The 57538-nt window shown below is 61.1% G+C and carries 51 protein-coding genes and 1 pseudogene (2 of these 52 running past the window's edge); 29 read left to right on the top strand and 23 right to left on the bottom strand.

Features of this window, described 5'->3' with window-relative positions; translation table 11 throughout:
- A protein-coding gene (locus ACYZTK_RS25975; RefSeq protein WP_462012441.1) for a carboxylate-amine ligase crosses the window boundary here: on the bottom strand, positions 1-466 show its 5' portion. The gene continues 719 nt to the left of window position 1, outside the view; only the first 466 of its 1185 coding nucleotides appear in the window; the start codon lies at positions 464-466; its stop codon lies beyond the left edge, outside the window.
- A gap of 191 nt (positions 467-657) precedes the next feature.
- Between ACYZTK_RS25975 and ACYZTK_RS25970 the strand changes: the two genes are divergently transcribed.
- Complete coding sequence (locus ACYZTK_RS25970) at positions 658-2196, top strand: cryptochrome/photolyase family protein (RefSeq protein ID WP_462012440.1); 1539 nt, start codon at positions 658-660, stop codon at positions 2194-2196.
- Positions 2193-2333, top strand: a complete 141-nt coding sequence (locus tag ACYZTK_RS25965) for a DUF2256 domain-containing protein (RefSeq protein WP_462012439.1) — start codon at positions 2193-2195, stop codon at positions 2331-2333. The genes ACYZTK_RS25970 and ACYZTK_RS25965 overlap by 4 nt, the downstream gene beginning before the upstream one ends.
- Positions 2334-2347: 14 nt before the next feature.
- On the opposite strand, the gene ACYZTK_RS25960 is transcribed toward ACYZTK_RS25965, so the two are convergent.
- Positions 2348-3481: a peptidase C39 family protein gene (locus ACYZTK_RS25960; RefSeq protein ID WP_462012438.1), complete on the bottom strand. Its 1134-nt coding sequence runs from the start codon at positions 3479-3481 to the stop codon at positions 2348-2350.
- A 94-nt stretch (positions 3482-3575) separates the two neighbouring features.
- Here ACYZTK_RS25960 and ACYZTK_RS25955 point away from each other — a divergent pair, with 94 nt between their 5' ends.
- Both ACYZTK_RS25955 and ACYZTK_RS25950 read left to right on the top strand, forming a co-directional pair.
- Positions 3576-5156 carry a RimK family protein gene (locus ACYZTK_RS25955; RefSeq protein ID WP_462012437.1) on the top strand — a complete coding sequence of 527 codons (1581 nt, stop codon included), beginning with the start codon at positions 3576-3578 and terminating at the stop codon, positions 5154-5156.
- 3 nt (positions 5157-5159) lie between these two features.
- Positions 5160-6071 carry a magnesium transporter CorA family protein gene (locus ACYZTK_RS25950; protein WP_462012436.1) on the top strand — a complete coding sequence of 304 codons (912 nt, stop codon included), beginning with the start codon at positions 5160-5162 and terminating at the stop codon, positions 6069-6071.
- A gap of 93 nt (positions 6072-6164) precedes the next feature.
- Here the strand turns inward: ACYZTK_RS25950 and ACYZTK_RS25945 are convergent, their stop codons facing one another.
- The gene (locus tag ACYZTK_RS25945) at positions 6165-6560 is read right to left on the bottom strand and encodes a RidA family protein (protein ID WP_462014977.1); all 396 of its coding nucleotides are present in this window, start codon (positions 6558-6560) and stop codon (positions 6165-6167) included.
- A 115-nt stretch (positions 6561-6675) separates the two neighbouring features.
- Between ACYZTK_RS25945 and ACYZTK_RS25940 the strand changes: the two genes are divergently transcribed.
- The gene (locus ACYZTK_RS25940; RefSeq protein WP_462012435.1) at positions 6676-7614 is read left to right on the top strand and encodes a LysR family transcriptional regulator; all 939 of its coding nucleotides are present in this window, start codon (positions 6676-6678) and stop codon (positions 7612-7614) included.
- 2 nt (positions 7615-7616) lie between these two features.
- Here ACYZTK_RS25940 and ACYZTK_RS25935 read toward each other — a convergent pair.
- A pseudogene (locus ACYZTK_RS25935) lies at positions 7617-7766 on the bottom strand (AbrB/MazE/SpoVT family DNA-binding domain-containing protein); the annotation flags it as partial.
- 554 nt (positions 7767-8320) lie between these two features.
- Between ACYZTK_RS25935 and ACYZTK_RS25930 the strand changes: the two are divergent.
- Positions 8321-8620, top strand: coding sequence for a hypothetical protein (locus ACYZTK_RS25930; protein WP_462012434.1), 300 nt, complete (start codon positions 8321-8323; stop codon positions 8618-8620).
- A gap of 61 nt (positions 8621-8681) precedes the next feature.
- Here ACYZTK_RS25930 and ACYZTK_RS25925 read toward each other — a convergent pair whose 3' ends face one another.
- From ACYZTK_RS25925 to ACYZTK_RS25870, 12 genes are all read right to left on the bottom strand, one after another.
- Entirely contained in the window at positions 8682-10055 is a 1374-nt protein-coding gene (locus ACYZTK_RS25925) for an ATP-binding protein (RefSeq protein WP_462012433.1), read from the bottom strand.
- The gene (locus ACYZTK_RS25920) at positions 10052-10714 is read right to left on the bottom strand and encodes a response regulator (RefSeq protein ID WP_462012432.1); all 663 of its coding nucleotides are present in this window, start codon (positions 10712-10714) and stop codon (positions 10052-10054) included. The genes ACYZTK_RS25925 and ACYZTK_RS25920 overlap by 4 nt, the downstream gene beginning before the upstream one ends.
- Before the next feature lie 84 nt (positions 10715-10798).
- On the bottom strand, positions 10799-11599 hold the full coding sequence (locus ACYZTK_RS25915; RefSeq protein WP_462012431.1) for an SDR family oxidoreductase: 801 nt from the start codon (positions 11597-11599) through the stop codon (positions 10799-10801).
- The gene (locus tag ACYZTK_RS25910; protein WP_462012430.1) at positions 11586-12260 is read right to left on the bottom strand and encodes a TenA family transcriptional regulator; all 675 of its coding nucleotides are present in this window, start codon (positions 12258-12260) and stop codon (positions 11586-11588) included. Before ACYZTK_RS25910 ends, ACYZTK_RS25915 begins: the two co-directional genes overlap by 14 nt.
- On the bottom strand, positions 12257-13738 hold the full coding sequence (locus tag ACYZTK_RS25905) for an AMP-binding protein (protein WP_462012429.1): 1482 nt from the start codon (positions 13736-13738) through the stop codon (positions 12257-12259). The genes ACYZTK_RS25910 and ACYZTK_RS25905 overlap by 4 nt, the downstream gene beginning before the upstream one ends.
- Positions 13728-14405 (bottom strand): thermostable hemolysin, encoded by a 678-nt coding sequence (locus tag ACYZTK_RS25900; protein WP_462012428.1) that lies wholly within the window; start codon positions 14403-14405, stop codon positions 13728-13730. The genes ACYZTK_RS25905 and ACYZTK_RS25900 overlap by 11 nt, the downstream gene beginning before the upstream one ends.
- Positions 14406-14517: 112 nt before the next feature.
- A complete protein-coding gene (locus tag ACYZTK_RS25895) occupies positions 14518-14874 on the bottom strand; it encodes a response regulator (protein WP_462012427.1) in 357 nt (118 codons plus the stop codon).
- Between the two features lie 24 nt (positions 14875-14898).
- The gene (locus tag ACYZTK_RS25890; protein WP_462012426.1) at positions 14899-16341 is read right to left on the bottom strand and encodes an ATPase domain-containing protein; all 1443 of its coding nucleotides are present in this window, start codon (positions 16339-16341) and stop codon (positions 14899-14901) included.
- A gap of 73 nt (positions 16342-16414) precedes the next feature.
- The gene (locus tag ACYZTK_RS25885) at positions 16415-18529 is read right to left on the bottom strand and encodes an EAL domain-containing response regulator (RefSeq protein ID WP_462012425.1); all 2115 of its coding nucleotides are present in this window, start codon (positions 18527-18529) and stop codon (positions 16415-16417) included.
- 9 nt (positions 18530-18538) lie between these two features.
- Positions 18539-18928 carry a response regulator gene (locus ACYZTK_RS25880; protein ID WP_462012424.1) on the bottom strand — a complete coding sequence of 130 codons (390 nt, stop codon included), beginning with the start codon at positions 18926-18928 and terminating at the stop codon, positions 18539-18541.
- Positions 18910-20643, bottom strand: a complete 1734-nt coding sequence (locus ACYZTK_RS25875) for a PAS domain-containing sensor histidine kinase (RefSeq protein WP_462012423.1) — start codon at positions 20641-20643, stop codon at positions 18910-18912. Before ACYZTK_RS25875 ends, ACYZTK_RS25880 begins: the two co-directional genes overlap by 19 nt.
- Before the next feature lie 173 nt (positions 20644-20816).
- Complete coding sequence (locus ACYZTK_RS25870; protein WP_462012422.1) at positions 20817-21113, bottom strand: DUF1330 domain-containing protein; 297 nt, start codon at positions 21111-21113, stop codon at positions 20817-20819.
- Positions 21114-21178: 65 nt separating this feature from the next.
- Here ACYZTK_RS25870 and ribBA point away from each other — a divergent pair, with 65 nt between their 5' ends.
- From ribBA to ACYZTK_RS25845, 5 genes are all read left to right on the top strand, one after another.
- Positions 21179-22288, top strand: coding sequence for a bifunctional 3,4-dihydroxy-2-butanone-4-phosphate synthase/GTP cyclohydrolase II (gene ribBA, locus ACYZTK_RS25865; protein WP_462012421.1), 1110 nt, complete (start codon positions 21179-21181; stop codon positions 22286-22288).
- A 196-nt stretch (positions 22289-22484) separates the two neighbouring features.
- A complete protein-coding gene (locus ACYZTK_RS25860) occupies positions 22485-23510 on the top strand; it encodes an ABC transporter substrate-binding protein (protein ID WP_462012420.1) in 1026 nt (341 codons plus the stop codon).
- Positions 23507-24439, top strand: a complete 933-nt coding sequence (locus ACYZTK_RS25855) for an ABC transporter permease (protein ID WP_462014976.1) — start codon at positions 23507-23509, stop codon at positions 24437-24439. Before ACYZTK_RS25860 ends, ACYZTK_RS25855 begins: the two co-directional genes overlap by 4 nt.
- Before the next feature lie 6 nt (positions 24440-24445).
- On the top strand, positions 24446-25255 hold the full coding sequence (locus ACYZTK_RS25850) for an ABC transporter permease (RefSeq protein WP_462012419.1): 810 nt from the start codon (positions 24446-24448) through the stop codon (positions 25253-25255).
- Between the two features lie 16 nt (positions 25256-25271).
- Complete coding sequence (locus ACYZTK_RS25845) at positions 25272-26426, top strand: ABC transporter ATP-binding protein (RefSeq protein WP_462012418.1); 1155 nt, start codon at positions 25272-25274, stop codon at positions 26424-26426.
- 1128 nt (positions 26427-27554) lie between these two features.
- On the opposite strand, the gene ACYZTK_RS25840 is transcribed toward ACYZTK_RS25845, so the two are convergent.
- Positions 27555-28637, bottom strand: coding sequence for a diguanylate cyclase (locus tag ACYZTK_RS25840; protein WP_462012417.1), 1083 nt, complete (start codon positions 28635-28637; stop codon positions 27555-27557).
- A gap of 181 nt (positions 28638-28818) precedes the next feature.
- Between ACYZTK_RS25840 and ACYZTK_RS25835 the strand changes: the two genes are divergently transcribed.
- From ACYZTK_RS25835 to hglS, 3 genes are all read left to right on the top strand, one after another.
- Positions 28819-30273 carry a flavin-containing monooxygenase gene (locus ACYZTK_RS25835; protein ID WP_462012416.1) on the top strand — a complete coding sequence of 485 codons (1455 nt, stop codon included), beginning with the start codon at positions 28819-28821 and terminating at the stop codon, positions 30271-30273.
- Between the two features lie 25 nt (positions 30274-30298).
- Positions 30299-31240: an alpha/beta fold hydrolase gene (locus ACYZTK_RS25830; RefSeq protein ID WP_462012415.1), complete on the top strand. Its 942-nt coding sequence runs from the start codon at positions 30299-30301 to the stop codon at positions 31238-31240.
- 112 nt (positions 31241-31352) lie between these two features.
- Complete coding sequence (gene hglS / locus ACYZTK_RS25825) at positions 31353-32720, top strand: 2-oxoadipate dioxygenase/decarboxylase HglS (protein WP_462012414.1); 1368 nt, start codon at positions 31353-31355, stop codon at positions 32718-32720.
- A gap of 55 nt (positions 32721-32775) precedes the next feature.
- Here hglS and ACYZTK_RS25820 read toward each other — a convergent pair whose 3' ends face one another.
- From ACYZTK_RS25820 to ACYZTK_RS25795, 6 genes are all read right to left on the bottom strand, one after another.
- Positions 32776-33453, bottom strand: a complete 678-nt coding sequence (locus ACYZTK_RS25820) for a type 1 glutamine amidotransferase domain-containing protein (RefSeq protein ID WP_462012413.1) — start codon at positions 33451-33453, stop codon at positions 32776-32778.
- 419 nt (positions 33454-33872) lie between these two features.
- Entirely contained in the window at positions 33873-34451 is a 579-nt protein-coding gene (locus tag ACYZTK_RS25815; RefSeq protein ID WP_462012412.1) for a hypothetical protein, read from the bottom strand.
- 78 nt (positions 34452-34529) lie between these two features.
- Positions 34530-34697 carry a hypothetical protein gene (locus ACYZTK_RS25810; protein ID WP_462012411.1) on the bottom strand — a complete coding sequence of 56 codons (168 nt, stop codon included), beginning with the start codon at positions 34695-34697 and terminating at the stop codon, positions 34530-34532.
- Positions 34698-34829: 132 nt separating this feature from the next.
- The gene (locus ACYZTK_RS25805; protein ID WP_462012410.1) at positions 34830-35894 is read right to left on the bottom strand and encodes a lipocalin-like domain-containing protein; all 1065 of its coding nucleotides are present in this window, start codon (positions 35892-35894) and stop codon (positions 34830-34832) included.
- The gene (locus ACYZTK_RS25800; protein ID WP_462014975.1) at positions 35884-38355 is read right to left on the bottom strand and encodes an ABC transporter permease; all 2472 of its coding nucleotides are present in this window, start codon (positions 38353-38355) and stop codon (positions 35884-35886) included. Before ACYZTK_RS25800 ends, ACYZTK_RS25805 begins: the two co-directional genes overlap by 11 nt.
- Position 38356: 1 nt before the next feature.
- Positions 38357-39025, bottom strand: coding sequence for an ABC transporter ATP-binding protein (locus ACYZTK_RS25795; RefSeq protein ID WP_462012409.1), 669 nt, complete (start codon positions 39023-39025; stop codon positions 38357-38359).
- 226 nt (positions 39026-39251) lie between these two features.
- On the opposite strand from ACYZTK_RS25795, the gene ACYZTK_RS25790 reads away from it, so the two are divergent.
- The 15 genes from ACYZTK_RS25790 to ACYZTK_RS25720 all read left to right on the top strand — a co-directional run.
- Positions 39252-41192, top strand: coding sequence for an acyltransferase family protein (locus ACYZTK_RS25790; protein ID WP_462012408.1), 1941 nt, complete (start codon positions 39252-39254; stop codon positions 41190-41192).
- Positions 41193-41691: 499 nt separating this feature from the next.
- Positions 41692-43044 (top strand): UDP-glucose dehydrogenase family protein, encoded by a 1353-nt coding sequence (locus tag ACYZTK_RS25785; RefSeq protein ID WP_462012407.1) that lies wholly within the window; start codon positions 41692-41694, stop codon positions 43042-43044.
- The gene (locus ACYZTK_RS25780; protein ID WP_462012406.1) at positions 43041-44099 is read left to right on the top strand and encodes an NAD-dependent epimerase; all 1059 of its coding nucleotides are present in this window, start codon (positions 43041-43043) and stop codon (positions 44097-44099) included. Before ACYZTK_RS25785 ends, ACYZTK_RS25780 begins: the two co-directional genes overlap by 4 nt.
- On the top strand, positions 44096-44842 hold the full coding sequence (locus tag ACYZTK_RS25775) for a sugar transferase (protein ID WP_462012405.1): 747 nt from the start codon (positions 44096-44098) through the stop codon (positions 44840-44842). The genes ACYZTK_RS25780 and ACYZTK_RS25775 overlap by 4 nt, the downstream gene beginning before the upstream one ends.
- On the top strand, positions 44843-45490 hold the full coding sequence (locus ACYZTK_RS25770) for a CpsD/CapB family tyrosine-protein kinase (protein ID WP_462012404.1): 648 nt from the start codon (positions 44843-44845) through the stop codon (positions 45488-45490). It begins immediately after the preceding gene.
- A 22-nt stretch (positions 45491-45512) separates the two neighbouring features.
- On the top strand, positions 45513-46538 hold the full coding sequence (locus tag ACYZTK_RS25765; RefSeq protein ID WP_462012403.1) for a polysaccharide biosynthesis/export family protein: 1026 nt from the start codon (positions 45513-45515) through the stop codon (positions 46536-46538).
- Between the two features lie 16 nt (positions 46539-46554).
- Positions 46555-48150 carry a GumC family protein gene (locus tag ACYZTK_RS25760; RefSeq protein WP_462012402.1) on the top strand — a complete coding sequence of 532 codons (1596 nt, stop codon included), beginning with the start codon at positions 46555-46557 and terminating at the stop codon, positions 48148-48150.
- A complete protein-coding gene (locus tag ACYZTK_RS25755; protein ID WP_462012401.1) occupies positions 48147-49250 on the top strand; it encodes a glycosyltransferase family 4 protein in 1104 nt (367 codons plus the stop codon). Before ACYZTK_RS25760 ends, ACYZTK_RS25755 begins: the two co-directional genes overlap by 4 nt.
- Entirely contained in the window at positions 49247-50614 is a 1368-nt protein-coding gene (locus ACYZTK_RS25750; RefSeq protein ID WP_462012400.1) for an O-antigen ligase family protein, read from the top strand. Before ACYZTK_RS25755 ends, ACYZTK_RS25750 begins: the two co-directional genes overlap by 4 nt.
- Complete coding sequence (locus ACYZTK_RS25745) at positions 50611-51579, top strand: glycosyltransferase (protein WP_462012399.1); 969 nt, start codon at positions 50611-50613, stop codon at positions 51577-51579. Before ACYZTK_RS25750 ends, ACYZTK_RS25745 begins: the two co-directional genes overlap by 4 nt.
- Positions 51572-52708 carry a glycosyltransferase gene (locus tag ACYZTK_RS25740; protein WP_462012398.1) on the top strand — a complete coding sequence of 379 codons (1137 nt, stop codon included), beginning with the start codon at positions 51572-51574 and terminating at the stop codon, positions 52706-52708. The genes ACYZTK_RS25745 and ACYZTK_RS25740 overlap by 8 nt, the downstream gene beginning before the upstream one ends.
- Positions 52709-52720: 12 nt before the next feature.
- Positions 52721-53722: a polysaccharide deacetylase family protein gene (locus tag ACYZTK_RS25735; protein WP_462012397.1), complete on the top strand. Its 1002-nt coding sequence runs from the start codon at positions 52721-52723 to the stop codon at positions 53720-53722.
- Entirely contained in the window at positions 53719-55023 is a 1305-nt protein-coding gene (locus ACYZTK_RS25730; RefSeq protein WP_462014974.1) for an oligosaccharide flippase family protein, read from the top strand. Before ACYZTK_RS25735 ends, ACYZTK_RS25730 begins: the two co-directional genes overlap by 4 nt.
- The gene (locus ACYZTK_RS25725) at positions 55020-56945 is read left to right on the top strand and encodes a hypothetical protein (protein WP_462012396.1); all 1926 of its coding nucleotides are present in this window, start codon (positions 55020-55022) and stop codon (positions 56943-56945) included. The genes ACYZTK_RS25730 and ACYZTK_RS25725 overlap by 4 nt, the downstream gene beginning before the upstream one ends.
- Positions 56946-57028: 83 nt before the next feature.
- A protein-coding gene (locus tag ACYZTK_RS25720; protein WP_462012395.1) for an N-acetyltransferase crosses the window boundary here: on the top strand, positions 57029-57538 show its 5' portion. Its footprint extends 177 nt past the window's final position; the window shows 510 of its 687 coding nt (coding positions 1-510); the start codon lies at positions 57029-57031; the stop codon falls past the right edge of the window.

Below are 57538 nucleotides of genomic sequence, written 5' to 3'. Positions count from 1 at the left end.
CCAGTAGCAGAGGGACCCATGGCAGCACCTCGTTCATCACCCGAATCCGATCCTGGTGAGGCGGGATCTCCACGTGTACGTGCAGGCCGCAAAGCAGGCTGCGCCGCGCTACACGCTGGTAATCCTGGAACAGCTGCTGAAAGTGACTCTGATCTGTGGCGGGCTGCTTGCGCCAATCCGCCAAGGGGTGACTGCCCGCACACAACAGCCCTAGGCCAAAGGGCTGGAGGGCACGCTGCAAGGTACTGCGGGCACTGGCGAGATAGTCCGCTGCCTCTGGCATGCTGGTGAATATGGGCGACGCCACCTCGATCTGTGCCTGGAACATCTCGTAGGCGAAGTGTTCACCCAATTCAGCTTTGCACTTGTCCGTCACCGCGCTGGGCAGCGTTTCCGGCATCTGCCGGGTGACCAGATCAGTGAGGAAGTACTCTTCCTCGATTCCAAATCTCAGCTGCCTGCTCATTGCTCCTCCTTAAGATCCATCTGGTGCGCGTGTCGACGGCGTTTCCAGATGGAGCCTCAGGATGGATGAGTGGTTCATGGGCGCCGACGGGGGGTTAAGGTATTCAAAAAAGCTATGCAATACTTGTACAAGAAACTACATTGGTACAAGTTTTAGTGCATTTACTTATCTGCCTGCCTGGAATCCGTCTGATGAATGCAACACACCGCCTGTGCCTGGTCCTGGGCGACCAGTTGTCGTTCGACCTGGCCTGCCTGCAAGGCCTGGATCCCGAGCATGATGCGGTACTGCTCGTCGAGGTAACGGAGGAAGCCAGCCATGTCGCCCATCATCCGCAAAAGATCGCGCTGATCTTCAGTGCCATGCGTCACTTCGCGCAGGCGTTGCAACAGCGTGGCATCCGCGTGCATTACGTCGCCCTGGATGATCCGCAGAACACCGGTTCGGTGCCAGGCGAACTACAGCGCTGGCAGTCGCTGTTGCAGGCAGATGAACTGCATCTGACCGAATGCGGTGACTGGCGTCTGGAGCAGTCGCTGAAAGATTGCGGTTTAACGATCCAGTGGCATGAAGACGGCCGTTTCCTGTGTTCCAGGACCGAATTTTCAAGCTGGGCCGAGGGCAAAAAGCAGCTGCGCATGGAGTTTTTCTATCGGGAAATGCGCCGCAAGAGCAGGTTGTTGCTCAATGGCGACGGGACCCCGGTGGGTGGCGCCTGGAACTTCGACGCTGACAACCGCAAGGCATTGCCCAAGGGCGTACGGCCCCCTCTGCCCATGCGTTTTATCGCAGACGAAATCACTCAGGATGTGCTTGCCCTGGTGGCCAAACACTTCGCCAGTCACTATGGCTCGCTCGACACTTTTGACTACCCGGTCACCCACGCCGATGCCCAGGCGTTATGGGAATACTTCCTTGATTGGGGACTGGCAGCCTTCGGCGATTATCAGGATGCCATGGCCAGTGATGAGCCCTTCCTGTTTCATGCGCGCATCAGCGCGGCGCTGAATATCGGCCTGCTGGATCTGCGGCAGGTGTGCAGCGATGTGGAGGCTGCGTATTGGGCGCAGCGGATTCCACTCAATGCGGCCGAAGGTTTTATCCGCCAGCTGATCGGCTGGCGCGAATATGTACGCGGCGTCTACTGGTTGAAGATGCCTGACTATGCCGAGGGCAATTTATTCGGCAACAGCCGCCCGCTGCCAGAATTTTACTGGACCGGTGAAACGCAGATGAACTGCATGCGCCAGGCGATCGGCCAAAGCCTGAAGCACGCCTACGCCCACCATATTCAGCGGCTGATGGTGACCGGCAATTTCGCACTGCTGGCCGGCATCCTGCCGAGTCAGATTTGCGAGTGGTACCTGGCGATCTACATGGATGCGTTCGATTGGGTCGAGCTACCCAATACACTCGGCATGGTCATGCACGCCGATGGCGGCTATCTGGGCTCCAAGCCTTATTGCGCCAGCGGCCAGTACATCAAGCGCATGTCTGACTACTGCAAAAACTGCGCTTACAAAGTCAGTGAAAGCACCACAGACGACGCCTGCCCTTTCAACGCCCTGTACTGGCATTTCCTGATGCGCCACGGCGAGCTTCTGCGCGGCAACCACCGCATGGGCATGATCTACAAAAACCTCGACCGCATGCCCGAGGCCAAGCAGCAGGCACTGTGGCAACGTGGGCAGGTATTGCTGGCAAAACTGGATGCCGGTGAGTCGCTGTGAAAAAGAGCGAACTCCCGGTTAAAACCTGCGCCGTTTGCGGACTGCCTTTCACCTGGCGCAAGAAGTGGGCACGCTGCTGGCCGCAAGTGCGCTATTGCTCGGAGCGATGTCGCAAGCAAAGACGCACTGGACACTGATCAACTGAAAAGGGCTACACAGAACTGTCTTTGTTTCTCATCAGTGAACGCCCCTGGCGTGCCCGCAGCAGGACGGCAGCTCGTACTCGGCGAGAGCCAAAAGTGCTCATGCGCAGAAATTCCCCGTGACTCACCGGCAGGTGCTGGCAATCGATGCTCTGATGCTGTCGGCTGTGATCGACATCAGGATCGTGCAAATACACGAACTCGTCATCGCAACCTGTTATCAGTACCCAATGAGGGGCTTTCAAACGGGTGAATCGGTAGCTGCTGATCAGTACCACCGGTTTGAATCCAGCCCCCAGTGCTGCGCGAATGTCAAAATTGGAAGCCAGTTCCTGTATCACGCCCGCCTGCGCCAACTCCTCGGCGAAATGCTCTTCCACGAGTTTCATGATGGCTTTTTTTTCCGGACTGCGTACTCCCTCCAGGAACAGCGAACCGAATTGGCTGACCACAAGACGCACATCAAAGCCCCGGCGCCAGGCAGCTAAAGCCAAGCCTTGAGGGCTGCAACCGCCGTGCCCGGCGGTCATGAAAACGGTGGTCGCCTCACGCCAAAGTTGAATTTCCTCCGTGCGGCTCATGGGTCGATTTGTGTCGACGGCTGCCATGGCCATCAGCAAACAAGCAGCGCCGCAGGTGAACTCGGTAGTCTGTCGGTAATAGGGTACGTGGCGGGTCGGCGGCGGAGCATGATGGAGAATGCGCTTCTCGTAGCGCAACGCATCGGCATGGTCTTCGTAGTAGTTCTCCACGACTGCAAAGCGATGGTATCCATTCGTCTCGTACAGGCTAATGGCAGCGGGATTATCGGCTCTGACTTCCAGACGCAACCAGGCGCAGTTGCGAGAAAGGGCACGCGATTGTGCCTCCTCCAGCAGCCTCTGACCCAGACCATAGCCTCGCCACGCCTGACTGACGGCGATGGAATAGAGGCGCGCGAGCGATGTGCCTCGATGGAAGAGCAACAGGGCATATCCGGCTAATTTCCCTTGGTACTCGGCAACGATCAAACAACCATTGGCACGGCTGACCATCCAGTGAAAATTACGCTGGCTCAACCGGTCAAGGGTAAAACACTCCTGTTCCAACTCGACCAAATGGTCGATATCGTCCATCGATGCAATGCGAAAGTTAAAAAGCATGGTGACACCGTAATGTTTGAGTAATGAACCGGGACAGACTCAGATGTCCGTGATTTATTGAAGCGGCGTGTACTTCAATAGGGATCGATTACTCATGTCAGCGGTGCAAACCAACGTGAACGAAGTATTGGATAAATCGGAACGTTCCACAATATCTCTAGTCGAGGAACCTCCCAGCACAGGGCGTTCAGGCAGCAAGTTGCTGATCCTCGTCGAACGCAAGGAAGACTGGGCCAGCTATCTGCCCAGCGAGAGTTTGATGCTCGCCCAGGACTACCTTGAACACAGCGACGAACTCTCCGGCCGCACTCAGGTAATCAACCTTTGCCGCAACTACAAGTACCTCGGCCAAGGCTACTACTGCTCTCTGCTTGCTGAAGCGCGGGGGCACAAGGTGTTCCCGTCGGTGCGCATCATCAGCGAACTGGCGCGCAAGTCGCTTTACGGGGTGGGCCTGGATGACCTCGAACGCACCCTGGAACGGGCGCTGGCCAACCATCCTTATGGCAATACCGAAGCGTTCACCCTGTCATTGTACTTCGGCAAAGCCACCATCGAGTCGCTGCAGGAGATTGGGCGTCAGCTATTTGAGGCATTCCCCTGCCCGATCTTGCTGGTGGAATTTCGCCGGGGCGAGACGTGGCAAATCGCCGGAATCAAGCCAGGCGCACTGCACAAACTTCGTGATGAACAACAACATGTGTTCGCCAACGCGCTGGATGCCTTCAACCGGCGCACCTGGCGTCAACCGGCGTCCAAGCGCATTGCTCGATATGACCTGGCCATACTGCATGACCCCGCCGAAGCGCTGCCACCTTCCAACTCACTGGCGCTAAAGCGCTTCGTTGAAACGGGCAAACAGCTTGGCATCGATGTCGAGCTAATCGAGAAAAAAGACTACGCGCGCCTGGCAGAATTCGACGCGCTGTTTATTCGCGAGACTACCCGCGTAGACGACCATACCTACCGTTTTGCCAAGAGAGCCGAGAGCGAGGGGCTGGTAGTTATCGATGATCCATCCTCCATTCTGCGTTGCACCAACAAGGTGTACCTGACTGACCTGCTCAAGCGACGCGGCCTGGGCATGCCAGCGACGGAAATCCTTTACAAGGATCGTCCCCTGGAACTGGAGCAGGCAGGCCGGCGCCTGGGATTTCCTCTCGTACTGAAAATTCCCGACGGTTGCTTCTCGCGGGGCGTAATCAAAGTCGCTGATGCGAAGGCGCTGTCGGCAGCGGCTGAGGAACTGTTCGAGCATTCAGTGCTGCTGCTCGCCCAGGAATACTGCTACACCGATTATGACTGGCGCGTGGGCGTGCTCAACGGCGAAGCCCTCTATGCCTGTCAGTACTTCATGTCCAAGGGGCATTGGCAGATCTACAACCACAAGGCCGTGCCCGGAGAAATCAACGGCATGTGCCGGGCCGTCCCGGTCGAGCAAGCGCCGCCAGAGGTCGTGCAGCTTGCTGTAGAGACAGCACGGCTGATCGGCAACGGCCTGTACGGTGTCGATCTCAAACAAGCCGGTAATCGGGTGTTGGTCATTGAAGTCAACGACAATCCCAATCTGGACGCGGGAACCGAGGACGCTGTGCTGGGCGATGAGTTGTATCGACGTGTGCTTCAAGCTTTCATCCAGAGGCTTGAACTCAAACATTGCGGCCAGGCGTGGTAGCAGATGATCGAAAGCTACAGCATTCAGGAAGGCAACCTGTGCCAGGCACCGGGTAATCAAGCCAGCGTCTGGTTATGCGTTGCACCGGACGACAGCGAGCAGTTGCTGCTTCGGGAACAGTTAGGGATCGGTACCCAGGCGCTGGAGTCATCCCTGGACCCGGACGAAGTCGCGCGAATCGAGATCAAGCCAGACCATTTGTTCCTGATCTGGAAGCGACCGGAAAGCTTCGATGGCCGAGCGTTCAATGTGTCGTCGTTCGGCGTGGTGTTGAGCGAGCAGCGGCTGGTAGTGATCTGCGCCAGCAACTCACTTCTGGCAGGGCTGAAGAGCGGCTCAGCGCTGACCGGTCCGCTGGATGTACTGATGGCGCTACTGGCAGAAAGCGTGCACCACTATCTGGGCCACCTGCGTGTTGTCAAACAGGTGGCCCGGGAAGTACAGCAGCAGTTCAGTCGCACCATGGACAACCAGCAACTGGTGCAAATGTACAGCCTGAGCGAAAGCCTCGTGTATTACGTAAACGCCATTCAGAGTAACGGTGCGGTGCTTGCCCTGCTGCGCAGCCATGGCCAGCGCCACGGTTTTGGCCCGGGCCAGCTGGACTCGCTCAACGATCTGATCATCGAGAATGAGCAGAGCTATCAACAGGCGAAGATCCACGCCAAGGTGTTTGCCAATCTCATCGAAGCACGCGGCAATCTGGCGAACAACGGCATGAACCTGGCGCTGCGCAACCTGACCCTGATCAATGTGGTGTTCCTGCCGCTCAACCTGATTGCAAGCATTGGCGGCATGTCGGAGTTCAGCATGATGACCGCTGCCATTCCCTGGTGGGTGACGTTCCCCTCATTGCTTGTCGGCATGGCCTTGCTCGGAGCCGGCATGGCTGCAGCATTGCGGCGAATGGCCTGAGCTATTTTTTCATGGCTGCGCCACCCATCGGCTTTTCCATTGCGACCAGTGTGTCACCTCCCAGTTGCGGCTGTTCGCTTCGGGTGAGCAGCCTCATGCGTCAGGCAGTTTAGCGACCACTTTGATTTCAAAATCGAAACCGTACAGCCAGGTGACCCCTACCGCCGTTATCGTCGGAAACGGCGCCTCGCCCCAGTATTCCGGCACGACCTCCCACACCTGTTCGAAAATCTTCTGCGGCTCGACCATGAACACCGTGACGTCCTGGACATCATCAAAGCTGCAACCGGCGGCGGCCAGCACTGCGTTGAGATTTTCGAAAGCGCGGCGCACCTGGGCCTTGAGCTCTGGTTCCGGCGATCCGTCTTCGCGGCTGCCCACCTGGCCGGAAACAAAGAGCAGGCCGTTGGCGCGTACCGCCCCTGAGTAGCGGTTGCGCTGGTAAAGATCCTGGCGGCCGGCGGGGAATATAACGTCTCGATTGTTCATCAGGAAACTCCAGTAGTTGGAAAACGACAGGGACACCTTACGGCGCTTGCCTGGACCCGATAAACAGGCAATGCTGGCCCTCACTGTTTGTAATTCCCAAACAATAAGGAGCCCCATGGATCGTTTCGATGCCATGCAAGCCTTCGCGCGGGTGGTGGAAACCGGCAGCTTCACCCGGGCCGCCCAGACCTTGCACATGAGCAAGACCACAGTCAGCCAACTGGTCCAGCAACTGGAGGCGCGCTTGCGGGTGAAGCTGCTCAATCGCACCACGCGCAAGGTCAACGTGACCGCTGATGGCATCGTTTACTACGAGCGGGTGCAATTGTTGTTGGCGGCGCTGGATGATGCTGAAACCTCACTCTCCAGCGCCGCCGCCGCGCCGCGGGGGCGCCTGCGGGTCGATGTGCCCAGTCCGCTGGCCCGGTTGTTGTTGATTCCGGCGCTACCTACATTCCATGAGCGCTACCCGGATATTCAGCTGGACCTGGGGGTGAGCGACCGCCACGTGAGCCTGATAGATGAGAGCGTGGATTGTGTGATTCGCGGCGGCGAGATCACCGACACCTCGCTGGTCGCGCGGCACATCGCCGACCTGCCGCTGGGGGTGTACGCAGCGCCCTCGTACCTGTCCCTGCATGGCGTGCCGGCACATCCACGCGAGTTGCAGGCAGGTGCGCATCGTATCGTCGGGTATCGATGGGCGCGCACCGGCAAAGCCCTGCCCTACACCATGCGGCGCAAGGGCGAGCAGCTGGAAGTGCACGGCCGGCATGTGCTGGCCGTGGACGATGGCAATGCGTATCTGGCAGCCGGCCAGGCTGGGCTGGGGGTGTTGTGGTTGCCGCGGTATATGGCGTTGCAACCTGTGGCGAGCGGCGAGCTGGTGCCGCTGTTCGAGGACTGGGAGATCGCGTCGATGCCGCTGTATATGGCCTATGCGCCGAACCGGCATGTGAGCAGGAAGTTACGGGTGTTCATGGATTGGGTGCTGGAGTTGATGGTCAGGCATGTGCCGCAGGTTACGTTGCCGGTGCGGCGTGATACACCGTAAATTCAGACTTCACGTCCTGCTGGCTGCATGTCGTTCCACTGGGTGAGTTCCGCAGGCTCACGCGCCTTCAAATCACACTTGGCGATGAGGTCAGCCAGCCGATAGTGGAGCTTTGCCTTTGCTGGTTTGAGCGTCATTACTCCCGCGGACGCGTAACCGGCGCGCCCGAAGGCGCCCTGCGCACAGCTACCATCAAATACAGGCGATGCCTGACTGATAAAGCTTGTGCACTTCACTGGAAGAACCGCGAGCTGCTAAACCCGATCACTGATGAGCAGTGACACGAGCCAAGTTACCGAGCGGGGCCAAGGCGCACAAGCCGGCGGATTCTGGCGTAGCTGTAGGCAACGGCGCAAGATCCTGTAGCTTTCAGGAAGTAAAACTGACGGCGATTAAACATGCGCAGTTTGGGGTGAGTCAGTGGGTGGAGTGATCGCCTGATCGGGCGCCTTCGCCAGCAAGCCGGCCCCACAGGGTGGAATGCGGCCCTGGATCACTGCCAGCCACAAATTCCGAGTCCACCACCGACAAACTGTGGGAGCGGGCTTGCTCGCGAAGGGGCCCTTTCAGGCAACATTGATATTGGATGTCACACCGCCTTCGCGAGCAAGCCCGCTCCCAAACTGGCAGGAGCAAGCTCGCGCGATGTAAACCGGCTACGCTTAATTTGTCGCCCTCCACCAGCCTATGTCACAGGGGATACGGTATGACCGGAAAAACCGCACACCCCTGCTCGTCCTGGGTCATTCCCTCTTTGCTAGCCATCAACCTGGCAATGACCGGTGGATGTTCCAGCCGAACAACCACAGCGCGTTATGCCACCGCGAATGTCGGCTCCAGCTGCTATGCCAAAGCCCTGCCCACCGCCGGCGAAGGCGGTCTTGCCTGGGGTTCTACCCTGAGCATTGCCCGGCAGAAATCCCTGAATAATTGCATTCGATATGCCGGCCGATCCGGTGGTACGCCCACCACCTGCAAGGTGGTGTTGTCGGAGTGCCGCAACTGATTGACTGACACGGCATTCCGAAGTGCCGCGACTGATCGACTGGCAGGGCATTCCGAGTTGGTCAGCCTCCAACCCGACCAATCTCCAACGTCGCCCGCAAGCCACCCGACGGGCGATTTTCCAGCCTTACCTGCCCGCCCAGCCGACCGGCAATGGCCTGCACAATGGTCAGGCCCAAACCCGCACCCTGGTTGTTGCCACGGCTGTAGAACCGCTCGAACAATCGGTCCCGTTCTGTCTCATCGATGCCCGGCCCTTCGTCCTCGACGCTCAATTCATAGCGCTGAGCATTTTTCGCCAGCCGCACACGGATCAGCCCATCGGGCGGAGAAAAGTTCGCCGCGTTGGTCACCAGATTGTTCACGGCAATGTGGATGAACCCGGCGTCCACTTTAACCGCGCCGATATTCTCGCCAGCATCGAAGGTCAGCTCCAGGCCCTTGTTGAGGATCCACGGCGTCAGTTGCACCAGGCAGTCGCGCACGGTGCTCACCAGGTCGACGTCGGAAGCCTCACGCACATCGCCCTGTGGTTCAAGGCGCGCCATGGTCAGAAGCTGATTGACCAACCGGGTGGTGCGGTCGACGCCGATGATCAGGTACTCCAGGGATTCGCGCCGATCGTCTTCGTTGGCGGCTTCCATCAGGTTCTGCGCGTGAACCCGCAGCACCGCCAGTGGCGTGCGCATTTCATGGGCGGCATCGGCGATAAAGCGCCGCTCGCGCCCCATCACCTCGCGAATCTGCGCCAGGACGCGGTTGAGGGCTGCCTGCATGGGCTCCAGTTCGCTGGGCAATGGCGTCAACTGCAACGGCTCCAGGGAACCGGAGTGCCTGGCGCGCAGCGTTTGCGCCATATTGATCAAGGGCTTCAGGCCCCAGCCGATGGCCAACCAGATGACCAGGGCGAGCACCAGGCTGCCGATCAGGTTGGGCACCACCGTGTGGCGCACGATCCGGCCCACCAGGTCTGCGCGCACATCATCACGTTCACCGACCCAGATCTTCAGGCCGTATTGCGGGTCATCCAGCACGAAGCCGCGCCATTTCCGCTCGCGCAGGTCGAACACATCGCTGAAGCCCGGCTGCACCTCGGCGGATGAGAACGCTGGGGCACTGCCGGTGTGGACCAGCAGCGTGCCTTGCGCGTTCCAGACCTTGAAGGCGATTTTGCTTTCGTAGGGATGGCCGTCGACTTTTGGCACGGCCAGGCCCAATGCCTGATTGAACGCCTGGTACAACTCGGCGTGTTCCGCGCTGGCCATCGGCATGCGCATGATGCCCTGCAGCAGTCGCGCATGCTGCGCCAGCTGAGCGTCGTAGACCTCATCGATTTCATGATTGCTGTCGTGCAGGTTGAACCCGGTCATCACCAGCAGGCCGAGGAACAGGCATCCCAGGATCAAGGTCAACGTGCGCCGGCGGATCGAGGTCATGGCCGCTCCGCCACCAGGTAACCGACACCCCGGATGGTGCGGATCATCTGGCTGGAAAACTTTTTGCGCAAGTGATGAATGTGCACTTCCAGGGTGTTGCTTTCCGCTTCCTCGTTCCAGCCGTACAGCAACTGCATCAGGTGATCGCGGGTCATCACCCGCCCCGGCGGGGACAGCAGTTCATGCAGCAGCTGATATTCCTTGGGCGTCAGGGCGATGGGTTGGCCCTGATAGCTGACCTGCTGGGTGCCGGGATTAAGGCTGATGCCCGCATGCTCGATCAAGGCCTGGGCGCGACCGGCGCTGCGCCTGAGCAATGCGCGCAGGCGAGCCTTGAGTTCGGCCAGGTCGAACGGTTTGACCAGGTAGTCGTCGGCGCCCGCATCCAGCCCGGCGATCCGGTCCTCGGTGGCGTCGCGGGCAGTGAGGATCAGCACCGGCACGTTGGCGCCGCTGTCGCGCAGCCGTCGCAGTACTTCGAGACCGTCCATACCCGGCAGACCGAGGTCGAGCACCGCCAGATCAAAGGCTTCGCTGAGCAAGGAATGCAGGGCGCTGTTGCCGTCGCGCACCCAGTCGACGGTGTAACCCTCGCGGCCGAGCGCCTGGTGGATGCCCTCCCCCAGCGCCACGTCATCTTCAATCAGTAATAAACGCACAGAGACTCCTGTCGGCGATAGCAGTGATCACCTCGCAAGTACAGACTATCGACGGCGTGCCGGCAGGCTGACGCCAGGTTTTTTTCAAGGCTTGCGGTCAGTTTTGTGGCTCAGGCGCCGGATCAGCGGCAGATGCTTGCGCAAGCCACGGTCCACCAGATTGGGCAGCAGGCTGTTGAGCCGCACAAAAAACCGCTCTGGCCAGCCGAGGTACAGGTCCCGCCGATCCCCGGCAATCGCCTGGATCACGCCCGCCGCCACCCGCTGCGGGTCATCGACGCTGGCTTTGAGCGCCACGTTCAGCGCCTGGGCGGCCGAACTATTCATGGGGGTGCGGGTGGCCCGTGGTGCCACGTAGAGCACGCCTACCCGGGTGTCCGCCAGTTCCCGGCGCAGGGCCTCGGAGAATCCGCGCAGGGCAAACTTGCTGGCGCAGTAACTGGCGTAGCCGGGATACCCGATGGAACCGTAGGTGGAGCCGACATTGACCACCATTGCACTCGGAGCCTGCTTGAGCAGCGGCAGCAAGGTTCGGGTCAGGCAGATCGGCGCACTGACGTTGACGGCCAGCAGCGCGTTGATGTCGGCGTCGGTAAGTTGTTCCAGCATGGCGAAGTGATTGACCCCGGCCGCATTGATCAACAGGTTGATCTCGCCGAGGGTCTCAGCGCCGGCCAGCACCCTGGCGCGGTCCGCCGCCAGCGTCAGGTCGGCGGCGAGCCACGATACTTGCTGCGGATACTGCTCGATGAGGGCCTCCAACGGCTGCCGGTGCCGGGCCACCGCCAGCACCCGGGCCCCGCTGGCGCACAGGGCGCGGGCGATGGCCAGGCCGATGCCGCCGCTGGCGCCGGTGAGTACGACTCGCGCTTCAGACAAACGCATGCCGATTCTCCCCGCCCAGGGGCAAACCACGGAACATGTCGGCGTAGAGCTTGTAGACGACCCTGGACGCGTGAATCACCGCGCCCTGGTCTTCAGGTTGATCCAGCCGGTCCATCAGTCGACGATAGGTCTGCATGTGTTCGATATCCAGGGAGCCGTGGGAACTGAGATAGCTGAACGCGGTTTCCGGCAGGCCCAGGCGATCACGAATGCTACCGGCCGCATGAGTGGCGAGCGCGATGCTGGTGCCTTCCAGCACATTGACCATGCCGAACAGACCCACCGGATTGTCCCGGGCAATCAGGTCGTAGAGATAACTGACCATCAGTTCGACCGGCAGCGCCGGACGCCCGTCGCGCACCTCGGCCATGTCACCGCCGCATGCCTGGATGTCATTGAGCACCCATTGCTCGTGGCCGTATTCCTCCTCGATGTACTCGCATACCGCCGCGCGCAACCACTCCAGGCGCCGGGGCAAACGGGCACCGCAGGCCATCATCAGCGGCACGGTATGGCGCACGTGGTAGTAGGCCTGGGCCAGAAAAGCCCGGTAGCTCTCCAGGCTGACCTGACCTTGCAGGGCGTCGTGGATGATCGGCAGGTTGAACAACTCGTGCCGCTCCTGCCGGGTCGCCTCTTGCAAGGCGTCGAAAAAACTCATGATGCGGCCTCCTCAGAAAATAGTGTTTGGCTGAGTTGCGCGCGGTATTGCTCGATGATGGCGTCGCGACGCAATCGGCCATTGGCCGTGAGTAATCCATTGAGCGGTGTGAAAGGCTGATCGAGGCGGGTCCAGTGGTGCACCCGGGCGTAATCGGGTAAACCGGCATTGGCCTGCAATACCGCAGCCGCCAGCGCTTCGTCAGAGCAGTCGGCACGCTGCGGCCAGAGCAGTGCGTGGTTGCTCGGCATGGCCTCGCCAAAGACAAAAGCCTGGGCAATTTCACCGCGCTGGGTCAGTTCGGCCTCCACCCATTCCGGGTTGACGTTACGCCCGAAACTGGTGACGAACTGGTGCTTCTTGCGCCCTTTGAGGTAGAGAAAGCCCTCGGCGTCGAACTCTCCGATGTCGCCGCTGGGCCACCATTCATCAAGGTGCGGCGCCTCCCCCAGATAACCCAGCAGGTTCGTACCCTTGATCAGCACTTCGCCGTCTTCGGCCAGGCGAATCTGCACGTGCGCCAGTGGCCGCCCGACACTGCCGGGGCGCCGCGCCTGCGGTCGATTCAGGCACACCACCGACGCACACTCCGAGAGCCCATAACCCTCGAACACCGGCAAGCCGACTCGACGCGCGCGCTGCAGCAGGCTTGGCGAAACCCGCGCACCACCCACGGCGGCAAAGCGCAACGGCTGAGGGTCGAAAGCCCCCTGCTCGGCCGCACTGACCAGCATCAGCAGCAATTGCGGGACCAGGATCAGACTCTCGGGCGCGCGGCTACTCAGGCTGCGCAGCAGACGCGGTACTTCGACGCCACTGGCTCCGGCAATGCCCAGGGTTTTCTGGCCCGGCACGCTTAAGGTGGCGCCGGCATACAACGCGGCATAGCAACCGAGATTTTCCAGGAGAATCGCCAGGGGCAGCAGGGCCAGGTGGTGCTGTGGATTGGCGTGCTTGCTGGCCTCATCCAGCTCCCGGGCGACGGTCAGGATGCTGTGTGCATCCAGGCACACGCCCTTGGGAGTGCCCGTGGTGCCGGAAGTGAAAGTCAGCTTGGCGGTGCCTGCGGGCAGCCGACTCGGCGCGTTGAACGAACGACGCCAGAAGTCACCGGCCTTGGTGTAGCCGTTCCCGAGCAACTCGCTGTCCAGCCCGGGCTCGGCAATCACCAGCTGCGCCTGACTCTGCTCCAGGCAATGTTGACGCTGGGCCGGGCTGAAGAACGGTGGAAGCGTCAGGCATGCCAGTCCTTCGAACAATACCGCCAGGTCCCACAGCATGGCTTCCACGCCATTGTCCAGGGCCAGGGCCACCAGCTCGACCTGCTGATCACGCAAACGCTGCTGGCGGTACTGCACTTCGGCATACAAGGTGGTGTAGTCCAGTTTCAGATGATCGCCCCATAACGCGATGCTGCTGGGCTCCCGTTCGGCATGCAGGCGCAGCGTCTGTTGGAACCGCGCAAGCTCAGGCGACATGACTGAGTCCCTCCAGCGTGGTGGGAAAGCCCAGGCGAGTGAAGGTGCCGCTGTTGCGCAAATGCACAAAGCCGGCGCGGATGTTGCCGACATGCACCCACGGCTTGCTCGCGTAGTAGCTGCCCCAGTCATGCCGGTCTTCACCGAGTCGGGCAGGGTCGGCAACACACAGCGTCACAGGCTTGAGGCCCAGTCGATGAAAGCTGTTCACCAGGCCCAGGTTCCCGGTAAAGGCCACCCACTCCAGGCCACCCATGGCCAGCAGGTAAGTGATCGCGACAATGCTCAGGCGCGCACTGCCGGCGTCGCTGGCCGCCAGGTTGCCCACCTCCACGATCGCGCTGCGCTCGACCCATTGATCAGCAGCGGCACAGACCAGCGGCTCGATCGGCTGGTCCAGATAGCGCTCCAGAAACAACGACTCCAGCGCTGCCAGGCGCACTCCAGCCACGGCACACAGACCGCCGCGGCTATCGCGCAGGCCAAACAGCTGCGGCATGAACTGGCGGATATCAGCACCATGGGCCTGGCGAAACCGCTGCTGGATAAAGGCTTCGAAAATCCCGCGCTGGGCATCTTCGGGCAAGGCTCTTGCCAGGTTCATCCGCGAGGTTTCGGCTTCACCGAACGTCAGAGGGAGGGGGAAATTCCAGTCTAAATCGGGCATGGGTGCACACCTCCCGGGTGGGTATGGGAGGAGTATCGAAAGGAATTCTTAAGGCAATCTGAAGGTAGGACAATTAGCTATCGAGCGCGCCTGCAGTCCGTTGCAGGTCGGCTCATCGCAACAGCTCGCGGACCTTCGCGATGACCAGGTTGATGTCGAAGGGTTTGTCCAGCACCGCATCGAACAGGTCCGAGCGCTGCATGCCGATATGCGCTTGGGCACCGCTGATCAGGATGATCGGCAAGTGGCTGACCGCAGCGTCCGCACGCACGGCCGTGGCGAATTCCTGACCGTCCATCACTGGCATCATGAAGTCGGTGATGATCAGTGCGGGCCGCTCGCGCTCCAGCACTTCAAGACCTTTGCGGCCGTTACTGGCTTTTACGACCATGTACCCCTCATCCTCCAGGGCATAACCGAGGATATCGGCGATCAGATACTCGTCATCAACGACGAGAATGGTGGTCATGTCAATTCAACCCGACTTGCAGACTTAGGATATTGAACCAGGCAGTGCTGAATCATTAGGGACTGCCGTTGCATTTGGTGAGACCTTTTTCAGTTCAACGCCGTGTTCATGGATGACCACCTCAAGCAGCGAAGGATCATAAAAGCTGTCTCGTACTTTAAGAATCGCAAGCAGCCGCTTGAGTTCCGAATGATTCTGCGAGAAGCGCATCAACATCAGGTTGTCGACAATGCTCGACAGGTCAGGGGTCGGTGAGCTGATCTCCGAGCCAAACAGATCGCGCATTTCCCACGAGGCAAACACGGTGACGCCACGGGCGCGCAGTTCGCTCATCAGGGCACTGTAGAAATCGGTGATCCGCGCCGGGGTAGTCGACACCCGCGCCATGCCGCTCAGGCTGTCGATGAACAGGCGCTTGATGCCCTTGTCCTCGACCAGCTGCAAAAGTTTGGCGCCGAGCCCATCGAGCAGGCCCTCGGTAGTGGGTTGCCAGGCAATGCTCAGCGCGCCGCTTGCTTCCATGGCGTGGATATCGATCCCCAGCGACCGGCCCTTGAGACGCAACCGCTGCGGGCTTTCGTAAAAGCCGAAAAGCAACCCTGGCGCTTCTGGCGTCGACTCGGCGAGGAATCGCAAGCCCAGGGTGGTTTTGCCGACCCCGGACGGGCCCATCACCAGGGTCACGGAGGAACTGTGCAGGCCACCACCGATCAGGCCATCGAGGGCGCCGATGCCGCTGGCGATGCGCGTCAGGTCCGCACTGTCGGGCAGCGATGGATGGCTGTAGAGGCTTTCCAGGCGTGGATAGACCACCAGGCCATGGTCGTTGATTTCGCATTCGTGCAGCCCGGTCAGCGCCCCGCTGCCGCGGGTTTTGCGCATCTGGATGCGCCGTACCGAACGGGTGCCGAACAGCTCTTCGCCCATCTCGATGACGCCATCGACCATGGTGTGCTCGGGGCTGCCGTCATCCAGCCGCGAGCTGGTGAGGAACAGCACGGTGCAACCGGCGAAGGCGGCATGCCCTTGCAGCTCGGAAATGAATTTCTTGGTATCGATCGGCGAGTCGGCTTTGGAGCGCGCGTTGAGCAAACCGTCGACCACCAGCACCGTGGCCTTCTGCCGGCTGATCTCGCGGCGAAGCAGTTTTACCACTTCGTCGAGGCCTTCGTTCTCCAGAGTGTCGAACGCACTGACAAACTGGATCTCGGCGCCAACGCGGGCCGGTTCGAAAAAGCTCAGGGTCGAGAGAAACTGAAACAGCCGATCGTGGGATTCAGCCAGCAGCGTGGCAACCAGCACCCGGCCACCCTGGCGCGCGTGATGAAACCCGAGTTGATTGGCGAGGATCGTTTTGCCGGAGCCCGGACGTCCCTGGATGATGTACGAGGCGCCTGCGACGAACCCGCCCTTGAGCAGAGCATCAAGCCCCTCGATTCCGCTTTGAAGGCGTTTTAGCTTTTCCACAATGCAACCCTGGTCTGGACAACAGGCTGTTTAGCCGAAGGTAGATAATGCTAACGCCATTTGGGCGCTGGGGCTATTCGAAAGCCTGCCGCTCGCGCAAGAAAACCTCCAGCTCGCTGACCGGCAGTGGTCGACTGAACAGATAGCCCTGGACCTGATCGCAACCGTTCTCGGTAAGGAACGCCAGCTGCTCGGGGGTCTCTACGCCTTCGGCAATTACCTGCAGGTTGAGACTGTGAGCCAGTTCAATGATGGTCCTGGCGATAGCCGCATCCTGGGGATTGCTGGTGACTTCGCGGATAAAGGCAATGTCGATCTTGAGCTTGTCGATCGGAAACCGCCGCAGGTACGCCAGGCTTGAGTAGCCTGTGCCGAAATCGTCGATCGATACCTTGACCCCGAGCTGTTGCAGGGTCTGCAGGCTGGCGATGGTGTGGGTGGTATTTTCCATCAGCGAGCTTTCGGTCAGTTCGATTTCCAGCCAGTGCGGATCGATCTGATTATCCAGCAGTGCCTGGCGGATGCTGGCGATCAGATCGCCCTCGATGATCTGCTGGCCAGAGACGTTGACCGCCACCTGATACGGGCCCTCTCCGGCACGTTGCCACTCGGCCAGCTGTTGACACACGCGAGTGATCACCCAGTCACCCACTTCAGTAATCAGTCCCATGCTTTCCAGGATCGGCACAAACACCGTGGGCGACACATGCGCCTGCCCCGGGCGCGGCCAGCGCAACAGTGCTTCGAGGCCGCACACCCGACCGTCATTCAGGCAGATCTTGGGCTGGTAGAACAGCTCGAACGAGTGGTGCTGCACAGCTTCGCGCAAAGCACTTTCCATCTCCTGACGCGCCGAGGCTTCGACGTTCATCTGCGCGGTGTAGAAACGGTAAGTGTCGCGGCCAATTTTCTTGGCGCGGTGCATGGCGGTGTTGGCGTGCCTGATCAGGCCGTGGGCGTCATCGCCGTCGCCGGGGTACAGGGCGATGCCGATACTGGCGGTCATTGAAGTCTCGTGGTCACCGAGTGTAAACGGTACCCGCAGCGCTTCGCGGATGCGCTCGACGGTGTGCAGCGGATCGGCCTGGCCTTGGCGAATCATCAGGATCAGCGCGAACTCGTCACCGTGCATCCGGCCCAGGGTGTCGCTGACATTCAGGCAGCTGGTGAGGCGTTGACCCAGCTCCGCCAGCATCTGGTCACCCAGCAGGTGGCCCCAGGTTTCGTTGACGTTGTTGAAGTCGTCGAGGTCGACCGTGACCACCGCCAGCTGCCAATCGCTCAGCGCTGCCTGGGTCAGGCCCATCTCCAGGGTGGTGAAGAACAGGTTGCGATTGGGCAGCCCGGTCAGCGAGTCGTAGTGGGCCATTTTCAGCATGCGCTGATCGGCTTCCTTGCGCTGGGTGATGTCGCGCGCGATGCCGACAATGATCCAGTCGGCACCGGTCTTGTAGGCTTGGCGGTGAATTTCCACGGGAATCTGACTACCGTCCTTGCAGTGGATAATGGTTTCCGTCGGCTCGATCGGCCCCTTGCCGGCGATGATCTGGTCATACAGCAGCTCCAGCTCTTCGAGGGTGCTGTCACTGAGGTCGGCGGGCGTCTTGCACAGCAGTTCTTCAGGGGTGAATCCCAGCACCCGGCAGGCGCTGCGATTGAACTCGATCAGCCGCATGCTGGTGCGGTTGACCAGGAAAATCGCATCGCCCGAAGCATCCATCGCCGAGCGGAAACGCTCCAGGTCGATGATGCGCTGCTGCAGTTGTTCTTCGAGCATCAGGTTGTGGCTTTTCAGGTAATCGCCAAACGCCTTGAGCCGCAGCAGGTTGCGCACCCGCAGCCACAATTCGGCACTTTCCACCGGCTTGCTAAGGTAGTCCTCGGCGCCCGCTTCCAGGCCGGAAATCCGCGCGCTGTGTTCACCCAGGGCCGAGAGCATGATGATCGGGATGTTCGAGGTGGCCTTGTCGCTCTTGAGCTGGCGGGCGACTTCATAACCGTCCATGCCCGGCATCATGATATCGAGCAGGATCAGGTCGGGCGGTTGTTGCGCTACCAGCTCCAGCGCCTCCTCGCCCGAACTGGCGGTGAGTGTCTGGTAACCCTGGTTCTGCAGGAGGATCTGCAGCAGTTTGCGCACATGGGTTTCATCGTCGACGATCAACAGGGTAGCGGCCGTATTGGACATGTAGAGAGCTCAGGTAGAGGGCTGTTGAGGCAGAGTGTCTTGCAGCAACGTGTCGATGACCTGGAAGAGCTCCTTGTAACGTAGGGGTTTGGTGATGTAGGCATTGCAACCTGCCAGACGGGTCTTTTCCTCGTCTTCCTTCATGGCCATGGCAGTGAGAGCGATCACCGGGATGGCCGCTGTCGCCTCATCGTTCTTGAGCAGCGAGGTGGCCTTGAGGCCATCCATGCCCGGCAACTGGATGTCCATCAGAATTAGCGCAGGTTGCAGCTCACGCGCCAGCTTCAGACCGGTCTCTGCATCCGCGGCACAAATGACGCTGTGGCCGGCGCTGGTGAGCAGCAGGCGGGCCAGACGCATGTTGGCGGCGTTGTCTTCGACTATAAGGATTTCGGCCACGGCGCCTCCACAAATGCGGTATGACGGATAGGTAGCCACGCCACGAAACGAGCTCCCGCCCCTTCCCGGCTGGCGACCGCGACACTGCCACCCTGCAACTCGACCAATTGCTTGACCAGCGCCAGGCCGAGGCCAGTGCCCTCGAATTTACGCGCCAGGCTGCTGTCGATCTGGCTGAAGGCCTTGAACAATTTATCCATGTCACCCTGGGCAATGCCGATCCCGGAGTCGCTGACACTCAATTGCAGAAACTGCTCATGCTCGCTGGCCGGCACTTCAAAGCCGTGCACTGGCCAGTCCCCTGCAATGGTGCCGACCTGTTCGCGCGCCACTCGCTGCACGGCCAGCGTCACCACGCCGCCGGGGGCGCTGAACTTCACCGCATTAGCCAGCAGGTTGTAGACGATCTGCTTGGTCTTGCGCAGGTCCAGGTCGAAGGTTCCCAAGTCGTCGCCAGCGTCGAGTTCCAGCTGGATGCGTTGCAGCGCCGCCTTCTCGCGCACGATCAGCAAGCTGTTGCTCAGCAGGCCCTGGAGCTCGACGGGTTCGAGCTCCAGTTCCATCATCCCGGCTTCGACCTTGGACAGGTCGAGGATGTCATTGATCAGCGACAGCAAGTGCTGGCCACTGGTGAAGATGTCGGTGATGTATTCGCGCTGGGTCTCGGTCACGTCGCCGACCATGCCGTCCTTGAGCGCTTCGGAAAAACCGATCACGGCATTCAATGGAGTGCGCAACTCATGGGACATGGTGGCGAGGAATTCGGACTTCATCAGGCTGGCATGTTCCAGCTCGAGGTTTTTTTCTTCGAGGGTGCGCTCGAAGCGCTTGCGCTCGGTGACATCGCGGGCGGCGGCGAACACCCCCTGCAGCTTGCGGTCGCGGTCGTGGAAGGTCGCGGCGTTATAGGACACCACGGTTTCAGTGCCGTCGTAGGCGCGCACCGTGAGCTCGTAGTCGCTGACCTTGTTTTCGCTGAGCACGCGCTTGATCGCCGCATCCGCGCCCGCCGGATCGGTGAAAAAGTTGCGGCACGGCGCGCCGATCAACTCGTCGCGGGTACGGCCGGTCAGCGCCATCATCTGTTTGTTGACGTCGGATATGATCCCCTGGGGATTGGTCATCATCAGCGCGTCGATGTTCGATTCGATCAGCGAGCGGGTGTAGAACTGCTGATCGCGCAGGCGCTGGTCGAGCAGTGCCTGGGTCGTTTCTTCCTGCTTGCGTGCGGTGTTGTCGGTGCCGATCAGCAGGTAGCCGATGATGGTTTCGGCGCTGTCACGCAACGAGGTGACGGAGACCATTGCCGAAAGGCGGCTGCCGTCCTTGCGAATGTAGGTCAGCTCGTAGATGTCTTCGATGCCCCGGGATGCCTTGAACACCAGCGCTTCGAAGCCCGGGGTGATCACCGTCTTGAGTTCCAGGCTGAGGGCCGCCGCGCGGGTGATCAGTTCGGCAGGGTCGGAAATGTCCGCCGGGGTGATCTTGTCGACCACGTCCTCGGACTGGTAACCGAGCATGCGTTCGGCACCGACGTTGAAGATCTGGATCACACCTTTTTCGTCGGTGGCGATGCTGGAGAAATAGGCGCTGTTGAAGATCGCGTCCTGCAGGGCGCCGGTCTTGAGCAAGGTTTTCTGCCGGCGAAACTCGACAATCTTCTCGGCGCGCGACTGGGGTTCGGGGGGCGGACAGTCTACTGGCGGGGTGTCCATTGATTCGTTTCCCGTTGGCTCGCAAACCTGACCGTGATGACGGTGCCGTAAAGCATGCTTACGGGAAATCGCCCGAATGAGCGACTAGAGGTTTTTACACGATAGCAGAGCGAGACCGGGAGGGTGCGCCTGGAAGCTTTCGGCAGGCTTTCAGGCGTGAATTGAACAGCGTTTCAGACCGGCGCCACACCCTCGACGATGATCACTTGTGCCTGCGCCACTCCTTCCCGATGCCCCCGCGCCTGCTGATATTCCTCGGACCGATAACAGGCCACGGCCTGCTCATAGGACTCGAATTCGATCACCACGCTGCGCTGCGGCGTCGGCCGACCTTCCATTGCCTCACTGCGCCCGCCCCGAGCCAGGATCCGCCCGCCGTACAACGCAAATGCCGCCGGGGCCCGCTGGGTGTATTGGCCGTATTGCACCGGGTCGTTGATGTCTACATGAGCAATCCAGTACGCCTTCATAGTGACCTCCAAACAAGTTATGTATTATGGTATACCACATTCCATCCAACACTGAGAATTCCCCCATGGCCTTCAACAGTATCGAAGAAATCCTCGAAGACTACCGCCTCGGCAAAATGGTGCTGCTGGTCGACGACGAAGATCGCGAAAACGAAGGTGACCTGCTGCTGGCCGCCGATTGCTGCACGCCCGAGGCTATCAGCTTTATGGCCCGGGAAGCCCGCGGCCTGATCTGCCTGACCCTGACTGACGAGCACTGCCAGCGCCTGGGCCTGGAGCAGATGGTGCCGAGCAACGGCAGCGTGTTCAGTACGGCGTTCACCGTGTCCATCGAGGCGGCGGTCGGCGTTACCACCGGTATTTCCGCCGCAGACCGGGCGCGCACGGTAGCGGCTGCGGTAGCAAAAAATGCCGGGGCTGCGGATTTGGTGCAACCGGGCCACATCTTCCCGCTGCGCGCCAAGGAAGGTGGCGTGCTGACCCGTGCCGGGCATACCGAGGCCGGTTGCGACCTGGCGCGCCTGGCGGGTTTCACCCCCGCCTCGGTGATCGTCGAAGTGATGAACGATGACGGCACCATGGCACGGCGTCCGGACCTGGAAGTGTTCGCGCGCAAGCACGGGATCAGGACCGGCACCATCGCCGACCTGATCCACTACCGCCTGAGCACCGAACACACGGTGGTGCGCATCGGTGAACGGGAACTGCCGACGGTGCATGGCACCTTTCGCCTGATCACTTTTGAAGACCGCATTGAAGGTGGCGTGCACATGGCGATGGTAATGGGCAAGTTGCAGCGCGATCAGCCGACCCTGGTGCGTGTGCACGTGATCGACCCGCTGCGTGACCTGGTGGGTGCCGAATACAGCGGCCCGTCCAACTGGACGTTGTGGGCAGCGTTGCAGCGAGTGGCTGAGGAAGGCTGCGGCGTGGTGGTGGTGCTGGCCAATCACGAGTCGTCCCAGGCGCTGCTCGAACGGGTACCGCAACTGACCCAGCCACCGCGCCAGTTCCACCGCTCGCAGTCGCGGATCTATTCTGAAGTAGGCACCGGTGCGCAGATTCTGCAGGACCTGGGCGTGGGCAAGTTGCGCCACCTTGGGCCGCCGCTGAAGTATGCCGGGTTGACCGGGTATGACCTGGAGATGGTGGAGAGCATTCCTTTTATTGGGTGACTTGCCCTCCACTACAGGGGTCCCCGCCCGGACCCCGAGCAGATAGCCGGTAAGGCAAAGTGCTTGCACAAAGTTTGGAATACCATAATATGATATTCCATAGACCGGACTACCTCACAGGTTCGACCGATCTACTGCTCCCGATAGGCGGGCACTGCAAAGCCCCGCTCATAAACACAACAATGAGGGCGTGAAAATGGTGTTGAACAAACGTGCAACCGCAATTCTTCTTGCGGGACTGCTGAGCGTCACCAGCCAGGCGTCGATGGCTGCCGAAAGCGTCAACTTCGTCAGCTGGGGCGGTAGCACCCAGGATGCGCAGAAGCAGGCCTGGGCCGACCCGTTCAGCAAGGCCAGCGGCATCACCGTGGTCCAGGACGGCCCTACCGACTACGGCAAACTCAAGGCCATGGTCGAAAGCGGCAATGTGCAATGGGACGTAGTCGATGTCGAAGCCGACTTCGCCCTGCGTGCCGCCGCCGAAGGCTTGCTCGAACCCCTCGATTTCAACGTCATCCAGCGCGACAAGATCGACCCGCGGTTCGTCTCCGATCACGGCGTCGGCTCGTTCTTCTTCTCCTTCGTGCTCGGCTACAACGAAGGCAAACTGGGCGCCAGCAAACCCCAGGACTGGTCCGCACTGTTCGACACCAAGACTTACCCCGGCAAACGCGCCCTGTACAAATGGCCAAGCCCGGGCGTACTGGAACTGGCACTGCTGGCCGATGGCGTAGCCGCCGACAAGCTCTACCCACTGGACCTGGACCGCGCCTTCAAGAAACTCGACACCATCAAGAAAGACATCGTCTGGTGGGGCGGCGGCGCGCAGTCGCAGCAGCTGCTGGCGTCCGGTGAAGCGAGCATGGGGCAGTTCTGGAACGGCCGGATCCATGCTTTGCAGGAAGATGGCGCCCCCGTGGGCGTGAGCTGGAAACAGAACCTGGTCATGGCCGACATCCTGGTCATTCCCAAGGGCTCGAAGAACAAGGACGCGGCCATGAAATTCCTGGCCAACGCCAGCAGTGCCAAAGGCCAGGCGGACTTTTCCAACCTGACCGCCTATGCACCGGTCAACGTCGACAGCGTGGCGCGCCTGGATTCGGCGCTGGCACCTAACCTGCCGACTGCTTACGCCAAGGATCAGATCACTCTCGACTTCGCGTACTGGGCCAAGAACGGTCCGGCCATCGCGACACGGTGGAACGAATGGCTGGTCAAATGAAAATGGCGGCCAGTGCATCCCGCCAAACTGCGCCAGTCGGCAGCGCCATGAGCGCTGCCGACAAGGCTGCCGCAATGACTCAAACCCCGACGCTGGCACAGCGTTGGCGCGGCGCCGGTAACCTGCTCCCTGCCCTGCTGTTCCTCGGCCTGTTTTTCCTCGCTCCGCTGATCGGCCTGTTGCTGCGCGGGGTGCTGGAACCGACGCCGGGCCTGGGCAATTACGAGCAACTGTTTGCCAACTCGGCGTATGCCCGGGTGTTGCTCAACACCTTCTCGGTGGCGGGCCTGGTGACGCTGTTCAGCCTGCTGCTGGGCTTTCCGCTGGCCTGGGCGATCACCCTGGTGCCCCGTGGCTGGGGCCGCTGGATTCTGAACATCGTGCTGCTGTCGATGTGGACCAGCCTCCTCGCCCGGACCTACTCCTGGCTGGTGCTGCTGCAAGCCTCGGGGGTGATCAACAAGGCGTTGATGGCGATGGGCATCATCGACCAGCCGCTGGAAATGGTGCACAACCTGACCGGCGTGGTGATCGGCATGAGCTACATCATGATCCCGTTCATCGTGCTGCCGTTGCAGGCGACCATGCAGGCCATCGACCCGATGATCCTGCAAGCCGGATCGATTTGCGGCGCCAGCCCCTGGACCAACTTCTTTCGGGTGTTCCTGCCGCTGTGCCGGCCAGGGCTGTTCTCCGGCGGGCTGATGGTGTTCGTCATGTCGCTCGGTTACTACGTCACCCCGGCACTGCTGGGCGGCGCGCAGAACATGATGCTGCCCGAGTTCATCATCCAGCAGGTGCAATCGTTCCTCAACTGGGGCCTGGCCAGCGCCGGCGCCGCATTGCTGATCGTCATCACGCTGGTGTTGTTCTACTTCTACCTGAAGCTCCAACCGGAATCCCCGGTTGGCGCCAGCAACGCGAGGTAAGCCGTCATGCTGCTGACTCCCAATGCGATGAGCCGACGCATGCGTTTCGGCCTGTACTTCACCACCGGGCTGATCGCGCTGTTCCTGTTGCTGCCGATCGTATTCATCGTGCTGCTGTCCTTCGGTTCCTCCCAGTGGCTGGTGTTCCCGCCACCGGGCTGGACGCTGAAATGGTATGGGCAGTTCTTCTCCAACCCCGACTGGATGAACGCGGCGCTGGCCAGCCTCAAGGTTGCAATGCTGACCACGTTCTTCGCCGTGGCCCTGGGTTTGCCGACCGCGTTTGCCCTGGTGCGCGGGCGTTTTCCCGGGCGGGAAATGCTCTACGGCCTGTTTACCCTGCCGATGATCGTGCCCCTGGTGATCATCGCGGTGGCGGTCTATGCGCTGTTCCTCAAGCTGGGCTACACCGGGACGATGTTCGCGTTTGTGGTCAGCCACGTGATCGTCGCGTTGCCGTTTACCATCATCTCGATCATCAACTCGCTGAAACTGTTCGACCAGTCGATCGAAGACGCGGCGGTGATCTGTGGCGCGTCACGTTTGCAGGCAGTGTTCAAGGTGACCTTTCCGGCGATCCGCCCGGGCATGGTGGCCGGTGCCCTGTTTGCGTTCCTGGTGTCCTGGGATGAGGTGGTGTTGAGCGTGATGATGGCCAGCCCGACCCTGCAAACCCTTCCCGTAAAAATGTGGACCACCCTGCGCCAGGACCTGACGCCCGTGATCGCCGTCGCCTCGACGCTGCTGATCGGCCTCTCGGTACTGGTCATGGTGATCGCCGCCGCCGTTCGCCGGCGCAATGAAATCAGCGCCTGAGCGCGAGGAGTACGACATGAGTGCCGTGATCAAAGATAGCGCCCAGCAGAACGACAAACCCCTGGTGAGCCTGCGGAACCTGAACAAGTACTACGGCGATTTTGCCGCCGTGGACGACATCTCGCTGGACATCAAGGATGGCGAATTCCTGACCTTCCTCGGCTCCAGCGGCTCGGGCAAAAGCACCACGTTGTCGATGCTCGCCGGCTTCGAAACGCCGAGCAGCGGCGAGATCCTGGTCGAGGGCCAGTCCTTGGTCAACGTGCCGCCACACAAGCGTGACATTGGCATGGTGTTCCAGCGCTACTCGCTGTTCCCGCACCTGTCGGTGCGCGACAACATCGCCTTTCCCCTGGCCATCCGCAAGCTGCCCAGCGCTGAACGCGAGCGCCGGGTGGATGCGATGCTCAAGCTGGTGCAGCTGGAGCAATTCGCTCATCGGCGCCCTTCGCAACTGTCCGGCGGCCAGCAGCAACGGGTGGCCATCGCCCGGGCGCTGGTATATGAACCACGCATTCTGCTGATGGATGAACCGTTAGGGGCACTGGACAAGAAGCTTCGCGAAGATTTGCAGGACGAGTTGCGCCAGCTGCATCGGCGCCTGGGTATCACCATCATTTACGTGACTCACGATCAGGAAGAGGCGATGCGCCTGTCCCAGCGTATTGCGATTTTCAGCCACGGCAAAATTGTCGGCCTGGGCAGTGGCTATGACCTTTATCAGAATCCGCCGAATGCGTTTGTGGCGTCGTTCCTGGGTAATTCGAATTTCCTCAAGCTCAAAGCCCAGGGCAATGCGGTAGGGACGTTCGAGGGCCAGGCGCTGTCGATTCGCCTGACTGCCGGGTTGCAGAATGATCAGTCTGTGCTGCTGATGGTGCGCCCGGAAAAAGCCCTGGCGTTGAGTGTCGACCAGGCGATCCGCGAGCCGTTGGCGGCGGGCTGGAATGAGGTGTCGGCCAAGGTGGTGGAGGTGCTGTTCCTGGGTGAGAGCCAGACTTGCAGTGTGGTGACGACTGGCGGGACTTCAATGACGGTCAAGGCACTGTCAGCTGCGGGGATGCCGCTCAAGGCCGGCGACCCGGTGCAGGTGCGCTGGGCGACTGCGGATGCGTGTGTTTATACCGAGTGGGCCGAGAGTGATTTGAACAAGGCGGCTGGGGCGCATTGAGGCTTTTTTGAGTTTGGTTGTGTGTGTTGTGGGAAATTCAGGTCACCCTCGGGGTCGCCGCAACGTCGGGTTGTGGTGGCCCTTTTTTTTGGCTCATCACAAATTACCCGTGGATAAACTGTAGGAGCTGCCGAGAGAAACGAGGCTGCGATCTTTTGATCTTGCTGTGTACATATCCATTCTTGCGGTCAAGGCTGCTAATGGTTTCGCCCTTACGGCGAGTCACTTTTGATGGAGCGCAAAAGTAACCCAAACGCTCTTGCCCCACCACTTGGCACCTCGCCTAGGCTCGGTGTGCCCTCACTCCGGCATTACTCCGCAGGCCGCCGCGATGGCCCATCCATGGGCCAGCGCGGCTAAACCGGCATCCTTGCCGGTTTACCCGCTACGCAATGCCTGCGTTCGGCCAGCGTGGTTTTATGGGGCGCCTGCAATCAAAAGCTTCGCCGTGGCGGCCTTCGGGCCGACCAAGGCATCAAGCCGGCGCGCTGCGCTTATTTGGTCGTGCACATCCTCCAAGCTTGATGCGCTCTCCTCTGTGGGAGCGGCGGTGCGACGATTCGACTTGCTCGCGAAGGGGCCGGGTCAGTCAACATCAATGTTGAATGCCAGTCCGCCTTCGCGAGCAAGCCCGCTCCCACAGTTCAGTGTCAGCTCATACACATCCAGTGAACGGCGAAAATCCAACTGTGGGAGTGAGCCTGCTCGCGATTGCGGCAGGTCAGTCAACGCGGATGTCGGCTGATAGATTGCTGTCGCGAGCAGGCTCACTCCTACAGGGGATAGCGTCGATTCGGAGGATGTGCACGATCAGAGCAGCGCAGCGCGCCGGCTTGATGCCTTGGTCGGCCCGGAGGCCGCCACGGCTCGGTTCTTGATCGCGGACGCCCCATTAACCACGCTGGCCGAACGCAGGCATTGCGTAGCGGGTAAACCGGCAAGAATGCCGGTTTACCCGCGGAGCAATGCCGGAGTGAGGGCACACCGAGCATTAGCGAGGTGCCGGGTGGGGCAGAAAGCGTTTGGTTACTTGGGGCCGGGGCGCGTAGCCATTTCAAAGTGACCCGCCGTAAGGGCGGAACCATTACAAGCCATCACCGAAATAACGGATATGTACACAAGGCAAGATCAAAAGATCGCAGCCTCGTTCCTCTCGTCAGTTCCTACAACTGGGTCATTGCTGCAGATCACCCGATTGCGCCCGGTAGTCTTGGCTTCATACAACGCCTGGTCCGCATCATTGAGCCACAACGTGGCATCGGTATACGCCGGGTCCAATGCTGCCAGGCCAATACTCAGGCTGACCCTCAACGCCGGATCCTGCTCATAACCCAAAGCCGCAAACCGATCCCGAAGCGCGTCCATGGCCGTCGCCGCACTGCTCAGCGGCAAGTCCGGGAGGATCACGCAGAACTCATCGCCGCCATAACGCCCGGCCAGATCCGTCGACCGCAGGTTTTGCCGCAGCATCTTGCTCAACTGGCGCAGCACAATATCGCCAGCCACATGGCCGTAGGTGTCATTAATGATCTTGAAGTGGTCAATGTCGATCAGCGCAATCGCCCCGCCTATACCCTGGCTGCGACACCGTTGAAACTCCACCTCCAGCTGATCTTTCCAGGCGCCATGATTGAGCAGGCCAGTGAGGCTGTCAGTGCGACTCAAGGCCAGCAACTCACGCTTGTGCTGGCCAAGCGTGTGGGCCTGGCGAAAACAGATCCATCCCAGCGCAAGGGGATAAAAACACAACAAGGGCAGACAGGCATACAACTGGAACTGGCTGGTCTCAGGCACAAAAGCCGGGGCAAAGATCAGCAGGCCGACGCCGATACCGAGGACTTGCGCGACAGTCCCCACGAGCAGGAAGCGCAGCCCGCCAATCGCCACGTTGTTCATGGCCATCATCGAAATGGTCGTTGCGCTGGGCAGTGGATTGAACTGCATGGCGGCCACCCAGAAGCCGCCGAGGAAGGCATCCACCAGCAGGTTACGGTGTTCAGCGTGATAAGGGACTTTGGCCCGGCGCGCCCATTGATAGGCCAAGTGTGGCCAGACCACGGCATTGATCAGCATCATCGCCCAGACCCAGGGCGGCGGATGGAGTGGGTACATCGCCGCACCCACGCACAACAGGCCAAGAGCCAGCCCCAGAGTCCGCGACGTGTACAGCCGGCGTGCCAGTGAAAGCCCTTTAACGCCCGATTTTTCCATGGAGGCCTCGCGCCACTGAACGGAACCTGCAGACACCGGGGTTGCGTGTGTGCTGGAGTTTATCAGGGTAACGTTAAATAGCCATCACCGGCTGGCAGTCTGAATACCTTGACATTGACAGCAAGCGTGAGCCGGATGTTTGGCTATACATGAAGCAAGCGCGCCATAAAAAAGGAAGTCCATGCAAACCTTTCAAGTGTTGATCATCGGCAGCGGTTTCGGCGGACAGTGCGCGGCGATCAATTTGCTCAAGGCCGGCATCGATGATTTCCGCCTGCTGGAACGGCGGGATTTTTTCGGCGGCACCTGGTGCCAGAATACATATCCCGGCGCTGCGGTGGACGTGCCCTCGCCGCTCTATTCATTATCATTCGCGCCGTTTCGCTGGACGCAGATGTTCGCCGGGCAAGCCGAACTGCAGCGTTATACCCAATATGTAGTGGAACATTTCGGCTTGCGCGACAAGGTCGAACTGCAAACCAGTGTCGAGCGCATTGAATGGGATGACGAGAACCAGCGCTGGGCGGTGCACACCGCCGGCAAAGGCACGTTCCATGCGCAGTTCCTGATCAATGCGACCGGCCCGCTGAGCCAGCCGGTGGTGCCCCGTTTCGAGGGCCAGGAACGCTTCAAGGGCAAGACATTTCACACCAACCATTGGGATCACACTTACGACTACCGCAATAAGCGCGTGGCCATCGTCGGCAGCGGCGCCAGTGCCGCCCAGGTGATTCCGGCAATCGCGCCGCAGGTCGAAAATCTCCACGTATTCCAGCGCACGCCGCACTGGGTGCTGCCACGGGCAGATCGTCAGTTCGGCCGGTTCCAGCGCTGGCTGCTGGGGCTCAAGCCGGCCTACAAACTGCTGCGCTGGATGATCTACTGGCAGTTCGAAACCCGGGTGATTGCTTTCAAGTACTCCCGGCCAGCGATTCACCTGGTCCAGCAACACGCGCTGCGTTTTCTCAAGCGTCAGGTGCCCGACCCTGAACTTCGGCGCAAACTGACTCCGGATTACACCATCGGCTGCAAACGGGTGATCGTCTCCAGCACCCTGTATCCGACGCTGGGACGCAGCAATGTGACGCTGCACAGCCGTGAACAGGCGATCGCCAGCATCGACGAAAGCGGCATCATCACCCGTGATGGCCAGCACATCGAACTCGACCTGATCGTCTGGTCCACCGGTTACGACGCCACCGACGGTGTGATTTCCTACCCGGTCTACGGCAAAAACGGCATCTGCCTGCAAGATGTCTGGGCTCAGTATCCCCGCGCCTACCTCGGCACCAGCCTGCCGGGGTTCCCCAATCTGTTCATCGTCACCGGCCCGAACACCGGCATTGGCCACACTTCGGCGCTGTTCATCATCGAATCGCAGATGAATTACATCCTCGACTGCATCGGCACGCTAAAAAAACAGGGCTTGCGCAGCATCGAGGTACGCCCCGAGGCGGAACGTACCTACACTGAAATGATCCACAGAGAAATGGAGCGCACAGTATGGAAGTCCGGTGGTTGTCACAGCTGGTACCACAGCAGGAGCGGACATGTGATCGCCATGTTCCCGGGCTTCAGTTTCAGTTATTACCGGCTGACCCGGGCGCTGAAGCCCGCCGACCACCTGCTGTCCTGATTCGATAGATAGAAGGAAGACGCTAATGCTGTTATTGGTTGTCGCTATCGCTGTTTTCGTGGCCTGGAGCTGGTTGAGCTACCCCGCTATCGGTTACCTGCTGTATGACTTGAGCACCGCAATCGAGGCCAAGCTGTACCGGCTGCACAAGATCGTCGTGCCGATCTCCGAGATGACCGTCTCGACCTGGCAAGGCGGGCCGTACGAAGCCAACAGCAGCGTACTGATGTTGCATGGCTACAGTGCCGACAAGAACCTGTGGCTGCGTTTCGCCCGGCATTTTGTCGGACACCATCGGGTGATCATCCCCGACATCGCCGGTCACGGTGAGACCGGCTTCAAGGCCGGCGGCGGCTACGACATTCCGTTACAGGCCAAGCGAATGATCCAGCTGCTCGATGTCTGCGGCGTGGAAAAAGTGCATGTGATCGGCAACTCCATGGGTGGCTACATCGCCGCCTGGCTTGCCGCGCATTACCCGGAACGCATCGCGTCGGTCGCGCTGATCGACCCGGCCGGCGTCACCGCGCCCGAGATCAGTGACCTGGAAAGGCAACTGGGCAAAGGCCACAACCCGTTCCTGATTAATTCGCGCGAAGAATTTCGCCAGTTCTATGCCATGACCATGGCCAATCCGCCCTGGGTGCCGGGGGTGATACTGGATGCGTTCGCCCAGCGTTATATGCAGTCCCGAGATGAGCTGGAGGAAATCTTCAGGGACTTTCGCGCCAGCCCGCCGATGGAGCCCAGACTTGCCGACATCAAGTGCCCGGCGCTGTTGGTGTGGGGGCGCAAGGACCGGCTAATTGACGTCAGCAGTGTCGCGGTGTGGAGCAAGGGCATTGCCGACCTGCGGGTGGAAATCGGCGAAGGCGTCGGGCATATGCCGATGGTCGAACGACCTGCGCATACGGCATATTTGTATAGAGAATTTCTGGAATCCCAGCGTTCGCATCTGCCGGTGTGAACACTGTTTGCAGTCCCTGGCAGAATGAAGTTCGTAAGATTCTTCGTTTGTCGGGGGCGCTGAAGGCTGCGATCTTTCGTCTATCCTTCTCTTCCCGCGCCAGGAACCTTGCATGAGCCAGCCGAACTTCGTCAGCCCCGACCTGATCCGCCAACGCTTTTCCCGGGCGATGTCCGACATGTACCGCGAAGAGGTCCCGCTGTACGGCGCGTTGATGGAGCTGGTGGAGCACACCAATCGCCACGTGCTGCAAAGCGATCCGCAAGTAGCGCAGCAGCTGGAAAGCACCGGTGAAATCCAGCGCCTGGACCTGGAGCGCCACGGCGCAATCCGCGTCGGTACGGCCCATGAACTGGCCACCCTCGCCCGCCTGTTCGCGGTCATGGGCATGCAGCCGGTCGGCTACTACGACCTGACGCCGGCGGGTGTGCCGGTGCACTCCACCGCGTTTCGCGCGGTGCACGAAGAGGCGTTGCAGGTCAGCCCATTTCGCGTGTTCACTTCGCTGTTGCGCCTGGAGCTGATCGAAGACCTGGAGCTACGCACCTTCGCCCAGGCGGTGCTGGATAAACGCGAGATCTTCACAGCTGCGGCGTTGCGCCTGATCGAGCGCGCCGAAAGCGAAGGCGGCCTCAGCGAAACCGAAGCGCAGGAGTTCGTCGAACAGGCGCTGGAAACTTTCCGCTGGCACCACAGCGCCACCGTCACCGCCGAGCAGTACCGCAAGCTCAGCGCCCAGCATCGCCTGATCGCCGATGTGGTGGCGTTCAAGGGACCGCACATCAACCATTTGACTCCGCGCACCCTCGACATTGACCGGGTGCAGGCGCAGATGCCTGCTCACGGCATCACGCCCAAGGCCGTGATCGAGGGCCCGCCGCGTCGGCAGTGGCCGATCCTGCTGCGCCAGACCAGTTTCAAGGCGCTGGACGAGCCGATTGCCTTCACCGATCAGCTCGACAGCCGCGGCAGCCACAGCGCCCGTTTCGGCGAGATCGAACAACGGGGCGCCGCACTGACGCCCAAGGGGCGCGCGCTGTATGACCGCCTGCTTAATGCGGCGCGGGACGAACTGGGGGAATTTCCCAATGAGGGCAACGCTGAACGCTACGACGCGCTGATGCTGCAACACTTTGCCGAGTTCCCGGACACTCTGGAGGAAATGCGCCAACAGGAGCTGGCGTACTTTCGCTACTTCGTCACGGATCAAGGTCGGGCTGCGGGCGGGCTGAATTCCCTGAAATTTGAGGATTTACTCGGCGCCGGTTTGCTGAAGGTGGAGCCACTGGTCTACGAGGATTTTCTGCCGGTCAGCGCGGCGGGGATTTTCCAGTCGAACCTGGGGGATGCGGCGCAGAGTCATTATGGCGAGCATTCGAATCGCCAGGCGTTTGAGCAAGCCCTGGGGCGTTCGACCATTGATGAACTGGCGCTGTACGCCGAGACACAGCGGCGCTCGATCGAGCAGTGTTTCGCCTGACACAGGATCATGCAAAGGTGCAGCTGCCGGACCCGCTCGGCAGCTGCAACAAGTATTAGCGCAGCTTGGCCAACAATGCCTCAGCCACCGCCTCGGACGACGCCGGGTTTTGCCCCGTCAACAGCAACCCATCGGTCACCACGTAACTGGCCCAATCATCGCCCTTGGAGTAAATCCCGCCAGCGGCCTTGAGCACGTCCTCCACCAGAAACGGCACAACATTGGTCAGTTGCACCGCCTCTTCCTCAGAGTTGGTAAAACCCGTCACCCGCTTGCCCTTGACCAACGGCTGGCCGTCCGCACCCTTGACGTGACGCAACACACCCGGCGCATGGCAAACCGCCGCGACCGGCTTGCCGGCCTGATAAAATGCTTCGATCAGCGCGATCGAAACCGGGTCTTCGGCCAGGTCCCACAGCGGGCCATGTCCGCCAGGGTAAAAGACCGCATCGTAGTCTTCGGCCCTGGCGCTGCTCAGCAACGCGGTGGAAGCCAACGCAGACCGGGCGGCGGGATCCTTGCGAAAGCGCTCGGTGGCAGCAGTTTGTGCATCCGGCTCGTCGCTCTTGGGGTCCAGGGGTGGTTGTCCACCTTTAGGCGAGACCAGCGTCAGCTGGGCACCGGCGTCCTTGAAGGCATAATACGGTGCGGCAAATTCTTCCAGCCAGAAGCCGGTTTTCTTGCCGGTATCACCCAGCTGATCGTGGGACGTCAGAACCATCAGAATTTTCATGTGTAGTCGCTCCAGGTCGGTGTGCCTGTTTCATTGACAACCTGCCGTGCCGGTTCGTTTCAGTGCAACGCGGGCCATTTTCGAACCTGGACACCAGCGATCCGATAACAAGAGATGGCATTCGCAATTTAAACGCGAAAAAAAAGAGCCATCAAATGATCGCTCTTTTATAAACGCTTTTCAGTGCCTGACGAACAGGGTTCGCCCAGTGCAGTGGCCTCGGCAATCCATGCACTGGTAAAGAGCCGTGACACTGGGCGAACGGTGGCTATTTTAATATAGGTTTCCGGATAAGTCCCCGAACTGGAGATGAAATTTATCGACACGATGTTTAACAAAATGTCACTTTAAATATCATGCAAACAAATTTCCAAACTCACTGGTTAGACCATCCGAACTGATTGCATTGATCCGCAGACTCAACGCTGGCTGGTCACTTTCAAGATATCGGTGTAAGTCACGACCACACTTTGACCGACTTTCAGATCCTTGAGTTTTGCCTGCACTTGCGGTTTTACAACGTCAATAGTCTTGGACAGGCCGGCCGGGTTTTCAAAGGTAACCTGGTTTTTCTTCACATCGATGCCGGTAATTTTCAGTTGCACCTGCACCTGACGGTAAGCTTCCCCACCCGGATTGGGGTTATTTTCGGTGGCACGGATTTCACCGGTGCGCTCGGTGGTACCTGGCAGGCCCTTATCGACATCGGTGTCGAAATAGGCGGCCACTGAGTGCAGCACTTCAACTTTAACCTGGTCGCCGGGCTTCAAATTGCCCAGGTCCTTGGCCTTGTCGGTCAATTGCACATGTACCTGACGACCTTCGGGGCCTTTGAGCACCACCTGATGGTTCGCAGCGTCTACCGACACAACTTCAGTGACCACTTCATCGGTAATCACATCGGCCGACAACGGAATATCCGCAGCCATCGCATTGAGGCTGGCAGCGGACAACAAAGTGGCAAGGGTGATGGCCTGGGCCAGTGCGTGAAGTTTCATAAGTCTTACATTCCCTGTTGATTAAAGGCAGCAAACGGCGCGTTTAGCGCCGCTTGTGCCCATTAGCATATACGCTGATCAGGGAGTGTTGGCAGTTTCTTGCGCGGTGGATTCACCACTCTCGGTGCCCTTGCGATTCTCCTTGCGGCGATTCGGGTCGGTGGGCCGCAGGGCATCATTGTCGCGCTCGACTTCTCCCGGGGGCCGGGGCTCATCGGGGTGTTCCGTTTCGGTGACTGGTTTCATTGCTGGCCTCCTCAGGCTTCAGGATTTTCAACTTCCTCGGCCACGTTCACTGCGGGGACCTTGTGCGCGTGCTGGCAGGGGTTCATACGGTAGAGGCCTGCGCGCTGGCTGGAGTTCCAAGCCTTTACCGGGCTAGTACCCGGTCATCTCCAGATAGCCCTCACCACCGTGGCTGCCGCTCAGGCGCACCGGGCCTTCCCAGTACGGGATGCGCAAATCCATCCAGGCATTCGGATTGAGCGCACTCAGGCGGATGTCGAGTTGTTTGCCGGGAATCCTGACCGACCAACTGACCGGCATCGTACGTCCGGCAACCTTGGCCGTGCCCTCGGGAGTGAGGCTGAAGTCGCTGGCGTGCAAGGCCTGGGTGCGCCCCTGGGCATCAATCCAGGTACCGGTGAGGTAAGGTTCGCCGTCTTTTTGCCGCATGCGATACAGCATCACCTGTTCACCACTGTCCAGGTGCAGGGAAAACCAGTCCCAACCGGTCTGGTTGGCAGTCAGCGGCTGACTGCTCCATTCGCGATCCAGCCACGCCGGGCCGCTGACCTGATAGCGGCCGCCATCGATTTCCAGCTCACCGCTGGCCTGGAAAAACGGCTGGCTGTAGTAATAGGAGGCCTGACCCTGTTCGGATTTCTGGCTGAAACCCTGGTCGCCCTGCAATACCAACGGCCGCGTCGACGTCAGCCGCAAGTTGTAGCTGAAATCCTTGTCGCGCGCGCTGAGCTGCAGGTCGGCCAAGCCATCGCCGCCCTCGCTGCTGAAATGCCAATCATCGATCCAGGCATTGAACGGCGCCAACCTGACGCCCGCCTGCTCCACCCCACCCCGGGCATAACGCTCGGCGGCGTGGTGTGCGGTGGCCGAGGTGACGGCCGCATGTCCCAGCCAGATCACCTGGTTAGCCCAGCCCGCGGCAGTCGGCCCGGCCTTTAATGCGCTGCGGAACAAGGTCCATTGCACTCCGAACTCGCGCCCCTGAGCGTCCTTGAGGTTGGCGGTGACGTACCACCATTCGATGCGATAACCGTCGTGGGGCCCGTGATCCGCCGGAAAGCTGAATATCCGGCCTGGGACGACGGGGGTAAAGGAAGAGGCACCGCTGCCGAGGCCGGCGAAGCCTTTCTCGACAGTCGCTGGCTGATCGCAGCCGCTGAGCAGGATGAGCAGCAGCAACGCGAGCTTAATCCTCATGGGCAAATGTCCTCAGCAGGTCCGCCGGTTGCGTGCGATACAACGAGTACAGCGGCCACGCCGACGCCAGCAGCGTCGCGAACAAGGCCAGTCCCATCAGCTGCAGCAACTGCCACGGGAACACCCGTAGCGGCAGGCGCCAGCCAAATGCCTGGACGTTGATCACCGTGTCCAGGCACCAGGCCAGGGCGATGCCCAGCGGCAGTGCCAATACCAGGGTCAGTACAGCCAGCAACCAGGTCTGGCCCAGGTTGAGCAGCATCAATTGGCGCCGCGTCACGCCCAGCGCCCACAGCGGCGCAAGTTGTCCCAGGCGACTCTGGCTCTGGGTCAGCAGGCTGATGAACAAGGCGACCCCGGCGACCGCCAGGGTCAGGCTGTTCAGCGCAGCAGTGGCGGCGAAAGTGCGTTCGAACACCTGGGAGGACCAGTCCTTGAGCCGCGCCTGATCGACGATTCGACTGTCATCCAGGGCAAAGCGTGCCTGTAGCGTGGTGAGGAAAGCCGGAATCGCCGCCGGATCGATGCGCAGGTTAAATCGGTTGGGCGTCAGCTGCGGCCAATGGCGCAGCAGATGCTTGCTGTTGACCAGCACGTGGCCCTTGGGATTGCCGTAGTCGGCGTAAATCCCGACGATCTCGGGCGACCACGACCCACCAGCGGTCGCCATTACCAGCCGATCGCCCAAATGCACCTTCAACCGGCGGGCGAGCTGTTCGCTCAACATCACCGTATCGTCGCTGGCCAGGCGCTTCCAGGGTTCATCGCCCTGGGCCTCCAGCAGCGGCCAATGCTGGCGATAAGTGGGGTGATCGACTACGCCAAAGACCTCTGTCGGCCAACCCTGCAACTGGATCGACACCTGCCAGTTGGGCAACACCGCTGCGACCTGCGGCTGCTGTGCAAGCCAGGCGTAAAGTTCTGCAGACTGAGCCGTGCTCTGTGGATTGAGGTAAAGCTCGGCACTCAGGCGCTGTTCCAGCCAGTTGTTGAACGTCTCGCGAAAACCGCCGGTCATGCTGCCAGCGCCGATGTTCGCCGCCAGCGCCAACAGCAGCGCCATCAACGCCAGGCTCAGGGCCGGCAACTGCTGACGGCAGTCGGCCACAAACCACTGGCCGAGCACCGAGCGACTGCGCTGCAGCAGCGCATTCAATACCAGATTAAGCACCACCGGCAGGGCCAGCGCGGCGCCGAGTAACAGCGCGGCCAGCAACACAAAACCGCTGGCCAGGCTGTCACCCAAGGTCAGCGCCAGCAACGCAATCAACCCCGCCAACGCCGCCACCCAGGCCTGGCGCCGCAACCAGCGCGCGTGGGCCTGATGCCAGGCCTGCGGATCGGCCAGTGCCAGCAACGGCAAACGCGCCGCTCGCAATAGACTGTTGGCACCGGCCAGCAATGCACCGAGCAAGCTCAAGCCAATACCGCCCAACCACCACCCGGGGCTGAGGTGCAATTGCCCGGCGACTTCGGCGCCATACAAGCCGCGCAGGCTGGCGGCGACATCCGGCAGCAGCACACTGGCCAGGAGGTAGCCGCTGGCGACCCCGGCCACTCCACCGACCAGTGCCAGGGCGCCGAGCTCGACAATCAGACTGCCGATCAACATCCGCGCGCTGACGCCGCAGGCGCGCAGGGTGCGCAACAGGCCACGCCGCTGCTCCAGCGCCAGGCCGATCGCTGCATGGACGATGAACAGGCCGACCACGAACGACAGGAAGCCGAGGGCATCGAGGTTCAGGTGAAAGCTCTCGGTCAGGCGCCTCAGGTTATTTTCTTCACCACTGCGCGTCAGCTGCAGGACTGCGCTGAACGGCTGCGACAACGGCGCGGTGAAATCCTTGGGCAACAGCAGGCGCGACACCTGACCGGGCTGTTGCAGAATCTGCTGGGCAAAGCCGATGTCCACCAGTAATACCCCAGGCGCCATGTCTGCCTGGGCCTGCAGCGGCGGCAATGCCTGGCCGCTGGCACTGATCGGCCGCTCGCCCTCGCGCAGGCCCATGGCCTCCAGCGTCTGCGGTGCCACCCAGGTGCTGCCCGGCGGGGAGAAAAATTCGACGATCTGCTCCATCGCCAAAGCGCGCCCGGCCACCGCCGAACCTGCCGGCAGCGACACCGGGTCGATGCCCATCAACTGCAATCGCTGCTGTTCATGACCTTTGAGCGTCAGCCGCCCCTGCAGCACCGGGGAGACCGGCCAACCGGCCCGCCGCAGGTCCACGAATAGTTGCTGGGAAAACGTTCCGCCGCCCGGTGCGCTCAGACTGGCTTGCGGTTCACCGCCGATCAGTTGGCTGGCTCGGGCATAACTGTCCCGCGCCTGGCTGTTCAACGCCTGCACGCCGGTGAGCAGGCTGGTAGCGAGCCATAGTCCGGTCAACACACTGAAAAATTGCACCGGATGCTGCCGCCAATGGCTGAGCAGCGCCCGCAGCGTCTGGCGAAAGACCCGCACCTCAGCGCGCGTCCGCGCCAGCCAGGCGGCCACGCTGCAGCAGCACTTTTTCCGCCAGACGCGCCGCCACCCGCGGGCTGTGGGTGACCATCAACAAAGTCGTCGGGCTGTCGTCGAGCAGCTCCAGCAGCAGCTTCAATACCTCATCGCTGGTGGCCTCATCGAGACTGCCCGTGGGTTCATCGGCGAGCAGCAATTTGGGCCGCGACGCCAGCGCACGCCCCAGGGCCACACGCTGCTGCTGTCCACCCGAGAGTTGTTCCGGATAACGGCGCAGCAAATCCGCCAACCCCAGGCGCTGCACCAGGTGCGCCTGCCAACGCGGGTCATGGCGCCCGGCCAGGCGCGCCTGAAACGCCAGGTTATCCTCCACGCGCAAGCTGCCGATCAGGTTGAACTGCTGGAACACCAGGCCGATTTCGCTGCGGCGCCAGTTGGCCAGCTGCCGCTCGTTCATCTGGTCCAGCCGATGTGGACCGCTGGTGATGCTGCCGCGATCGACCTTGTCGAGCCCGGCAATCAGGTGCAGCAAGGTGCTTTTACCGCTGCCGGACTCGCCCATCAACGCCAGGCTGCTGCCCGGTTTCAACTGCAGGTCGACACCCTGCAACACCGGCAAGGGCCCTTGCGGCGTGGCGTAGCTTTTGTACACACCGTGGACTTCAAGCATGGGTCGACCCGTTCGATGAGCGTCGGCCAAGGATAGCGGCCTTGCGCGGCTTTTGTCCGATAAGGATTGTTCTGCCCCCCGGGCATCTGCTGCGACTGATGGCCATTTGCGTACGGCCAATTCCAAGCTACAAATGACATGTGGGGTTAACTGTCCAAAATCTTGACAGTGGTTGTCATGGGTCGGACGTCGTGGTTTGGCGAAAGCTTTAGGGATGGTCAGGCGCATGGCTCAAGGCAAGTACCGCTCGGATATAGATGGTCTGCGAGCTGTTGCGGTGATCGCGGTGTTGTTGCACCACCTGAATACCAGCCTGCTGCCGGGCGGGTTTGTGGGAGTCGACATTTTCTTTGTGATCTCGGGCTTCCTGATCACTTCCCAGGTGTATTCCGAGGTCAAGCGCAACGCGTTTTCGCTGAAGGGCTTTTATCAGCGACGAATCAATCGCATCGTCCCGGCGTTGGCCACGGTGCTGCTGGCGACGGTGGTCGTCGGCGCCTTTATCCTGTCGCCGGTCGACCTGATCCGCCTCAACGTCAGCGCCCTGCTCTCCCTGCTGGGTGTTTCCAACATCTATATATGGGTTAAGTACGGCAACTACTTTGCCGCCGATGCCAGCGAAGCGCCGCTGCTGCACACCTGGTCACTGGGTATCGAAGAGCAGTTCTACGTGATCTGGCCGCTATTCATTGTGCTGCTCTACCGTCTGGCGCCGCGCTACGTTTTGCCGGTGCTGGCGGTTGGCGTGGTAGTGGCGGTGGCTGTTTCCGAGTACGCCACCGGCGTGTTTGCCACGGCGGCCTATTACCTGCTGCCGACGCGCTTTTTCGAACTGATGCTGGGCGGGCTCCTGGGCATTTACCTGCAGCAACCGCGGGTCATTGGCAAGCTGGCAGCCCATGGCCTGGCGCTGGTGGGCTACCTGCTGATCGGTTTTTCGCTGTTCGTCTTGAACTCAGGCTCGAGCTTCCCCGGGCTGAACGCGCTGATTCCGTGTTTGGGGGCGGCGCTGTTGATCCTGGCGGGCAGCGGCGACAGGCACTCGCGCCTGCTCACCAGCCGGCCGATGGTGTTTGTCGGGCTGATTTCCTATTCGCTGTATCTGTGGCACTGGCCGCTGATCGCTTACCTCAATTACCTGGAGATCCCCATCGACCTGCCGGTCGGGGCGCTGCTGATCGCGGCTGCGATCGGGCTGTCGTGGTTGACCTGGCGTTTCGTCGAGGTGCCGTTCCGGCGAGGGGGTGCGAGCTGGCATTTTTCCCGGGTGTTCACTCGCCGATTTGTCCTGCCGGCCGTTGCGCTGGCATTGATCGCGGGCCTGAGCGTGCAGTTCAATGGCTTTCCGCAACGTTTCGACCCAGGGATTGCGGCACTGGAAGCGATGACCCTGAGCAAGCCGAGCGAGATTCGTCACGGCTGTCATGTCACCAATGCGCTGTATGCCACCGAGCCCAATGACAAATGCCGCCTGGGCGCGGAAAAAGAGGGGCTGGACGGCATTCTGATTGGTGACTCGTTCGCCAACCATTTCACCGGAATGGTCGATCTGCTGGCCAAGCCGGACAACCTGTCGATCATGGATTACACCATGGACTCGTGCCCGCCGATTTTAGGTTATGCCGCCGACATGTCCCCGGTGTACGCCGCCCATTGCGCCAAACGCAACGAGAGGGTGTTCAGCCTGATCGAGCAGAACAAATACCCCTATGTGGTATTGGCGGCGATCTGGCCCAAGGAGGCAGCCGCCAAGGATGTCGTCGAGGCGAGCATCCGGCGGGTGGTGGAGAACAGCGGTCAGGTGATTGTGATCCTGAGTAACCAGCACATCGAGAAAGCCGCCAGCTGCCCGATCCACCGCTTGATGTTCGACACTCACCGCAATTGCTCGGTCCCCCAGAGCCCCTTGCCACTGTATTGGGCAGATGTTCGGGCAAAGTTCCCGCAGGTGCGCTTTATCGACCCCAATCAGGTGATTTGCCCGGAGGGGATTTGCAGTCCGATCATTCAGGGCCAGCTGCTGTATCTGGACGATTCGCACCTGGATGAAGGTGGCTCGCGGTTTATTGGCCGCACGTTGCTGGAGCGCGGGTTCTCGTTGTTGCATGACCCGGTGGAGACTACCCGTACGGCGCAGGTCAGGGGTGCGCCTGCGGTGGTGAATTGAAGCCGCTTGCGCGCTCCCACAGAATGTCATTCGCGATTTATGTCGCCAGACACACCCAATCGCCAGCAAGCCGGCTCCTATATGCACATGAGATTGATGTCCAACATCAAAATCATTGAGATCCTGCCAGCGTCTTTTGCCAATAGATTGTCGGCCAATTCTTGGCGCTAGCACATAGCCATCTTTACGCAAGAAATGTCCGACATTTTTACAAAGCGTCAAAAAAACGTTGACTCAAATCTGACACACCAGCAGCACTTTTAACCTCGCCAAAGTCGTCCCACGACCGTCCATCGATTTATTTGAACACCCCGCAAACCCATCAAAACCGGGGCAAACGCAGCTGCGACAAGGTGTTGATGGCATATCGCCCCCAGAACCGGGGGGTGTCTTGACAATGCAACACGTCATTTTGCTGACACGGTTTTCCAAGGCTGGTCTATACCCATTTTGACAGTCTCATTCTGATCCTCTCCACCGTCTTACGAGGCACGCCAAAATGGACGTGAGCGTATTTGGTACGGGCTATGTTGGCCTGATACAAGCAGCGGCACTGGCCGATGTCGGACATCGTGTCCTGTGTGTCGACATTGATCCAAACAAGATCAAGCAACTGCAGCAAGCCGTACCGCCGATCAGTGAACCGGGACTTTCCGGCACGCTGGAAGAGAACATCAAGGCCGGTCGTTTGCTGTTCACCACCCAGGCCAGCGACGCGGTGGAGCACGCCGAGCTGATCTTCATCGCGGTCGGTACCCCCGCCGATGAAGACGGTTCCGCCGACCTCAGCCACGTGCTGAATGTGGCCCGGCAGATTGCCAATCACATGGAGGCCGATCGCACGCTGATCATCAAATCCACCGTGCCGGTCGGTACTGCGGACCAGGTGAGCGCTGCCGCCAACGAAGAACTGCAACGCCGGGGCAAATCCGCACTGAAGGTGCGGGTGGTGTCCAACCCGGAGTTCCTCAAGGAAGGCAGCGCACTGGCCGACTGCATGCGCCCGGACCGGATCATCGTCGGCACCGACGACGACCAGGCCCGCGAGCAATTGAGCGAGCTTTACGCACCCTTTTGCCGCAACCATGAAAAGATCATGTTCATGGACAACCGCAGTGCCGAGCTGACCAAGTACGCCGCCAACGCGATGCTCGCCACCCGCATCAGCTTCATGAACGAACTGGCCAACCTTACCGAACTGCTGGGTGCCGACATCGAGGCGGTGCGCAAAGGCATCGGCTCGGACCCACGCATCGGTTATCACTTTATCTACCCGGGCTGCGGCTTCGGTGGCTCGTGCTTTCCCAAGGACCTGCGCGCCCTGCTGCACACCGCCGAACACAACGGCATGCCATTGCGCCTGCTGCGCAGCGTGACCGACGTTAACGACAGCCAGCGGCACATTCTCTTCGGCAAGCTTAAAGCGCGGTTCCCCGAAGGCCTGAAAGGCAAATCCATCGCGATCTGGGGCCTGGCGTTCAAACCCAACACCGACGACATGCGCGAAGCCCCCAGCCGCTACCTGATGGAAGCGTTGTGGGCTGAAGGCGCCAGCGTGCACGCCTACGACCCGGAAGCCATGTCCGAATGCCGCCGCCTCTACGGCTATCGCAACGAGCTGCACCTGTGTGCCACCCGTGACGACACCCTGGAAGACGCCGACGCCCTGGTGATCTGCACCGAGTGGAAGAACTTTCGCGTGGTCGACTTCGACCACCTGGCCAGCAAGTTGCGTTCACGGGTGATCGTCGACGGGCGCAACCTCTACAACCCCGAGCAGGTCGCAGCCGCCGGCTTGCACTACAGCGGCATCGGCCTGCGCCACATCGTTCCCGAGGCGCTGCGTCCATGAAGATACTTGTGACCGGAGCCGCCGGCTTCATTGGTGCCCACTGTGTGTTGCGCTTGCTGCGCGACGGGCATCAGGTGTGCGGGCTGGATAATTTCAATGACTACTACGACCCGCAACTCAAGCACGATCGAGTGTCGTGGGTGGAGGAACAGGTCGGCAGTTTCCAGCTCGCCAGGGTTGACCTGGCCGATGCCGCGGCCATCGAAGCGCTATTCGCCCGTGAACAGCCACAGGTGGTGATTCACCTCGCCGCCCAGGCCGGAGTGCGCTATTCCCTGGAGAATCCACGGGCCTATCTCGACAGCAACCTGAGTGGTTTCCTGAACATCCTCGAAAGCTGCCGGCGTCATCCGGTCGAGCACCTGATCTACGCCTCGTCCAGTTCGGTGTACGGCGCCAACCAGCACACGCCTTACTCGGTTCGGGACGGGGTCAATCACCCGCTGTCGCTGTACGCCGCGAGCAAGAAAGCCAACGAGCTGATGGCCCACAGTTACAGCCATCTGTTCGGCATCCCGTGCACCGGGCTGCGCTTTTTTACCGTGTACGGGCCGTGGGGCCGCCCGGACATGTCGCCGATCCAGTTCGCCCGGGCGATTGCCGAAGGCCAGCCGTTGAAGCTGTTCAACTACGGCGAGCACCAGCGCGATTTCACCTACATCGACGACATCATCGAGAGCATCGCCCGCCTGATCGAGCAGCCACCGCAGGCCAATCCTGAATGGGACCGGGAAACCCCGGATCCGGCCAGCAGCATGGCGCCGTGGCGCATTTTCAACATTGGCGGGCAGCATCCGGTCGAGCTCAAGGCTTACCTGGCGCTGCTGGAAAAACACCTCGGACAAAAAGCCCAGGTCGAGTTGCTGCCCTTGCAACCCGGCGATGTGCTCAACACCTGTGCCGATGCCAGCGACCTGGCCCAGGCCACCGGTTTTCAGCCGCGTATCGAGCTCGATGAAGGTCTCGGACGTTTCATTGCCTGGTTTCGCGACTATTACCCACTGCCTATCGCCCATGCGCCGTTCGCGGCTGAACTTCAGCGGAGGATCCCATGACTGGACACGAAAAAGGTGTACCCCTCAAGCAGCTGAGGCGGGACAAGCGCCTCGACCCCGAACACCGCATCCGCATGGACGCCGCCATTCATATGCAGGGCCGTGGCTGGGTCACCGGTCGCGACGGCGGTCGACCCTGGACGCTATCGCGCACCAACCGGGTGGTCGCATGCCTTGGCGCGATGCTGATCCTGGTGCTGATTTCGCCGCTGATGCTCGGCCTGGCCTTGATCATCAAGTTCAGCAGTCCGGGGCCGGTGATGTTTGTGCAGAAACGCACCGGCTACCGCGGTCGCACGTTCGGCATGTACAAGTTCCGCACCATGGTCGCCAACGCCGAGGAGCTCAAGGAGTCCCTGCGCCACCTCAACAAGCACGGGGCCGACGCCATCGATTTCAAAATCGACAAGGATCCGCGCATCACCGGTATCGGCGGTTTCCTGCGGCGCAGCAGCCTCGACGAACTGCCCAACCTGTTTAACGTAGTGGCCGGCGACATGCGTCTGGTAGGGCCCAGGCCCACCTCGTTCAATGCCTACCGCTACAAAGACAATCACCTTGCACGACTGAGCATCTACCCCGGCATGACCGGCCTGTGGCAGATCTCCGGGCGCAGCAATATCGACTTCGACCAGCGCGTTGAGTTGGACCTCAGCTACATCGCCGAGCAGAGCCTGCTGCTTGATCTGAAGATCCTGTTGAAAACCCCCTTCAAAGTATTCAGCGGCCACGGAGCGAGTTAAATGGACGGTTCAACTGCAAAAAGCCTGACTATCGCGAACCCGAGCGAGTCCAACCTGACTTCGACTGTGCTCGATCAAGATCTGCGGATCCTCTTTCTGACCGCCGCCAACCCCGGCGCGGGCACTACCACCAGCGCCCTGGTGCTGGCCAGCCAACTGGCGCAAATGAGCAGCGGCCAAGTGTTGCTGGTCGATGCCAGCCAGTCAGCCACCAACCTCACCCAGCAACTTGGGCTGACCAAGGAGCGCGGCTTCCGCGACCTGCTGTTCAACACCCAGAGCCCGCCGCTGTTGCAGGACTGTGTGGTGGACGTCTCCAGCCTGCCCTTTCACGTGCTGCCCAACGGACGCTTTGCCCGGGGCAACGAACACCTGACCGCCGAAACCCTGAGCCCGTTGCTCGACCAGTTGGGCAGTCGTTACCGCTTCGTGGTGATCGATGGCGACGCGGTTTACTCGGCCGCCGACACCCTGGTCATCAGTACCCAGGTGGACGGCGTGATCATGGTCGTGCGCGCCGAAGACACCCGCTGGGAAGTGGCCCAGGCCGCTGTGCAACGGCTGACCCAGGCCGGCGCGAAACTGGTCGGCAGCGTGTTCAATCGACGCAAGTACTACATGCCCAAATGGCTCTATAAAAACCTGTGAGCAACCGCCGAAGGATGACGACATGAACGCCAGAATGCTTGTCCTGCTGTTGCTGCCGCTTGCGGGTTGCTCCAGCACTACCCAGGAAACCCAATCCATGCCGGTGCAGATCCTCACGGCCGCACCGGCCAATGCCCAGGCCACCGACGTGCCCAAGGTCGAACAGACCCTGCGGCCCCAGGACGTCCTGGACGTAATCTTCCACGTCAGTACCAGCGGCTCGGACGCCTATCGCGTGCAATCCGGTGACATGGTCGCGCTGAACTTCACCGCGGCCAGCCAGCTCAATGGCAACCAGCTGGTGCTGCCCGACGGCACCATCGAACTGCCGGGCGCCAACACTTCGGTGAAAATCGAAGGTCTGACCCGCGAACAGGCACGTCTGGAGATCCAGCGTGCGTATGAGCGCAAGCAGTTGTTCCAGCCCAATCGCAATACCCTGTCGCTCAACGTGGTCAGCCCGCTGACCAACGAGCAGAACATCAAGTCGACACTCAACCACCCGGGCACCGGCATGAGCCGCGAGATCATCGTGGGCAACGACGGCTTCGCCAGCTTTCCGGAGATCGGCGCCGTACCGCTGCAAGGCATGACCGTCAACCAGTTGGAAACCTTCCTCAATAAACGCTACGCCAGCCTGCCGGGACGCATAACCGTGGACGTGTTGCTCAAGTCCACCGCCGGCAACGAGATCTACGTACTGGGCGAAGTCGGCCAGCCGGGTTCCTACCCGATTCGCCGTCCGGTGTCGGTGCTCGAAGCCCTGACCATGGCCCGCGGCTCCAACATCAAGGCGCGCCTGGACTCGGTGATGATCATGCGGCGCAACGGCAACCAGGTCACCGCGCATCGTTATGACGTGGAGAAAGCCCTGTCCGGCGACGCCTCGCAGATCGCCTACCTGCAAGCCGACGACATGCTGTACGTGCCCAAGACCAAACTGGCCAGCGCCGGCGAACTCGCAAGGCAGCTGGCGGACGTGGTGCTGTTCCAGGGCGTGGGCATGAGCTTCAGCTACCGCGTCGACAACAAAGGCAGCGACAACTAACTCTCAGGTGACCGCCATGAATCCAAAAGAAAATTACCTGCACGAGTTCTTCAGGATCTTTTTCGCCAACAAGCAGTTGGTGAAACGAGTATTCCTGGTCTTTGCAGTGATCGCCCTGGTCTTGCCACTGATGCTCAAGCAGAGCTTCGATATCACCGCCCAGGTGATCGTGCAGTCCAAGAAACTCTCACAGGGGGATGCCACCGCCTCCCTCAATCAGGAGAACGCCTCCTTCATCCCGCCTTCGCTGGCGGACATGGAAACCGAGAGCAACATCCTGCGATCGCCGGCGTTGATTCGCCAGACCATCAGTCAGTTGCGTGACAAGGGCGAGTACACCCCGCCTGTCAGCATGTTCAACAAGCTGGTGGTGCAGCCGTTCAAGGACTATGTGACCACGCCAATTCGTGAGCACGTGATCAATCCGGTACGCGATGCAATGGGACTCGAAACCGACCCGGTTCGCGACACCGAGCTGGACGCGCTGGCCCTTAAGGCATCGGACGACCTGAAGATCGAAACCCTGCCCGGCTCCAACGTGATCTCGATCACCTACAGCTTCCCCGACCCGGCCCAGGGCACCAAGTTCGTTGCAGCCCTGCTGCAGAACTACCTGGCCAGCCGTCAGGAAATGCAGTCAATCGACCTGCCGCAAAGCTTCTACGAAACCAAGAAACTGCAATACCAGGTGCGGCTTGACGGGCTTGAAGGCAACCGACTGGCCTTGCTTGAAGGCGTCGCTTCGGCGGATCCCCGGGAGGAAATTACTTTCCGCCTGAACGCTATCAACACCGAGGAGCAGGCGCTCAACCTCTATCAGGATCGCCTGCTGCAGAGCAAACGCTGGCTTGACTATCTCAAGTCCAACCTGGCCGTCGCCAAGGACGCCAAACTCCTTAGCGACTTCACCTTCCCCTACACCTTCACCACCACTATCGAAAACGTGGCTTTCGAGGACCGCGAGGTCAAGCAACTCGGTGAACTGCTGACCACCCAGATCAGCCGCTACATGAGTGACCTTTCGGTGTTCCAGCCAAGCAGCGAACCGATGCTGCTGCAGCGTGAACAGATCACCCGGACCCGCGGGCAGTTCCTCAAAGTAGTGAACAACCGGATCCAGGAGCGGACCGCCGACCTGGCAGTCGTCAGCTCGGTGATCGAGCAGAAAACCGCGCGCATTGACGAGTTCAAGAACCGCATCCATCAGTTGCAGCAAACCCAGAGCAAGCTGCGCCAGATGGACACCGAGATCGAAGCGTTGCACACCGCGTTCTCCACTTACGCCCAGCGTTTTGCCGAAAGCAGCACCGCCCGCTCGCTGGACAACGACCTGTCCAACGCACGGATTCTCAGCCCTCCATACGAGCCTAGCGAAGCGGCCTTTCCCAAACCGATGCTGATCATTCCATTTGGCCTGCTCACCGGTTTGCTGCTGGCGATCGCGTTTGTCTACGTGCGTGAGTTCTTCGATCACCGCTTCAAGCATCCAGCGCAAATCAGCCACGAACTGGGCTTGCCGGTACTGCTGGTGATCAACGATCAGAACGTCGACCCGGTCAACCCGTACAAAAACTGGACCGTGCCGCGCTTCGCGCATTGGGTGCGCAATTGAACGCGCCGCTCAGCCAGACTACGCCTGCAAGCACCCTGCCGATCATTCATTTGCTCAGCAGCGGTGGCTTCTACGGGGCTGAGCGGATGTTGCTCGATCACTGCCTGGCAACGCCCGGGCAGCACCAGGTGCTGTTTCTGGATGCGCCGCCGGAACTGATCGCGCGGTTTCGCCAAGCCGGAGTCGACTGCCGTGGCTGTGCGGGGCTGGGGGCCCTGCTGAGTCATCTGCGGCAGCGCCGGGCGCAGCGGCCACTGATCAACACGCATAACTTCAAGGGCCTGTTGTTCGGCTGGGTCGGCGCAACGTTGTTGCGCCTGCCCCTGGTGATTACCCAGCACGGGTTCACCCCGCGCAGTCGCAAGCAGAAGTTCTACACCTGGCTCAGCCTGCAACTATGCCGCACGGCTTCGGTAAATCGCGTGGTTTGCGTCGCCGAAAGCATTGCCGTGCTGCACCGCCAGGCCAGCGTCGGGGCGCAGAAGCTGCAGGTGATTCCCAACGGTTTGCCGGCTGCCACCGGGCTGTTGTCTCCCAGTACCGACCGGCAGCGTTTTCTCGCCGGTTACGTCGGGCGGCTGAGCAGTGAAAAAGGCCCGGACCTGTTTCTCGATGCGCTGATTGGGCTGTGTCATCAGCACCCGCGACTGGATGCCGTGATGTTGGGCGACGGCCCGGAACGCGAGCAACTGCAGGCACGTATCGATGCAGCGGGTTTGCAGGAGCGCATCCGCTTGCCGGGTTATCAGACCGACATGGGCCAGTGGTGGCGACAGCTCGATGCGCTGGTGATCAGCTCGCGCACCGAGGGCACGCCGATGATTCTGCTGGAGGCGATGCAGGCCGGGGTGCCAGTGGTGGCGTTTGCTGTCGGCGGGATTCCCGATGTGCTGCAGGATAGATACAACGGCTTGCTGGCGACGCCTGCCGACAGCCCTGCCCTCGCCCGGCAGATCGACACCTTGCTGGCCGAACCAGCCCTGACGGGCGAACTGATCGACAACGCAAGACGTACGCAACTGGATCGCTATGACCTCAAGGCCCTGGCCGAACGCTGGTCGCAGCTTTATATCCGTACTGCACGGGAGGCACGCGCGTGACTTTTCCGCTCTCGATCGTCATTTTGCTCGCCCTGGTCTGCCTTGGTTTGCTGGCCAGCCCTTTTCCTTTCCTGGCGCCGGGGGTGGTGGTCGGCCTGGCCGGCGTCGCGTTGCTGTACCGCAAGCCGAGTTGGGGCCTGCTGGGCATCGCCGCCATCCTGCCGTTCGAGGGCCTGTTCAAGGACAACGCGTTTCCCGGTTCGAAAATGCTCGGTGCCTCGCTGGTGGTGATCCTGATGTTGCAACTGGCAATTCACCAGCTGCCCTCCGATCGCTTGCGCAGCAATATCTGGCGCTTTCTGATCGGCTTCATGGCCCTGTACCTGCTCAGCCTGCTGAACTCCGACAACATGGGCATGTCACTCGGGCACCTGCGGGAAATGAGCGTCGGCCTGGTGCTGTTCGTCATTACCTTGCTGATCGGCCGCGAACTGAACCTGAACATGTTCGCCAAGCTGGTGACCCTCAGCGTTGTGGTGACCTGTGCCATGACGATGTTTTCCACCAAGTACCAGGACGCCGGCCGGGCTGCCGGCCTGCTGAAAGACCCGAACAACTTCGCCCTGATGATCGCCTTCGCGGTGCCCCTGGCGCTGTTTCTGGTGATGCGTAGCCCCAACCTGCTGCATCGGCTGTTCTGGGGTGGCTGCACGATCCTGCTGCTGGGCGGCATGACCAAGACCGAATCGCGTTCGGGCCTGGTGGTAATGTTTCTCAGCCTGCTGATCGGCGCCTGGCACTACCGCGCGCTGCTGCCACGCATTCGTCCGCGGCACCTGGGGTTTGCCATGCTTGGCCTGGCGATCGTGATTCCCTTGGGGCTTTATGCGATGCCGGAAGGCTACATCAAGCGCATCCAGTCGTTGAGCATTCTGAGCTCGGGGGCCAAGAGCCAGGACCCCTCCCTGGGCCGACGCGCTTCCTACATCGTGGTCGGCAGCGAGATGATCGCCGCCAACCCGTTGATCGGCACCGGTCCCGGCACCTTCCCGCTGCACTTTGCCAACACCGGCTACGCCAAGGCGTTCTCCATCACCGGCAAGCCCGAGGAGCTGTACCGTCGCGCGCACAACACCTACCTGGAAATCTTCAGCGAACTGGGGATTCCGGCCGGCCTGATGTTTGTCGGCATGCTCGGCCTGGCCATGTACAACCTGACGCGGGCACGCCGCGCCTGGATGCAGCGCGGCGATGCCGAACAGGCCGATATGCTGACCCACTTGAGCATGAGCTTCATGTCGTTGGCGTTGTTCCTGATGTTCCTCAGCGCGCCGAACCACAAGTACCTGTGGATCATGCTCGCGCTGACCAGCGTGCTGCGCCTCAAGGCTGAAGAAGGCGCTGCGCTGGAGGCCCGCACATGAACAGCATCAGCATCGTCATCCCGATGTTCAACGAGGCGCGGCACATTGCCCGCACGCTGCTCGCGGCGCAAAAAGCCGCGCATGCCGCCGATCTGCAGTGCGAATTGATTGTGGTCGACAACGGCTCGACTGATCAGGGCCCGCAGATTGCCCGGCAGTTCGGCGCCCAGGTGCTGGTGATGCCAGGGCTGTTGATCGGTGCCCTGCGCAATCGTGGCGCCGCTATCGCCAGCGGTACCTGGCTGGCCTTTATCGATGCCGATATCGAGATGCCCGAGGACTGGCTGAGCCGCCTGATCGAACTCGAAGACAGCGGCCTGGCCGACGTGTTTGGGCTGGACCTGCACACACCCGCCGAAGCCCCGTGGTACGCGACCGCCTGGCAGCGCCGCATGTTGCGCCCCAGCGCCCATACCGTGCAGAAGGTGGACTGGCTGCCCAGCGCCAACCTGTTGATGCGTCGCAGCTGGTTCGACAAGGTCGGCGGCTTCGACGAAAACCTGCGCACCGGCGAAGACAAGGAATTCACCCTGCGCCTGGGCAAACACGGCGCGCGCCTGCTCACCGCCAGCGAAAGCGTGGCCCTGCACTGGGGTTACGAAGGCAGCTGGCGCGAATGGATGGGCAAGGAAATGTGGCGCCAGGGCAGTCACCTGCAATTGCTGCGCACCCATGGCCTGAGCCTGCGGCTGCTGCGCTTTCCGTTGCTGTCGATCATCGCGTGGCTGGTGGATCTGGTGGCCGTGTCAGCGCTGTTCAACGGTTTCCCCTATCTCGCTTTGCTGATGGTGTTCTTGACGCTGTTGCCGGCGCTGGTTTTGAGCCTGCGCCAGAGCGCCAGGCATCGCAACATCGGCCTGACCCTGCAACTCTGGGGCCTGCATTGGGTGCGTCTGCACCTGGCCGGCGCCGCGTTCATTCTCAGCCTGTGTCATTGGAATGCCAGGAGGCCCGCCCGTGGCTGAATTCATTTTCTGGATGTGCTTGTTGTTGCCGGTCTACGCCTACCTGGGTTATCCGGTGCTGTTGACGTTGCTCGCGCCACTGTATCCGGCGCGCCGTCCGGGGCCGCCGCCACCGATGAACGTGAGTATCGTGATTGCCGCGCACAACGAGGCGCGGCACATCGAGGAAAAACTGCGCACGCTGCTGGCCCAGGATTACCAGCCGTTGTCGCTGCAAATCATCCTCGCCAGCGACGGCTCCACCGATGACACCGTGGCCTGTGCACACAAGGTGGTCGACCCGCGCATCAGCGTCCTCGACCTACCCCGTGGGGGCAAGGCGGCAACGTTGAACGCCGGCGTGGCCCTGAGCACCGGCGGCATTCTGGTGTTTACCGACGCCGACAACCAGTGGTCCACCGATACCCTCGGCCACCTGCTCGCGCCACTGGCGGACCCGGCGGTCGGCGCCTGTGCCGGGCACATGGTGATCCCGGTAACCGGCAAAGGCCTGAGCATCGGCGACAGTCTGTATCGGCATTACGAAGGCTGGCTGCGCCGGGTGGAAAATCGCACCGGCTGCATGGTGTCCGCCGACGGTGCGCTGCTGGCATTGCGGCGTGAGCTGTTCCAGACCGTGCCGGCAGAGGTCAACGATGACTTCTTTATCAGCACCTGCGCACCGGTGGCGTTCAAGCGCATCGTCTATGTGCCCAAGGCCCAGGTGATCGACCAGGGTGTCGACGAGGCGGACAAACAATTTCGCCGGCGCCAGCGCGTCACCGTCGGCGGCCTGCAGAGTCTGGCCCAGCGCCGCGAACTGCTCAATCCGTTGAAGCACGGGCTGTATGCGATTGCGCTGATCAGCCACAAGTTGATCCGCCGCCTGGCACCCATCCTCTTGCTGCCGTTGTTGCTGAGCAATTTCTGGCTGTGGCAGGAGCATGCTTTCTACCGGGTGTTCCTGGTCGCGCAATTGCTCGGGTATGCCATCGCCATCGCTGGCCTGCTGGACTCGCAGCACCGCCTGCCGAAACCTTTTCGCCTCGCCGCCTTCCTCCTGGTGACCCTTGCCGGGTTGAGTATCGGGCTGTGGCAGTTCCTGCGCGGGCATCGTTATGCGCAGTGGAACCCTGAACAAAATCGTTGAGAGGACAGCGCCATGGGGATCAAGCAATTGTTCAAACAGACCAGCGGCTGGCTGTACCTCAACTCGTCAGTGGGGCGCAATCAGCTGCACGGCGCGGGGGTGATCCTGATGCTGCATCGGGTGCTGTCCAACGACCGTGCGGCCGATCTGCCCCATCGCAATGAACTGTGCATCGGCCCCAAGGCGTTTGACCATTTGCTCGGCTGGCTGACCCGGCACTTCGACTGCGTACCGCTGATGGACATCCTGCAACCGACACAAAGGCCCTCGCAGCGCCCAAAGGTGACCCTGACGTTCGACGACGGCTGGCGCGACAACGCCGTGCACGCCTATCCGCTGTTGCTCAAGCACCAGGTGCCGGCGAGCATTTTTCTCTCCAGCGATTTCATTGGCAGCCGCCAGCGGTTCTGGTGGGAAAGCGTCGGCGAAACCCTGTGGGGCAGCCATGGCGAGGAACCGCGCAAGCACCTGATCGAATGCCTGCAACACGCCGGCCGGTCACTGCCGGTGCTGCTCGATGACGTCGACGTGCAGCGCCGCAGCCTGGCGCTGCTGCGCTATCTGCAAAGCCTGAAAACCTTGCCACCGCGCGAGCTCAGCCGCCTGACCGATGAGTGCCCGGCAGAATCCTTGCCCCAGGCGCTGGACTGGCAGCAGGTGCGCGCGCTGGAGAATTCCGGCCTGGTGCGATTCGGCCCGCACGGTGCCAGTCATGCGATTCTCACGGGCCTCGATGATCGCACCCTGACGGAAGAAATCCGTCGCAGCCGCGACGCGCTGCAGAACGGTTGCAACCGACCGTTGCCGGTGTACTGCTACCCCAATGGCGACAACGATGCGCGGGTCCGCCAGCAGGTCGCCGACCATGACTTCCCGTTCGCCCTGGGCACTGCCACCGGGATCTATCGCGGCGACGGCGAACCGCTGGCGCTGCCAAGGTTTGGCGTCAGCCAACGGGTGGCGCGCAATCCGCAGCTGCTGTCATGGCGCATCTACCGCGGGGCTCGCGCATGAGTCGCGGGGTCTACCTCAAGCACTTGGCGTTGAGCATGGGCACCAAGCTGGCAATGATCGCCATGCGCCTGTTGCGCAACGTATTGCTGGCGCGAATTCTCGGACCGAGCGAACGCGGGCTGTTCGCGCTGCTCAGTACCCTGCCCGACCTGATCAGCGCCGCCACCAGTGGCGGGCTCAATTCCGCCGTGGGTTTCCAGGCGGCGCAACATCGACCCATGGGCCTGTTGCTGAGCCAGGTGCTGGTGTTCGGCTGCCTGCTTGCCGGATTGCTCACGCTGGTGGTGGTCACGCTGACCCGTGAATTCGGCAGCGAACTGGACATCACCGTGCAGCTGGGAATGTTCGCCTGGTTGCTGTTGCTGGCGGTGCCGCTGACCGTGCTCAAAAGTGGTTTGCTGACACTGCACAACGCGTCGGGCGGCGTGGTGGCGTTCAACGTCCTGCGCCTGATCGAGTCACTGGTGCCGCTGCTGTTGTTTCTCGCGCTGTTCTGGATGTGGAAAAGCGCCGCGCTGGAAGCCGCGTTGATCAGCTGGCTGGCCGGTATCAGTCTGGTGGTGCTGGCCGGCTGGGTCTGGCTCAAGCGCGCACAACCACTGACCCTGCAGTGGGACCGCGCCAGCCAGAACGAACTGTTGCGCTACAGCGCTCGCAGTCATCCCGACCTGCTGTTCCAGCAGGTGATCCTGCGCTCCGACTATCTGTTCATTGGCGCCCTGCTGGGCACCACCGCCCTGGGGCATTACGCGATGGCCAGTGCGGCAGCCGAGTTGCTGCTGATCGTTCCGGAGGCCGTGACCACGCCGTTGATGAAGCGCCTGCTGCAGCAGGAAAAAGGCATCGAGAAACTCACGCCCCTGGCCTTGCGCCTGACGGCCACTGTAATGATTGGTGCGTGTCTGGTGATGGCGCTGATCGGCGAATGGCTGATCGTCACCTTGTTCGGCGCGGCCTATCAACCGGCCTACCCGGCCCTGCTGGCGTTGCTGCCGGGGCTGCTGGGCCTGTGTTATGCGAGCATCCTGCGCCTGGACCTGCTGGGCAAGAATCGCCCCGGCACGATCTCGTTGCTGATGGGACTTAGCGCCCTGCTCAACCTGGCGTTGAACCTGGTGCTGATCCCCGCCTATGGCATCGTCGGTGCGGCCGCCGCTTCTTCGATCGCGTACCTGGCGGTGACGGTGGCGCTGCTGGTGCTGTACTGCCGATTGAGCCAGGTATCAATCTGGCAAACCCTGATCATCCTGCCCAGCGACTTCGCGCCCATGCTGCAGATGCTGCAACGGAAGTCGGCATGAAGCGCCTGTTGTTGCTGGTCAGTCTGAGCCTGGGTTGGAGCCTTGGCGCCGAAGCGGCGGCCATGCGCTGGGCGGAGATTCGCGACGGCAGCCTGTATCTGCAACCGGACCGGGCCGATACGGTGACCGTGAGCTGGGCGCCGGCGTGGCAGGCAAAAGCCAACGAAGAACAGCTGTACCTGGTCGATGGCCAAGGCAAACTGGCGGCCGAACGCAAGATTGCGGCGAATGAAACCAGTGGCAGTCAAAGCTGGCCGCTGGCGCCGAGCGCCGCCAGTTATCGCCTGGAAATTCCGGGCTACAGCTTCCGTCGTTACACGATCGAGCACGACGAACGCACGGTCGCGCTGTTTGCTCCGGCCAAGGTGCATTTCAGCGCCGAACCCCGGGATGATTCTGAGTTGTATTTCAAGGTCGCGGCGGGCGAACACGCAGTACTGGGCGGCAAGTACCACGGCGGCGTCGGCGCCTTTCAAGCGCAACGGCTGAGTGACGGCAAACGGGTCTCCCTGGCGCTCAAGCCCTACCCGGACTATTGGCAGTTCGACAAAGTTGAATTACCGATGGCCGCCACCGACCAGGTCTGGCGCCTGAACTTGCGCGGCAGCGGCAAAGTAGCGTTCTGGCTCGATGGCACCGCCAATCTGTTTGCGCAGAACCCGCAGCAACTCAAACCCCTGCGCGAAGACGTCGGCGAGACCCGCCTGACCCTGCACCCGGGAGTGATCGGCAAGACTCCGAATCTGGCCGTCGCCATGCCGTACGTGTTGCCTCCACCATCGAGTTTTGCCGCGCTCGACGCGCTCAAGGTCAAGGCAGGCACCTATTACAGCCTGGTCGACATCATGGCGACCCGGCCGCATTACGAAGACAAGTTCCGCCAGCTTTACCAGGACCGCTTTGGTATCACCCAGGACATTACCCTGCTAGCGGGCAGGCAGCGCGTGGCCGACCTGCGCGTCGATAGCACCAGTACCGCCGGGCTCGACGCCTGGCTGGCGGCCACTCGCGCCCTCGGCGGCAAAGGCACGCACTACATCGGATTCGCCGACGAGCCGAATCTCAACTACCGCGACTTCGCGAGCTATCAAACACTCTTCAACACCATGGCCCGCCAGGTGCGCAGCGACCCGGCCAATGCCAAGGCCGGCGTGCGCATTGCCATTCCGGCGAGCTCGCGGTTCGTCAACGGGCCGTTCATTGAAAACGCTGGAGACAAGCGCGGCATCGACTGGGCCCGACGTCTGCTTGCCGAATCCGGCGACAGCATCGATGCCCTGGCCTGGCACGAATGGATGATCCGCGACCTGCTGGCCACCCGGGTCTATCGCGACAGCGTGCGTCGCGCCGCCGAACTGGTCGGGCTGGATGCCCAGGGTCGCCCACGCAAGGCGTTGTTGCTGGACCAGACCAACATGTCCAGCGGCGGCAGCCTGAGTCCCTACGACCAGGAAACCCACTACGCTTCGCTCTGGTGGGCTTCAGTGGCGATCAACGCGTCCCAGGATGGCTTGCTCGACATGCTCGGCTGGTTCCAGGCCGCCGATGAAGAGGGGCATCCCAAGGGCATGCTGCGGGTGCTCGACGGCGATCGCTTCGAGCTCAAACCGGTGGGGTTTGCCCAGCAGTTCATCCAGCAGCACTGGCTGCAGGACGTGATGCGTCTGGAAAACGACGCCTTCGAAGTTGATGTGCTGGCCATGTCCAGCGACCTGCAGCGCAGCCTGTTCGGCGTGAACAAGGGCGCGCGCCTGCAGCGTGTCAGCCTGGCCGGCGCGGCCTGCCCGCTGAACAAAGGCTCATTGCGTTACTTCGGCGCGGACAACCGCAGCCGCGATGCACCGTTCACATGCCAGGACGGCCGCATCAGTTTCGAGCTGCCAGGGGAAACCCTGTTCGCCCTGAGCTGGAGGGCCTCATGAACGCCATCGCGGGTCGTCGCGCCGACGCCATGTCGCGCCTTGCATTACTCCACTCACGGTCAACACCGTCAGGAGTCAGAACCATGAATATTTTTCAGAAACTGATCAACAACCTCAAGCACAAAGGCCTGCGCGCCACCTTCAACAAAGTGGGGAAGCACTATGTGTTTTTTCACGAGGAGCTGCTGTGGATGGAGCGTGACCTGGTCAGCCCGGTCCCGCCGCACAAACTGCGACCTTACAAGCCGCTGCGCCTGGAAACCATCACCGCGCAGAATGCCGTGGCCTTCAGCAAACACTTCGGCGATCGCGTGGGCACCATGGCCGAACTGGCCAACGAGGGCCACACCGGGCACATGTACCTGGACGAAGGCGGCCATGCGGTGGCCTTCATCTGGGGCAGCAAAGTCGACTACCTCGATCGCCACTATTACGGCTGCCTGTTTGCGGTGAAACCCGGCGAGTTCTTCGAATTCGGCGGCGAGCAGATCCGTGCCTTCTGGGGCACCCTGCTATCGGTCGACTTCCAGCTGAACCTGTGGAAAGCCATGGCGGAGCAAGGCTGCAACAAGGTGGTGGACGTCTGCGAGTCG

This window comes from Pseudomonas sp. LB3P31 (assembly GCF_054897945.1).
This window is presented reverse-complemented; position numbering and strand designations above follow the sequence as displayed.

What these genes read in the sequence shown, in the direction of transcription:
- ACYZTK_RS25765 (WP_462012403.1), top strand. Translation starts at nt 45,513, where the DNA reads ATGAACGCCAGAATGCTTGTCCTGCTGTTGCTGCCGCTTGCGGGTTGC.
- ACYZTK_RS25850 (WP_462012419.1), top strand. Translation starts at nt 24,446, where the DNA reads ATGCTGCTGACTCCCAATGCGATGAGCCGACGCATGCGTTTCGGCCTG.
- ACYZTK_RS25810 (WP_462012411.1), bottom strand. Translation starts at nt 34,697, where the DNA reads ATGAAACCAGTCACCGAAACGGAACACCCCGATGAGCCCCGGCCCCCG.
- ACYZTK_RS25830 (WP_462012415.1), top strand. Translation starts at nt 30,299, where the DNA reads ATGCTGTTATTGGTTGTCGCTATCGCTGTTTTCGTGGCCTGGAGCTGG.
- ACYZTK_RS25835 (WP_462012416.1), top strand. Translation starts at nt 28,819, where the DNA reads ATGCAAACCTTTCAAGTGTTGATCATCGGCAGCGGTTTCGGCGGACAG.
- ACYZTK_RS25970 (WP_462012440.1), top strand. Translation starts at nt 658, where the DNA reads ATGAATGCAACACACCGCCTGTGCCTGGTCCTGGGCGACCAGTTGTCG.
- ACYZTK_RS25760 (WP_462012402.1), top strand. Translation starts at nt 46,555, where the DNA reads ATGAATCCAAAAGAAAATTACCTGCACGAGTTCTTCAGGATCTTTTTC.
- ACYZTK_RS25840 (WP_462012417.1), bottom strand. Translation starts at nt 28,637, where the DNA reads ATGGAAAAATCGGGCGTTAAAGGGCTTTCACTGGCACGCCGGCTGTAC.
- ACYZTK_RS25725 (WP_462012396.1), top strand. Translation starts at nt 55,020, where the DNA reads ATGAAGCGCCTGTTGTTGCTGGTCAGTCTGAGCCTGGGTTGGAGCCTT.
- ACYZTK_RS25950 (WP_462012436.1), top strand. Translation starts at nt 5,160, where the DNA reads ATGATCGAAAGCTACAGCATTCAGGAAGGCAACCTGTGCCAGGCACCG.
- ACYZTK_RS25870 (WP_462012422.1), bottom strand. Translation starts at nt 21,113, where the DNA reads ATGAAGGCGTACTGGATTGCTCATGTAGACATCAACGACCCGGTGCAA.
- ACYZTK_RS25940 (WP_462012435.1), top strand. Translation starts at nt 6,676, where the DNA reads ATGGATCGTTTCGATGCCATGCAAGCCTTCGCGCGGGTGGTGGAAACC.
- ACYZTK_RS25805 (WP_462012410.1), bottom strand. Translation starts at nt 35,894, where the DNA reads ATGAGGATTAAGCTCGCGTTGCTGCTGCTCATCCTGCTCAGCGGCTGC.
- ACYZTK_RS25955 (WP_462012437.1), top strand. Translation starts at nt 3,576, where the DNA reads ATGTCAGCGGTGCAAACCAACGTGAACGAAGTATTGGATAAATCGGAA.
- ACYZTK_RS25860 (WP_462012420.1), top strand. Translation starts at nt 22,485, where the DNA reads ATGGTGTTGAACAAACGTGCAACCGCAATTCTTCTTGCGGGACTGCTG.
- ACYZTK_RS25905 (WP_462012429.1), bottom strand. Translation starts at nt 13,738, where the DNA reads ATGTCGCCTGAGCTTGCGCGGTTCCAACAGACGCTGCGCCTGCATGCC.
- ACYZTK_RS25770 (WP_462012404.1), top strand. Translation starts at nt 44,843, where the DNA reads ATGGACGGTTCAACTGCAAAAAGCCTGACTATCGCGAACCCGAGCGAG.
- ACYZTK_RS25815 (WP_462012412.1), bottom strand. Translation starts at nt 34,451, where the DNA reads ATGAAACTTCACGCACTGGCCCAGGCCATCACCCTTGCCACTTTGTTG.
- ACYZTK_RS25785 (WP_462012407.1), top strand. Translation starts at nt 41,692, where the DNA reads ATGGACGTGAGCGTATTTGGTACGGGCTATGTTGGCCTGATACAAGCA.
- hglS (WP_462012414.1), top strand. Translation starts at nt 31,353, where the DNA reads ATGAGCCAGCCGAACTTCGTCAGCCCCGACCTGATCCGCCAACGCTTT.
- ACYZTK_RS25735 (WP_462012397.1), top strand. Translation starts at nt 52,721, where the DNA reads ATGGGGATCAAGCAATTGTTCAAACAGACCAGCGGCTGGCTGTACCTC.
- ACYZTK_RS25845 (WP_462012418.1), top strand. Translation starts at nt 25,272, where the DNA reads ATGAGTGCCGTGATCAAAGATAGCGCCCAGCAGAACGACAAACCCCTG.
- ACYZTK_RS25730 (WP_462014974.1), top strand. Translation starts at nt 53,719, where the DNA reads ATGAGTCGCGGGGTCTACCTCAAGCACTTGGCGTTGAGCATGGGCACC.
- ACYZTK_RS25775 (WP_462012405.1), top strand. Translation starts at nt 44,096, where the DNA reads ATGACTGGACACGAAAAAGGTGTACCCCTCAAGCAGCTGAGGCGGGAC.
- ACYZTK_RS25925 (WP_462012433.1), bottom strand. Translation starts at nt 10,055, where the DNA reads ATGACCTCGATCCGCCGGCGCACGTTGACCTTGATCCTGGGATGCCTG.
- ACYZTK_RS25795 (WP_462012409.1), bottom strand. Translation starts at nt 39,025, where the DNA reads ATGCTTGAAGTCCACGGTGTGTACAAAAGCTACGCCACGCCGCAAGGG.
- ACYZTK_RS25915 (WP_462012431.1), bottom strand. Translation starts at nt 11,599, where the DNA reads ATGCGTTTGTCTGAAGCGCGAGTCGTACTCACCGGCGCCAGCGGCGGC.
- ACYZTK_RS25855 (WP_462014976.1), top strand. Translation starts at nt 23,507, where the DNA reads ATGAAAATGGCGGCCAGTGCATCCCGCCAAACTGCGCCAGTCGGCAGC.
- ACYZTK_RS25945 (WP_462014977.1), bottom strand. Translation starts at nt 6,560, where the DNA reads ATGAACAATCGAGACGTTATATTCCCCGCCGGCCGCCAGGATCTTTAC.
- ACYZTK_RS25745 (WP_462012399.1), top strand. Translation starts at nt 50,611, where the DNA reads ATGAACAGCATCAGCATCGTCATCCCGATGTTCAACGAGGCGCGGCAC.
- ACYZTK_RS25900 (WP_462012428.1), bottom strand. Translation starts at nt 14,405, where the DNA reads ATGCCCGATTTAGACTGGAATTTCCCCCTCCCTCTGACGTTCGGTGAA.
- ACYZTK_RS25910 (WP_462012430.1), bottom strand. Translation starts at nt 12,260, where the DNA reads ATGAGTTTTTTCGACGCCTTGCAAGAGGCGACCCGGCAGGAGCGGCAC.
- ACYZTK_RS25790 (WP_462012408.1), top strand. Translation starts at nt 39,252, where the DNA reads ATGGCTCAAGGCAAGTACCGCTCGGATATAGATGGTCTGCGAGCTGTT.
- ribBA (WP_462012421.1), top strand. Translation starts at nt 21,179, where the DNA reads ATGGCCTTCAACAGTATCGAAGAAATCCTCGAAGACTACCGCCTCGGC.
- ACYZTK_RS25930 (WP_462012434.1), top strand. Translation starts at nt 8,321, where the DNA reads ATGACCGGAAAAACCGCACACCCCTGCTCGTCCTGGGTCATTCCCTCT.
- ACYZTK_RS25875 (WP_462012423.1), bottom strand. Translation starts at nt 20,643, where the DNA reads ATGGACACCCCGCCAGTAGACTGTCCGCCCCCCGAACCCCAGTCGCGC.
- ACYZTK_RS25895 (WP_462012427.1), bottom strand. Translation starts at nt 14,874, where the DNA reads ATGACCACCATTCTCGTCGTTGATGACGAGTATCTGATCGCCGATATC.
- ACYZTK_RS25960 (WP_462012438.1), bottom strand. Translation starts at nt 3,481, where the DNA reads ATGCTTTTTAACTTTCGCATTGCATCGATGGACGATATCGACCATTTG.
- ACYZTK_RS25780 (WP_462012406.1), top strand. Translation starts at nt 43,041, where the DNA reads ATGAAGATACTTGTGACCGGAGCCGCCGGCTTCATTGGTGCCCACTGT.
- ACYZTK_RS25885 (WP_462012425.1), bottom strand. Translation starts at nt 18,529, where the DNA reads ATGTCCAATACGGCCGCTACCCTGTTGATCGTCGACGATGAAACCCAT.
- ACYZTK_RS25820 (WP_462012413.1), bottom strand. Translation starts at nt 33,453, where the DNA reads ATGAAAATTCTGATGGTTCTGACGTCCCACGATCAGCTGGGTGATACC.